Origin of the sequence: Salmonirosea aquatica, assembly GCF_009296315.1 — a bacterium.
Classification (GTDB): Bacteria; Bacteroidota; Bacteroidia; order Cytophagales; family Spirosomataceae; genus Salmonirosea; species Salmonirosea aquatica.
Genome location: NZ_WHLY01000002.1, coordinates 5,038,259 through 5,095,929, shown reverse-complemented (window position 1 = coordinate 5,095,929; position 57,671 = coordinate 5,038,259). Strand labels below are relative to the sequence as shown.

The 57,671-nt window shown below is 48.3% G+C and carries 37 protein-coding genes; 18 read left to right on the top strand and 19 right to left on the bottom strand.

From position 1 onward, the window contains the following. Nucleotides 1–140 precede the first annotated feature (140 nt). From GBK04_RS22115 to GBK04_RS22070, 10 genes are all read right to left on the bottom strand, one after another. A complete protein-coding gene (locus GBK04_RS22115) occupies nucleotides 141–1,127 on the bottom strand; it encodes a glycosyltransferase family 2 protein (RefSeq protein ID WP_152763469.1) in 987 nt (328 codons plus the stop codon). Next, complete coding sequence (locus GBK04_RS22110) at nucleotides 1,124–2,383, bottom strand: O-antigen ligase family protein (RefSeq protein WP_152763467.1); 1,260 nt, start codon at nucleotides 2,381–2,383, stop codon at nucleotides 1,124–1,126. The genes GBK04_RS22115 and GBK04_RS22110 overlap by 4 nt, the downstream gene beginning before the upstream one ends. Continuing rightward, nucleotides 2,380–3,798 (bottom strand): lipopolysaccharide biosynthesis protein, encoded by a 1,419-nt coding sequence (locus GBK04_RS22105; protein ID WP_373331212.1) that lies wholly within the window; start codon nucleotides 3,796–3,798, stop codon nucleotides 2,380–2,382. Before GBK04_RS22105 ends, GBK04_RS22110 begins: the two co-directional genes overlap by 4 nt. A gap of 71 nt (nucleotides 3,799–3,869) precedes the next feature. Next, entirely contained in the window at nucleotides 3,870–4,535 is a 666-nt protein-coding gene (locus GBK04_RS22100) for a sugar transferase (protein WP_152763464.1), read from the bottom strand. A gap of 65 nt (nucleotides 4,536–4,600) precedes the next feature. After that, complete coding sequence (locus tag GBK04_RS22095; RefSeq protein WP_152763462.1) at nucleotides 4,601–6,880, bottom strand: GumC family protein; 2,280 nt, start codon at nucleotides 6,878–6,880, stop codon at nucleotides 4,601–4,603. A gap of 19 nt (nucleotides 6,881–6,899) precedes the next feature. Then, entirely contained in the window at nucleotides 6,900–7,676 is a 777-nt protein-coding gene (locus tag GBK04_RS22090; protein WP_373331211.1) for a polysaccharide biosynthesis/export family protein, read from the bottom strand. Between the two features lie 60 nt (nucleotides 7,677–7,736). Further along, entirely contained in the window at nucleotides 7,737–8,519 is a 783-nt protein-coding gene (locus GBK04_RS22085; protein WP_152763460.1) for a WecB/TagA/CpsF family glycosyltransferase, read from the bottom strand. Nucleotides 8,520–9,613: 1,094 nt separating this feature from the next. After that, the gene (locus GBK04_RS22080) at nucleotides 9,614–11,203 is read right to left on the bottom strand and encodes a right-handed parallel beta-helix repeat-containing protein (RefSeq protein WP_152763458.1); all 1,590 of its coding nucleotides are present in this window, start codon (nucleotides 11,201–11,203) and stop codon (nucleotides 9,614–9,616) included. 198 nt (nucleotides 11,204–11,401) lie between these two features. Further along, nucleotides 11,402–15,436 carry a non-ribosomal peptide synthetase gene (locus GBK04_RS22075; RefSeq protein WP_152763455.1) on the bottom strand — a complete coding sequence of 1,345 codons (4,035 nt, stop codon included), beginning with the start codon at nucleotides 15,434–15,436 and terminating at the stop codon, nucleotides 11,402–11,404. Between the two features lie 6 nt (nucleotides 15,437–15,442). Beyond that, nucleotides 15,443–22,039, bottom strand: coding sequence for a polyketide synthase (locus tag GBK04_RS22070; RefSeq protein WP_152763453.1), 6,597 nt, complete (start codon nucleotides 22,037–22,039; stop codon nucleotides 15,443–15,445). A gap of 851 nt (nucleotides 22,040–22,890) precedes the next feature. Between GBK04_RS22070 and GBK04_RS22065 the strand changes: the two genes are divergently transcribed. From GBK04_RS22065 to GBK04_RS22020, 10 genes are all read left to right on the top strand, one after another. Continuing rightward, nucleotides 22,891–23,973 carry a glycosyltransferase family 61 protein gene (locus GBK04_RS22065; protein WP_373331210.1) on the top strand — a complete coding sequence of 361 codons (1,083 nt, stop codon included), beginning with the start codon at nucleotides 22,891–22,893 and terminating at the stop codon, nucleotides 23,971–23,973. An 867-nt stretch (nucleotides 23,974–24,840) separates the two neighbouring features. Beyond that, nucleotides 24,841–25,521, top strand: a complete 681-nt coding sequence (locus GBK04_RS22060) for an RNA polymerase sigma-70 factor (protein WP_373331209.1) — start codon at nucleotides 24,841–24,843, stop codon at nucleotides 25,519–25,521. 94 nt (nucleotides 25,522–25,615) lie between these two features. Beyond that, on the top strand, nucleotides 25,616–26,620 hold the full coding sequence (locus GBK04_RS22055; RefSeq protein ID WP_152763450.1) for a FecR family protein: 1,005 nt from the start codon (nucleotides 25,616–25,618) through the stop codon (nucleotides 26,618–26,620). A gap of 25 nt (nucleotides 26,621–26,645) precedes the next feature. Continuing rightward, on the top strand, nucleotides 26,646–30,041 hold the full coding sequence (locus GBK04_RS22050; RefSeq protein WP_373331208.1) for a SusC/RagA family TonB-linked outer membrane protein: 3,396 nt from the start codon (nucleotides 26,646–26,648) through the stop codon (nucleotides 30,039–30,041). An 11-nt stretch (nucleotides 30,042–30,052) separates the two neighbouring features. After that, nucleotides 30,053–31,756: a RagB/SusD family nutrient uptake outer membrane protein gene (locus GBK04_RS22045; RefSeq protein ID WP_152763448.1), complete on the top strand. Its 1,704-nt coding sequence runs from the start codon at nucleotides 30,053–30,055 to the stop codon at nucleotides 31,754–31,756. A 93-nt stretch (nucleotides 31,757–31,849) separates the two neighbouring features. Next, nucleotides 31,850–35,023: an FAD-dependent oxidoreductase gene (locus tag GBK04_RS22040; protein ID WP_152763446.1), complete on the top strand. Its 3,174-nt coding sequence runs from the start codon at nucleotides 31,850–31,852 to the stop codon at nucleotides 35,021–35,023. A gap of 34 nt (nucleotides 35,024–35,057) precedes the next feature. Then, nucleotides 35,058–36,131 carry a hypothetical protein gene (locus GBK04_RS22035; protein WP_152763444.1) on the top strand — a complete coding sequence of 358 codons (1,074 nt, stop codon included), beginning with the start codon at nucleotides 35,058–35,060 and terminating at the stop codon, nucleotides 36,129–36,131. Nucleotides 36,132–36,162: 31 nt separating this feature from the next. Further along, nucleotides 36,163–37,485 carry a polysaccharide pyruvyl transferase family protein gene (locus GBK04_RS22030; RefSeq protein ID WP_373331207.1) on the top strand — a complete coding sequence of 441 codons (1,323 nt, stop codon included), beginning with the start codon at nucleotides 36,163–36,165 and terminating at the stop codon, nucleotides 37,483–37,485. A 309-nt stretch (nucleotides 37,486–37,794) separates the two neighbouring features. Beyond that, a complete protein-coding gene (locus tag GBK04_RS22025) occupies nucleotides 37,795–38,709 on the top strand; it encodes a hypothetical protein (protein ID WP_373331206.1) in 915 nt (304 codons plus the stop codon). Nucleotides 38,710–39,007: 298 nt separating this feature from the next. Then, nucleotides 39,008–39,919, top strand: coding sequence for an EamA family transporter (locus tag GBK04_RS22020; RefSeq protein WP_152763440.1), 912 nt, complete (start codon nucleotides 39,008–39,010; stop codon nucleotides 39,917–39,919). A 473-nt stretch (nucleotides 39,920–40,392) separates the two neighbouring features. Here GBK04_RS22020 and GBK04_RS22015 read toward each other — a convergent pair whose 3' ends face one another. From GBK04_RS22015 to GBK04_RS21990, 6 genes are all read right to left on the bottom strand, one after another. Further along, nucleotides 40,393–41,079 (bottom strand): hypothetical protein, encoded by a 687-nt coding sequence (locus GBK04_RS22015; RefSeq protein ID WP_152763438.1) that lies wholly within the window; start codon nucleotides 41,077–41,079, stop codon nucleotides 40,393–40,395. A 142-nt stretch (nucleotides 41,080–41,221) separates the two neighbouring features. Further along, nucleotides 41,222–42,292, bottom strand: coding sequence for a Fic family protein (locus tag GBK04_RS22010; protein WP_152763436.1), 1,071 nt, complete (start codon nucleotides 42,290–42,292; stop codon nucleotides 41,222–41,224). Between the two features lie 254 nt (nucleotides 42,293–42,546). Continuing rightward, on the bottom strand, nucleotides 42,547–44,913 hold the full coding sequence (locus tag GBK04_RS22005; protein ID WP_373331205.1) for an alpha-L-rhamnosidase-related protein: 2,367 nt from the start codon (nucleotides 44,911–44,913) through the stop codon (nucleotides 42,547–42,549). A 450-nt stretch (nucleotides 44,914–45,363) separates the two neighbouring features. After that, complete coding sequence (locus tag GBK04_RS22000) at nucleotides 45,364–45,732, bottom strand: helix-turn-helix domain-containing protein (RefSeq protein ID WP_152763431.1); 369 nt, start codon at nucleotides 45,730–45,732, stop codon at nucleotides 45,364–45,366. Between the two features lie 13 nt (nucleotides 45,733–45,745). Continuing rightward, complete coding sequence (locus GBK04_RS21995; protein WP_152763429.1) at nucleotides 45,746–46,042, bottom strand: type II toxin-antitoxin system HigB family toxin; 297 nt, start codon at nucleotides 46,040–46,042, stop codon at nucleotides 45,746–45,748. Nucleotides 46,043–46,164: 122 nt separating this feature from the next. Then, complete coding sequence (locus tag GBK04_RS21990) at nucleotides 46,165–48,240, bottom strand: alginate lyase family protein (protein WP_152763427.1); 2,076 nt, start codon at nucleotides 48,238–48,240, stop codon at nucleotides 46,165–46,167. Between the two features lie 31 nt (nucleotides 48,241–48,271). Between GBK04_RS21990 and GBK04_RS21985 the strand changes: the two genes are divergently transcribed. The 4 genes from GBK04_RS21985 to GBK04_RS21970 all read left to right on the top strand — a co-directional run bounded on the left by GBK04_RS21985 (nucleotide 48,272) and on the right by GBK04_RS21970 (nucleotide 50,978). After that, on the top strand, nucleotides 48,272–48,469 hold the full coding sequence (locus GBK04_RS21985; RefSeq protein WP_152763425.1) for a hypothetical protein: 198 nt from the start codon (nucleotides 48,272–48,274) through the stop codon (nucleotides 48,467–48,469). Between the two features lie 104 nt (nucleotides 48,470–48,573). Beyond that, a complete protein-coding gene (locus GBK04_RS21980) occupies nucleotides 48,574–49,329 on the top strand; it encodes a class I SAM-dependent methyltransferase (RefSeq protein ID WP_152763423.1) in 756 nt (251 codons plus the stop codon). Nucleotides 49,330–49,404: 75 nt separating this feature from the next. Beyond that, nucleotides 49,405–50,373 carry a 3-keto-disaccharide hydrolase gene (locus tag GBK04_RS21975; RefSeq protein WP_152763421.1) on the top strand — a complete coding sequence of 323 codons (969 nt, stop codon included), beginning with the start codon at nucleotides 49,405–49,407 and terminating at the stop codon, nucleotides 50,371–50,373. A 176-nt stretch (nucleotides 50,374–50,549) separates the two neighbouring features. Next, nucleotides 50,550–50,978 (top strand): VOC family protein, encoded by a 429-nt coding sequence (locus GBK04_RS21970; protein WP_152763419.1) that lies wholly within the window; start codon nucleotides 50,550–50,552, stop codon nucleotides 50,976–50,978. A 337-nt stretch (nucleotides 50,979–51,315) separates the two neighbouring features. Here the strand turns inward: GBK04_RS21970 and GBK04_RS21965 are convergent, their stop codons facing one another. The 3 genes from GBK04_RS21965 to GBK04_RS21955 form a co-directional block, all read right to left on the bottom strand. Further along, on the bottom strand, nucleotides 51,316–52,248 hold the full coding sequence (locus GBK04_RS21965; RefSeq protein ID WP_373331204.1) for a hypothetical protein: 933 nt from the start codon (nucleotides 52,246–52,248) through the stop codon (nucleotides 51,316–51,318). Nucleotides 52,249–52,343: 95 nt separating this feature from the next. After that, nucleotides 52,344–52,667 (bottom strand): nuclear transport factor 2 family protein, encoded by a 324-nt coding sequence (locus GBK04_RS21960; RefSeq protein WP_152763417.1) that lies wholly within the window; start codon nucleotides 52,665–52,667, stop codon nucleotides 52,344–52,346. 49 nt (nucleotides 52,668–52,716) lie between these two features. Further along, nucleotides 52,717–53,505, bottom strand: a complete 789-nt coding sequence (locus GBK04_RS21955; RefSeq protein ID WP_152763415.1) for an SDR family oxidoreductase — start codon at nucleotides 53,503–53,505, stop codon at nucleotides 52,717–52,719. Nucleotides 53,506–53,633: 128 nt separating this feature from the next. On the opposite strand from GBK04_RS21955, the gene GBK04_RS21950 reads away from it, so the two are divergent. The 4 genes from GBK04_RS21950 to GBK04_RS21935 all read left to right on the top strand — a co-directional run bounded on the left by GBK04_RS21950 (nucleotide 53,634) and on the right by GBK04_RS21935 (nucleotide 57,417). After that, nucleotides 53,634–54,005, top strand: a complete 372-nt coding sequence (locus GBK04_RS21950; protein ID WP_152763413.1) for a winged helix-turn-helix transcriptional regulator — start codon at nucleotides 53,634–53,636, stop codon at nucleotides 54,003–54,005. Nucleotides 54,006–54,164: 159 nt separating this feature from the next. Then, nucleotides 54,165–54,494: a polyhydroxyalkanoic acid system family protein gene (locus GBK04_RS21945; RefSeq protein ID WP_152763411.1), complete on the top strand. Its 330-nt coding sequence runs from the start codon at nucleotides 54,165–54,167 to the stop codon at nucleotides 54,492–54,494. A gap of 152 nt (nucleotides 54,495–54,646) precedes the next feature. Next, complete coding sequence (locus GBK04_RS21940) at nucleotides 54,647–55,165, top strand: class I SAM-dependent methyltransferase (protein ID WP_152763409.1); 519 nt, start codon at nucleotides 54,647–54,649, stop codon at nucleotides 55,163–55,165. Between the two features lie 134 nt (nucleotides 55,166–55,299). After that, nucleotides 55,300–57,417: a two-component regulator propeller domain-containing protein gene (locus tag GBK04_RS21935; RefSeq protein ID WP_152763407.1), complete on the top strand. Its 2,118-nt coding sequence runs from the start codon at nucleotides 55,300–55,302 to the stop codon at nucleotides 57,415–57,417. Nucleotides 57,418–57,671 lie beyond the last annotated feature (254 nt).

Here is a 57,671-nt window from a genome sequence, read left to right as displayed (position 1 = left end):
ATTAACTAATATGGAAAGTAAATATAAAATGCCACTTTCGGTATTATTTCTTAAAAGTATTTTCCAGACAATAGCGGGCTTTGCATACAGTTTATTAGTCAAATAACTTGTTCAGTTTACCGTCCCCTCCCCCTGTTTTCTTAGGGCATATTAGCATCAAATAGGATAGGTTTATAAACGATAGGTTTCTTTTTTTTGGGGAAAAAGAAAAACGTACCCGCTAGCTCCTGTATGTCACGGAGCAGGAAATATAAGAAGTAATTAAAAAAGCTATGATTGACGCTGATCCGTTGAAAAGTAGATTTCGCAGAAATTAATAAAAGGTAGGGGAAAAGCCCAATAGGCCCTGTAAATAAAATTAAGCATAAGCATAAAAAGAAACAAATGCAGGAATAACTATTTCTAATAAAAACTTTCCAGAAGTGGGGATTTAGAAAGTGCTCCCGGTTTAGCAATCCAACAAACAGAAAATCGCCACTCCTCATCATTCTTTTCATCCGGCCCACATCAATATAACTTACCGTATGATGGTTAACAAAGACTGCATTCAGGCGTTTAAGCAAAATATTTTTTTGGGCCAAGCGAAGACCAAAATCATAATCTTCACACATCTTATAACGAATATTCATGCCGCTTACAGATTGAAACGTCTCTTTGGTGATGGCGAACAATCCTCCAACAACGGATTCAGTCTTTTCCTCACTTAGCATATTGCCAAAATAGGGTGCTTTGGTAATAAATTGAAACGTATTATTTTTATAGAAATAATTAATTAAATCACCGGAAACATAATCATATTTTGGCTGCCCCAAAGAATCCAATAAACGGCTCTTTAAAAATTCTGGTTGGATTTCCATATCTCCATCCAGAAAAATCAAGTAGTCTCCTTTCGCTTCCTGCGCACCTACATTTCTGGCTACGGCCGCGTTATAGTTTTCCTCAATCCTGAAAACCTGAACAGAAGTATATCGTTTTATAATCTCGAGCGTATTATCCGTTGATGAAGAATCTATATACAATATCTCATAATCGGATAAAGCCGCGTATTGCACCGATTGAAACAAACTATTGAAACAAATTTCGGCAGTCAATCCAATATTTCTTCCGATAACAATGAAGGAGATCATACAGGCTGATAAGGTTGAGAAACTTTCACAAAGTTTATGTGATAGCTGGTGATAGCGAATAAAAACAGAATCCAGTAAAGATTATTTTGCTTCACTAAATTACCCTCAAAAAAATTATAGATCAACTGTAAAAACAAAAATGTAAATCCCCAGAGATATTCCTCTTTTCGGTGGATAAAAAAATTGTTAAAAAAAATTACTAAGTAAGTCAGCATAATAAACAAAAATAATAACAAGCCAATAATACCTAGATCAAGTGCAAGGTCTAAATACCCATTGTGTGCTGTGTCATAAATCAATTCAAGTGCTGCATTTATCTTACCAGATTCTCCCATTTCTCCTAACCAAAAAGCGCCATATCCGTAGCCTATCAATGGTTTCTGCATGATACTTGTTATAACCATATCCCAGAGTCCGACACGACCAGTAAATGTAAAATCTTTACCAGTCAATTCTACCACGAAATTTTCCGCTGAAGCACCGATCAAGACTATCGTAATCATTAAGATAAATACCAGCACAAAAACTACATATTGAATTTTTACCGACTTATGTATAAACTGTTGTAAGAACGGAAATATAAACCCAAGAGGTAAAAGAATCAGAGACGTTGTGGAGCGTGATAAGATGATCAGTACAACCGCTAGGCTTAAACCCAACAAGATTAGTATATTCTTATTCAAACGCCATAACGCCAGATTAATAATGGCGTTTCCGAGCATAACCTGACCTAACGAATTTTTATGTGTATACAAACCTCGCCAAGCTCCTTGCAACTCGGGCGACTCATCATGCATAATGCCCTGATCGGGTAATGCAAGGCCGTAGAAGAGACTTCCTATCGCAGCAAATCCTAGGGCTAGGGACGTTAATTTGAGTAGCATTGGTAGGTCAAAGCGGCACATTAAATAAAAGGCAAACAATGACGGCCCCCAAATACCAGCTGTTCTCCGCAAGGTAACATCAGGCTCTTGACTCCAACTGACCGAAGCTGTCAAGTAAAGAATAAAGGCAAGAATCAGTGGGTTAAAACCAAGTATGGTCGGAAGGGCGCGGGTTCGAAGAACCAATAAAATAAGCGTTATGCCGTAGATGCTAAACCACAGTATTTGAAAAGCGGGGTTACCCGCACTGACGTCAATAGCATCAACCGTGTCAATCAAGAAAAATCGCTGTACTGCGCCACTAAAACAGAACAGTCCGGCGATGGCGAAGATCTTTTCCCATAGTGAAGGTAATGTGTCAGCTTTAATCATAGTGATTTACCGGATAATAAGCCGATGAGCATCCGACGATCGACCAGACGGAAAATAAGCAACAGCGTAGTGTAACACAATACGCCAAAAATTACCAATACTGGTATCTGGTACGATGGCGGGCAGTAATGTTTAAGATAATTAACCGCCAGAGCCATAAGACCCGCTGCTAGCACAATTAGGCCGGTCTTCCTCCAGGGTATCGGTAAAACGTATGAACGTCGGCTTAAAAAGAAACTGATTATCAGCACTAAAGAGTCACACACAATCGTGGAATATAAAGCGCCTGTGATGCCATGTGTGGGTATCCACCAGAAATTCAGACCAATATGAATCACAGCTGCTATTGCGACGGGCCAAATTTGCAAATAGGTTTTCCGGCCAAGTTGGAAGGTCTGAACAAAATAGAACCCATACAAGCCTGACACCACTGCCGACAGCGACGACAGGGGAATAATTCGGGCTACTTGATCAATGTACTCCAGACCAAAAAACAGCCGGGCTATGGGATCAGCTAAAGCTGAAACACCGAAAGCAATGGGAGCAGTGATGCCAATTAACAATAGAAAATTGGTTTCAAGTATAGCATTTGCAGCAATGGGGCCCTCCTGATCGAGCGTGCGAATAACGAAAGGGTAAAACGCCAAATTAATAGCTTGCATTACTACCCAAGTGCTTTGCCTGGCTAATTCATAACCGACTGAATAATAACCCGTATCAGCTTTACCAATATAATAAGAAATAAAATAGCGGTCGGATAAATTGAGGATGCAACCGAAAGCGAAAGAAACCGTAAAAGGTAACCCATATCGTAGGAATTCTTTATTTAGCGTCGGCTGTAAAGAACGAATACTTGAAAATAACTGAGTCAGAAAAGTACGAGCACCTAGACTAAGAATAAGAAGGTTTGCTGTGACAAGTCCAAGTAATACACCCAAAATACTGAGATGATGCCACACCAACAGCGAACCAACACTAAGGGCAATTAATCCCTTCAGAACTCCATAGATAGAATATCTGCCTGGTGAAAGACGAGCCCGAAGGAACTCCAGCACCAACTCAAATAATGCATCTGACCATAGCAGTATTAGCCCTGTCAGGACAAGTGTTTTAGATATACCTTCTCTCTCTCCCAAAACTATAGCTGGCAATACCACCAAACCTGTTAGAAGACAGGATGCTAAATAGCCAATGGCTGAACTGGCATACAGCGGTTCAGGATCATTGACGCGTGTTGGCAGAAAGCGGAGAAGTGACACACGCTGCCAGAAATAGAACAGCATACTCATCATAGCGACAGTAGCAGCAATGAGCGCATAGCCACCATATTCCTTGGGTGACAGGATCCGTGTATAAATTGAAACGGTCAAAAAACTTAACAGGCCCGACACGACGCGCCCCGCTAAGTAGACCATACTGTGTGCTCTAAACATTAATTGAACTCTGTTGGGAACAACGTGAGGGTAACTCCATATACAAGGGGAGGCTATATGGCATTAACGTTTCCTTTTGCCATGCTTGTGATGGTCCACCAGCATATAGCTATGTCAAGTGCTAAACTGCGGTGTTTTAGATAGAAAAGATCATACTTCACACGATGCTTCATTTTCAAAGGGTGATCTGTTAAGCCACGGACACCTTTTGCCTGAGCTAATCCCGTCATACCGGGATGAATTTGATACCGCTTTTCATAGTCTGGAATTTCATAACAAAACTGAGCATCCAACGGCAATGGATGAGGCCGAGGACCAATTAGACTCATATCGCCCCTCAAAACATTCAAAAATTGAGGTAGCTCGTCCAAATTGCTTTTTCTTAGCCACCTACCGATTGGCGTTACCCGCGGATCATTTCTTCTGGCTTGCTTAAAGTCGCCTGGGCCATAGACATACATCGATCTAAACTTATAACAATAGAAAATTCGACCATTAAGTCCTGTTCGAAACTGCTTAAAAAAAATAGGACCGGGTGAACTGCAATAAACAAGTATACTAAGAATCGGCACCAACCAGCTTAACAAGAAAATAAACAGGATAATCACTACTACCAAGTCAAATAATCGTTTTGTAAAATGATCATAGGTGACTTTTGAAGAAAGAACTATATTGTTCGGCTCAATATAGGCTCTCTCTAGTTCGGGATAGGTTAACATAAGCAATGAAATAAAGTGTGTGTTGACTGAATATTAAAACTTTGCTAAAAAAATTTACTCTAAACTTATGAGGAATAATAGTGTGCTTGTTCGGGTTTATAATTAAGGTGATATGATGCTTCCTCAGGCACATCGTTTAAAACGATCAAGGGCCTAGAGAACCTGTTTTCTAGGTTGATATAGTCAATTATTTGGAGACAATTTTTAGGTGTAATATCATGTCTGACAACGAACAGCGTTGTATCAGCAAACGGAGCCAGTAGTTGAACATCGGATATAATACTACTCGGTGTGGTATCAACTAGTACGAATGCAAATCGCTGCTTCAAAGCATTCAGTAATCTTGTTAATTTAGGATTACAAATCAGCTCATCGGGTGAGCTATCTACGAAACCACTGGATACTAAATACAGCTGGTCATAACCAGGAATCGGCTGAATAATAGCCTCGATTTCACATTCGCCTTTTAAATAATTACTGATTCCTAGCTTGTTAGATACGCCGAAATTTTTGTACAGTCTGGGACTGCGTAGATCCATTTCTACCAGTACAGTTGGAAAATTGGCCAAAGCCAAACTAGCCCCCAAATTTTGTGAAAGCATTGTTTTTTCTTCTCCACTGATGATGGACGTTATTAACAAAACTAAACCTTGAGAAGATTGACTTTGCATCAAAAGGAGATTAACCCTCAAGCCTTGTATCTGCTCAGAAATAGAAGATTGATGCATACTGCTGACGACCAGCGATTGAGCTAATGGATCTTGTATAATTTCGCCTGAAATGGGAACAGCTATTTGCTGCTCAATACCTTTTTGCTTACCAAAAATTTTCTTCCCGGCAATAACTCCCAAAGGACAAGAGAGCCCGACTAAAATAAAAAAGCCCAAAATCTTAATTTTTACAGGTTTAATTGGATCACTAGTCGATTTTGGTGGGTCAATAATAAGGTTATCGGAAAAAGCTGCCCCCAGTGAAAGTGCCATCTCTTCCCGCTTTTTCAGCATGTATGTGTATAATTCATTCTTGATAGTTTGCTGCCGGGTTATATCAATCAATGCTCGTTCTTGTTGAGGTATAGTACGAATCTGAGACTCTAACACCGCATTTCTATTTTGCAATTGCTGTTTTGAGCTGTTAAGCATCGTGCGCATTGTTTGAATATTTTCCTGAATACTCAAGCGTCTTGCATTTATTTGATTTGTTAATTTATTTACTAAGAAGTTTTGGTCAGAGGTGAGCTTTTCAAGTTCAGTGCGTTCTTGCTCAAGCTGATTCAGTCGTTCAACCGAGCCAATCAATGCCTGGTCCTGCAATCCTAGGGTGGAGGGAGAAATGCTACGTTTCCCCGCTTGATTTTTCATATATTTTTCAAGATCGTCAAGGGTGGCAAGCTGAATCATAACCTGATTGACCTGTGTGTCATTATCCTGTGCGGTTTTTAAGAGATTATCCGCCTGATTGCTTAAATCCGTTATCTTCTGGGTTGATTTATAGGACTCTACTTGATTTTCAACTCGAACCACTTCGGCTGATAGATCTTTAATGCGCTGGTCAATGAAATGGAGTGTGGTAGCCGCTAGTTCATTTTTTTCCAATATGGAAGCTTGCGTATACTCCCTAAGAAGCTGCGTTAAGACAGCCTCTCCTCTGGTGGGTAAAACGTCCTCGATTGTTAATTGAACAACAGTAGAGTTTTTGTCCGCAGGTTCAACTTTCAGTTCTTTCAACAATTGTTCGACCCGCTGTTTAATTGGCACAAATCGTAACTTGAATAGCTGATTTTTATTAGTCAGTGGTTGTTTGGGAGTAACAAGGAGCATACCATATGCAGTTAAAATCGGCTTTCCAACCGGATACTCTATGTTATCAATACGCATTGTACTAGGAGTCGGAAAAGAAATTTCTAAATCTTTAGAATATAAAAGTGGAGTAGCTTTAATGTACTTAATGTCGAAAGGAACAGTTTCGAAGATCTCCCAATTTCCTAACTGTTTCGGTTCATAGTAACGAACCGTAAGGTTCAGTTTCTCAACAACCCGCTTCATCAGGATAGATGAGTACAAAACCTCTATTTCATTCTCGATATTTTTTTTTGTCAACAAAGCTGAGCCCTCATTCTGTGTATTAATTTCCTCGATTCCTTTTTGCTGGTCTTTAATTAATAATTTGGCAGAGACTTGGTATATTGGCTGTTTATAAACAAAATATGAGTAGCATAGCCCCATTGAAATGACCAGCGCCACTAGAAACCAAGGCCATTTTTGGAATGACTGCCTCAAAAGATCTTGGAGAAAGAAGCTTTCAGGTGCTTGATATTGATGGATAACTACCGGTGGACGAGTCATTGGGAAAATATTATTTTAATTAAAACCTAGTAAAAAATATGGCCAGAGAAGTGAGTGTACCGACAATGAGCGGTGCAATCACATAAATACGATCTGTACTGGCAAGTCGATTTTTACTTGGCTCAACGTAGACAACATCATTTGAATGCAGGTAGTAGTAGGATGAGCGAAAAAAATCACGCTTTGTCATATCAATTTTAGTAAAGGTTTTATGACCGTTCTCCTCCCGAATTACCATTACATTCGTTCTTCGACCATAAATAGTGATATCGCCGGCCAGCCCTAATGCTTCGGGCAGGGTAATTTGTTCGCTGTTGATGGGAAAAAAACCTGGACGAGCCACTTCTCCCAATACTGAGATTCGGAAGTTCTGATTTCGAACGCTCACGCTCAACTCATTGAATTGTGGCTTTAACTTATCCTGAATGAGCGTTTCTGCCAGCGAATTAGTTAGCCCATTCACTTCTACTTTTCCAATTACTGGAATAGTGATATATCCGTCATGGTCAACCCGATAGCCTCTCCCTGTTGAAGATGAATTTGGTAAATTGCCCTGCTCACTTTGGGAAGCGGGGGCATAGGAATTAAACAGTGCAGAAGCCTGCGTGCTAAGGGTATTGATTTGAATCGACAGATTATCACCTACTTTAATAGTCTGTTCATACACGGGTGGCAAACTAAGTGTGTTCTCTCTTTGATTTGCTGACTGAAACATTATTACACTTTTTGGAGAGCTGCAATTCATTAAAACAGACGAGGTGATTACAAACCCTATCAACCTTATTAGTTTTCTCATGGATATGTCTCAATATTTGAAATATTTGTAAGATTTCACTTTGGTAAAAACGTAGGACAATCACTTGTTCATTAAATGTCCACGTAGGAAATAAAAAACAAATAGAGTATTCGTTGTAAAGTACCTTCGGAATAGTCGGGTCGGCTCTTGGCTAAGACGAAAGAGCCACTCTAAGCCAAATCTTTGCATCCAATTAGGAGCACGGGAAAATTTACCAGCCAAAACCGGCAACGCTCCCCCAATTCCTAATAAAACAGCAGGAATACGGTGTCGCATTCGGGAAATCCATACTTCTTGCCGAGGGCATCCAAGCGCAACGAAAACCAACTGCGCTCCAGAATCAACGATTCGTTTAACGTCAAGGTCTTCTTCTTCGGATGTAAGTGCACGGAAAGGTGGGGAATAAGTACCAGCGATCTTTAATGAAGGAAATTTTTGCTGGCAGGTGTGGAGTGTAGCCTGTAGAACATCAGTAGTACTACCATAAAAATAAACAGATAAATCCTCCTCACAAGCTCGATCTAACAGATCCGGTAAGAAATCTAAACCTGTTACACGTTCCTGTTTACGCTGGTAGATCGCCCGAATTGCCCAGACCAGTGGAACCCCGTCTGCAACCACCCAGGTCGCATTATTTACACAGTCGGCTAGATACTTATTTTGGGTTGCCTCAACAACCATATGAACATTAGCAAAGCAAATGCTGCTACTACGCTTTTCGCGAGCGGCGGCTATTACTTCTTCCTGGATCTGGTGGTATGAACCCGCATTTATATGAAGGCATACCACCCTAGATCGAGACAAATTGTTCTCGAGGGCAGTAGAATGAAGATTGTAATACATTTTTAGTGTGTGTATTTGTAAAGTTACCAACTTTTAGAAATATTCCAAAAAGATGAGTAACGTATTGCCATAATATACCTATTTGTTCGATAGGCTACTCCTAATAGCGAAAAAAAGTTATATGACTGTTAGTTAAGTAAGCGGTCACTCTTTTAAAGAGTTTTACTTACCATATGCGTTCTACAAAATGGTAACGATTAAAATATTGAACCTGTTTAAATTTATTTATGAGTTTCGAGAATTCTTTTCAAGAAAATGATTATAAACCCAAAATAATGCTATCACAACCAGTCGTGGGCTTAGTTTTCCTAACGCATAGGCAGCGACTTGAATGCATAAAGCCCGGTATTGGCTGTTTCAATGACAAGTTGGCCACCACATAACTCATTGTCAGATAAATACTTACACTTCACTCCGTTACTATTGTTGGGAGCTTTGTTTAAGCTTGACGTTTTAGAGCTTTTTTTCATAAGACAGCACAAATCTTAAACAGCTTCAATAGGTAATGACTCGGATGCGCTAAAAAAGACTTACGCATTGGTTGGCATTAGAGATTATCGCTTGAGTCCTTTTTTCAGATAGTATATCTTAATTATGAACATAACTAATGCCTAGTAGGGGTACCTTTCACTTCGGGCAAGGCCGAGTCGAGTGCTATCGAGCTGGTGCCCACGCAGGTAACACCCGTCAACAGAGCAGCGGATAAAATTTTTAAGCGCATAAGTTTTGTTGACATAGGTGAAATAATATTGAAATGACTTCAGTCAGCGAAGTACCTTAGCAGTTGCCTCTTTCTTCTGCAAAGTACCTTCTATGTTAGCTTAAAAAAAATACCTTATACCAAGTATTTTTGGGCCTATTGCGCCTATAATTTGTATCTGATTTACGGACCCGCCTTACTTTGTGCCTATTCCTTAGGGAATAGTACTTGTAATTGAGCCGATTTAAAATTACGCGATTCTCATCAGCCAGCAGTCGCCCTTCGGTATAAGCCGTGATTAGAACTATTTCTTAAAAACAATAGATTAATCCACGATTAATACGGTTTTATATCAGGATAGTCCTTCGTGCTAAGCCTTCATTGGCTACTTCCTTTACTTTATTAGGATTTTATGGCCCGAGATATAACCGTTTTGCATCCGAATCTCTATCAATAAAATAACTGGAATTCTTATGTGTGGTAAGGCTAAGTTCACATGACTCTCTTTAACGGCGTACCTCGAGAGCTCCTGTCCGTTTTCGCTATAGACAACTACCTCATTAAATATTTGATCAGAATCAATAGTAACCGTACGTGTATCACCTACTGGATTGGGGAAAATCAAAACACTGGGCTTCATCGCTTGTGGAGTAGACCCGCCTGATAATCTACCCGAATACTCATAGGCTCCAATGTCAGGCACGTTGCCTACGGGGCGTTTTCTTCTCGAATAGTCAAATGAATTTGTCAGTTGCGATGAGCCTGCATTAATGGCTGGGCTACCAGCACTCAATCGAAAATCGGATGTTAGTTGCGAACCGGCATTTAAGAACTTGGGGTCTGCAATGAGACAAGTAGTATTGAAGAAGCTGGCATCGCCGCCTCCGAAGTGAAGGTTATTACCATATTCAATCATCTGGTTCTCTTCACCAGTATTAATCTTTTTACCAGGAAGGGATACTAGAATATTATTAAAAATTCGGATGTCATCACTATGATTCGCCAGAATTTGTCCAACATTGATGGCATCGCTTTGATTGTTCCAGTATGTCGTGTTATGCACCACATCCACATGCTTACTCAGAAAAAGCAGAATACCTGCTCCCCCATTGTGCCATACGATATTGTTTTCGATCAGCGTCCGGCCATTATAAGGTCCAATTTTCGAGTCATTTTGTTGGTTTTGATTGTCATCAATAATAATACCGTTACCATCTGTTATTTGGCAATTTCCTGCTGGCCAGGGCACTTCCTGTCGATTGTTAAAGCAAATATTGCGTCGAATAACATTATGGTACCCTGCTTGCATGTCAAAATTCCATAACTGATAAAGTGTAATACCACTGGTGGCGTATATACTGTACCAACAATTATTATAGACAGTATTATCCTCGATTGTTAAATAGTCGGCCTGATTCACCCCTATTGCTGCCCCGCCGCAATGATGGATGTTGTTATGGGTAAAAACCAGATGATGGGGATGCTCACCGATACGGCCGTCGACGCCAATACCGTAGCCATTGAACCGTGGATCAGGATTTGACTTGCTAGAGTCGTTGCAACTCCCAGGCTGGTTTAGTGCCTCTGTGAGCGTAAGTGCTGTAGAATACCCTTCAATTTCAAACCCGGTAATTCTGATATAGCTTGCGCCGTTGAGTATATAAAAACCCTGCCATCCTGTGAAATGTACCTTAGGCCTATGTCCGGGATAATTCATATATACAATGTAGGCAGATGATGTACCGCTCCGCGTCAACTCGGCAACTGCACAATTCGAGCACTCATTTGTGTACACTCCACTCATGACAAACACCGTATCGCCGGGAGCGGTTAGATCGGCCGCCGCTTGAATGGTTTGTTTGGGCGTGTTCGTTGAGAGCCCTGCATTGCGGTTATCTCCCGCCGGACTAACAAAATAATTAGTAGCCCAGCACCAGGGATAAGATGATAATACCAACAAAGCACAAAGAACTAACTGCTTCATGTCCTAGAATCTAATTCTGAATAACGTCACTCTAGCTAGTGCCTGAATCGAATAAATTCGATTCAGGCACCGTCCTAAGAAATTTGGTTGCGTCCAAGAATGAATCAAATGGCCGGGCGAAACTGGAGTTACGCTCCTCACTCATACAACTCTCCAATCATGGAATAGGTGCTGAGTGTCGGCTTAAAGTCAGCCATTTCATTTCTCACTCACTTTCTCACTTTCGTTCAAAGCTGCTTGAATGATTCGAGCAGTTTCTTGGTCGTTCGGCGCATGAAACATTGTGTTATGATTGCCAGGCACCTCATAAACCGTCACTCCTTTAAGTGCATATTTTTTCCAACCCAAAAAAGCAAAATCCATGACAAAGTAGGAGCGTTTTCGAGCCCGGAACAAAGTAACGTGACCATCAAAAGGCCTGATAATGTGCTTTTCATACGCTTTTTCCAAATTTGCCTTAATAGGGGCTAAATAATACAACATATCGTCCGGCTTCGATTTTTCCCGCAGACCAATGGCCTCTAAAATTTCAGTTATTTTTCGTCTGTAAAACTTCTTCTGATAGGCAATCGTATGCGCAGGATCGTGTATAAATGAACGAATCACCCATATTAGCTTGGGAAACTGCCGCCGGATGCGTTTGTAAAGATTACTGGCATCCAGCAAATGCGAGGTCACAATTTCCGTGTCCGTATCTAAGATGCCCAGCAGACGAATTTCCTTATCCATTGCGTAAAGGATTCGTGCCATTTCTACGGCAATGTAGCCCCCGAAGGAGTAACCGGCCAGTGCATAGGGGCCTGTCGGATTCTGTTCAAGCAGTTCACTGACGTAAAAAGCAGCCATGTCTTCCATATTATCCAATGGCTCGTCCTGCCCGTCGAGCCCCAGCGCCTGGAAACCATATACTGGCTGATCTGAGTCCATTTTATTGGCTACACTATTGAAATTCAATACATTCAATCCATCACCATGGACGAAGTAGATCGGCATTTTGTTACCTGTGGGCTTTATAGGTACCAGCGATTTCCAGGATGTTGCTTTTTTATCAGTTTGCAGCAGGGCAGCTAGTTTCGAGATGGTTGGATACTCGAAAAGTGTGGAAAGTGGCAGCCGTTTCCCGGTTTCTTGCTCGATTCGGGTCATGACCTGCACGGCAATCAGCGAATGTCCACCAAGCTCAAAAAAATCGTCAGTATCGTTGATTGTTTCTAGTCCGAGAACATCCGACCAAATGGCCGCTACCAATTCTTCTTCTTTCGTCTGTGGCCGAACGACTACCGGAGCCGCCAATTGGCTTTCATTTTCCGGTTTAGGTAATGCCTTCCTATCAATTTTCCCATTGGGCGTAAGTGGTAGTTGGGGTAACAGGACGAACTCACTCGGCACCATGTAATCCGGCAAAAAATCCTTCACTTGCTGTTTCCAACGTTTGCGCCATTCGGAGAATTCCCTCTCACCAGGGGTAGTTTTTGGCACTACATACGCGACCAGATGCGGATAGCCGGGCCGATCCTCACGGGCTACCACCACGGCGTCTTTAATATCGCTACTCTTCAATAGAGCATGGTCAATCTCACCAAGTTCAATACGATACCCTCTAATCTTGACTTGCTGATCTATTCGGCCCAAACAATGAATCTCCCCAGTGGCCGTCCATTTGCCTAAATCGCCGGTGCGATAAAGTAATCCATCGCCAAACTGGTTTTTAACAAACTTTTCAGTATTCAGTTCGGGCCGGTTATGGTATCCACGCGCCACGCCCGCCCCGGCAATGGTAATTTCGCCTACCGATCCAATGCCTAGCTGGTTTCCGGCATCATCCAGAATGTACACTTGGGTATTATGAATGGGCCGCCCAATCGTAATTAAATTGTCAGAGGGGAGGATTTGCTTTCCCGTTGAATAAATGGTTGTCTCCGTTGGGCCGTACATGTTCCACAGCGAAGCACATCGAGCCATCAGCTTTTGGGCCAAATCTTTCGCCAATGGTTCTCCACAACACAGTACCTTCAGCGGCAGGGGCGTATCCCAGCCAGCCGCCAGCATCATTTTGTAGGTCGCGGGCGTAGCCTGAATAATTGAGATCTTTTCTTTTTTAATGATTTCCAGCAGCAGACGACCATCGCGGGTTGTTTCGGTATCAGCGAGTACGAGCGTCGCGCCGACCAAGAGGGGTAGAAACAATTCCAAAACGGCAATGTCAAATGATATCGTAGTAACCCCAAGCAAACGGTCGCCCGGTGTAATACCTGGCCAATCGATTATGCTCGTTAACAAATTGACAACGTTATGATGCTCGATCAATACCCCCTTAGGCCTACCCGTTGAGCCAGAAGTATACAAGATATAGGCTAAATCGTTACTTCCAGCGGCTATAGCTGGCTCACTTATGTTTAACCTGGACGATTCGGCCAATGCTTTTTCCACCTCGATTTCCACGACTGACATATTCAATCGACCAGCGTATTTTTGAGAAGTAATGACCATTCGGGCCGACGAATCGGTCAACATGTAGGCAATCCGGTCGTGTGGATAGGACGGGTCAAGAGGTAGGTAAGCCGCTCCAGCTTTCAGGATGGCCAGCAGCGAAATCAGCATTTCGGGCGAACGGTCGAGGGCTACCCCAACGATGTCGCCTCTTTGGATGCCTTGCTTAATAAAATACGTTGCTAACTGATTCGCTGTTTCATGCAAATACCGGTATGTCAGCTTCTGGTGCTGAAATTCAAGAGCGGTTTTTTCCGGAAACTGTGCTGCGGTTTGAGCCAGCAGTCGATGGAGTGGCTGTTGTGGCGAAGCAGGTATTGGTTCCTGCTGAGCCGGGGCCTCCACGGGCTTATTGGTCACTGACCATTGCAAGGTATTGACGCTTATTAATGGATTTGCAATGACCTCACGGAGCAGGTTTTCAAACCCAGCCATCATCGCACGAATGGTTTCAGGTTTGAATAACTGGGTATTATATGACCATTCCAAAGTCAACGACTTCTCAGAACCGGACGCGTTTACAAATAATTCAAAATTTTCATATGCCCGTGGGTTACTCATAAGTTGGTAAGTCAACCCATGAAAACTGACGCCATCAGACAAACCCATATCGACATTGAAAATTACCGGTACCAGCGGTATCCGTGACGATTCGCGGGCGATAGCAAGTTTTTTCAATAAACTACCAAATGTCAGCCGTTGGTGATCGTAGGCATCAATTAACTCGGACTTACGTTGCTTTAGAAAATCTATAAACCGAATTCCTTCCGGCAGGTGCGAACGCAGGGGTAGCAAATTAACACAATGTCCAACAAGCCGGTAGTCACCCGTGACAGATTGCCCCGCTGCTGGTAATCCAATGCTGATCGTATCCTGACCGGTCAAGCGGTGCAGCCATACGTCAAAAATCGTGACTAACGTGGTGACGAAACTACATCCGGCTTCGCGGCCCCTATTTTTTAGGGCAGATACCAGCGTTTCGTCCAGATCAAAGTCTAATCGATGACTTTTGTAGGTACGGACGCGAGGGCGTGGGAAATCAGTCGGCACGTCGACCACTGGAACGCCTTGTTTGTATAAGTCGAGCCAGAACTTTTGAATCTGCGCGTATTGCGGACTTTGTTCAAATGAAATCTGTGCCTCAGCAAATTCTCCAAACAGAACCGGTTCAGGCAAATTAACGAATTGATTCTGAACGTTTGCTGAATATAATGTACCCAAATCCTGCATTAATATACCCATCGACCAACCATCACAGATGATGTGATGGGCGGTCAAGATCAGATACGAATCGTCCGCTGAAACCATCAACAAAGCCGCTTTGAATAAAGGCCCATGCAGCAGATCGAAGCAATATTCGGCCTCCTGCCGGAGATAGTGGGCCACGGCTTGGGCCTGTTCAGTAGGTGGTTTTACAGAATAATCTTCGAATTGCACCTGGACAGGCAGGTCGCGAAAGATAATCATCTGCCGACCATCGGCACTGAAAGCGGAGCGGAGCGACTCATGTCGCCTGATGAGCTCTCGTACGGATTTTTCCAAGGCAGCCCGCTCGGGAACGCCCTGGAAGCGGAGAGAAACCGACTCGTTGTAGGCCCGGTTGGCATCTTCGCCGCCTAATGCGCAGGCCATCCAGATTTCCATCTGCGGCTCAGTAGTTGTCGTTAACCGACCTATCTCGGGGCCCTCAAATGGGTTAAATTCTAATGGAGTGGTGATTTCAGGTAAGAGGGAGTCGACCATAAGAGTCTATTTTATTCCGATTTGCAAATAATTTCCGGGCTTATCCGGGTCAGCTAAAAACCAACCCGGATTACCTGCCTTGTCCCGACCTAGCCTGGCTCCCGGAACCGGTGGTTGATTCAGCTCGTCTACCTCCGGTGGCATAGCCTTAAAGAAACCAGCTTCAATCATTTGTTTTAAACTTTCACGGAAAAGCGCGATCACTTGGTCAATTTCTTCATCTGTAATTGCCTCGGTGATAAAGCAGGGAAAGCCGTCCCATATATGAATTCCTTTTTCCCGCATCAGCGTGAACAATAGTTCACTGTAGGCAATTTCCTGATGAAATTTGATTTTCCAAAGCGAACCGAACTGAGCCACAAAGAGCGGCAGTTGCTGACGCCTGAACTCGGTATTGAGGCTGTCGGTGAGTCGCTCAGCCTTTGCCGTCAGGCTACGCTGCAACTGCGGACCTTGCTGTTTCAGGTAGTTTAATGAAGCCCGGGCGGCGGCTAGCGCTAGAGGGTGACGCACGAAAGTTCCGGCGAAATAAGTGACGCCAACCTCCGGGAACGACCTGTCGCCGTACTGCCATGATCCCCCGTCAAGGGCATCCATAAAACGTTTCTTTCCGGCAATGACCCCAATAGGCAACCCACCGCCAGCTACTTTTCCATACGTGCCCAGATCGGCCTGAATGCCAAACAGCCCTTGGGCTCCCGCCGGGTGCATCCGGAAACCGGTGATAATTTCGTCAAAAATCAGTACGGTACCGGCTTCTTCGGTTACAGTACGCAGTTCTTTCAAAAATTCAACGGGCCGAAATTCCGGGCGGCGACTCTGCACGGGTTCTACCAGAACTGCGGCGATCTCCTGCGCCCGTTCGCGGATGATATCCATGCTTTCCTGGGTACCATAATCCAGAATAAGCATATTTTGCACCGCCTGCGGCATGATTCCCGGCGCCGCCGGGAACGACTTCAATTTCTTGGTTCCCCGAACAATCACTTCATCGATGATACCGTGGTACGATCCCGTAAAGGCCACAATCAACGATCTACCCGTTACCGTTCTGGCTATGCGCATGGCGCCCAATACCGCTTCGGACCCCGTGCTACACAGAGCGGCCCGGTCGGAGTTGGTCAACTCGCAGACTAATTTGCAAACCTCACCTGCTAGTTCGTGTTGGGGCCCGACTTCAAAGCCATCATCCACCTGTCGATGCAGTGCTTCTTTTATGTGATCGGGTTGATAGCCAAACATATTCGAGCCAAACCCATTGAGCATGTCGATGTACTCGTTCCCATCGATGTCCCACAACCGACTGCCCTTTGAGCGATTGACCACAATGGGATACACCAATTCTTTCGTCAGCGGTTTAAAACCTGATACCACGCGAGGATCTGCCATGTGGGGGCGGTTTTGCTGCGTGTATAATTTGCTTCCCGCCGTCTTTTGCGTGTATCGTTCGGTCAAACGATTGAGGAAATCCTGTTGCGGAGCCGTGAGTTCGGTCTCCTGCCGTTCGATTCGCGCGGCCGCGCCAAAGGGCTTTTTAATGTCGGCCGCTTCTTCGGCCGTAAGGTCGGTTGCCTTAACGGCTGATGCTTCTCCAGTTGGTTGCCCGTTCGACTGTTGCTTTCCATTGATATGACCATTATTACTCTGACCGGCCGTAGTTGGGGCAGGTACAGACAGCGGCAGGGAATTATTACCACCCTGTAATAACGTAATCTGCTGTGATAGTATCTGCAATTGTTGCGCAATCAGTCCAATTGCTGTATTGGAGTCTCTTTGGTTAGTAGTATAATTGACGGGAACATTCGATACTATTGCCGGAGTCGGGGCGGCTTGAGCAGATGGCGCGGGTTGATATGCTCCGGCGGGCAAATTCTGATCCAAATAAGCCACCAGCAGATCGGGCGATGCGTATTCTTCATTCAGTTGCCGGAATGTCAATGGCAGACCGAATTCTTTTTTTAGCACTATTGCAATCTGCGTCAATAGCAACGAATCCAGTCCCAGTTCAATAAAAGTCTGGTCAGGCCTAGCTTCCGCCATCTCAAAGCCCGAAGCGTCTTCTACGATGGCTTTGACTTTTTCTAGTAAATTGTCTTTTCTCATTACTTTCGTGTGTGATTGTTTTTCAATTAGTGTTACCTCAGGTTCGGGAGCGCCCGGCAACGGACTAGCGGTTACTGGTAGTACCGGATCGACCCAGCACCGTTTTTTATCGAATACATAGGTGGGAAGTACTTGCCTGGACCTCTTCTGACCAGCGTAGAATTGGCGCCAGTCAGGCTCGATACCGTTGAGCCAGAGTTGCCCGAGTGTCTCGAGTAGCATCCGGTACTCGGACGAATCTGCTTTAGGTAGTTGCAGGCTGTTCAAAGCCGTCACTTTACGCGAACCGGCTTGCTGCCGCGCCATGGTAGTCAGTGATCGACCGGGGCCTACTTCCAGAAAGACCGATTGTGTAGGTTCAAGCAGCGTTTCGAGCGCGTCGGCAAAGCGTACTTCCTGCCGCAGATGATTTGCCCAATACACCGGGTCTGTTGCTTCGGCATCCGTCAGGTACTTACCGGTTACCGTCGAAACTACCACACGTTGCGGTCGCTGCAAAGAAATACTTTTTACCAGTGTAGTGAACCGGGGAACGATAGGGTCCATCATGGACGAATGAAAGGCATGGCTCGTGGGCAGCAACCGATTGGGGATTTGCTGCAAGTTCAGTTGCTGGGCAAAAGAGGCTACCTCATCATCTGGGCCCGCTACGACGCATAATTGCGTCGTGTTAATAGCCGCAATAGACAGGGTTTCGGGTAATATAGCCTGCAACGAATTTGCTTCCATCCGAACCGAAAGCATACTACCCCGAGGCAGTTCACTTACCATTCTACCCCGACCCGCGATCAATTTCAATGCGTCAGGTAATGAGAAAACACCGGCCAGATGAGCCGCGACAAATTCGCCGATACTGTGTCCGCACAAAACGGTAGGTTCAATCCCCCAGCTCATCCACAACCGCGCCAGCGCGTACTCTGTCACAAACAAAGCCGGTTGGGTGTAGCGCGTATCCGTCAAGCGGGCTTCTGCCACTGCATCGGGCGTGGCGGGGTATATTACTTCTCGCAGATCAACTTCAAATTCATTTTTCAGCAATTCGGCACATTCGTCAACCGCCTGTCGGTACACCGCTTCATTTCCGTAAAGCTCCCGGCCCATATTAAGGTACTGCGCGCCCTGTCCTGGAAAGAGAAAGGCCAGTGCACCCGGATGTTGTGTCAGAGTATTGGCCGTTGGATTAGCCAAGGTAGTTAAGGCTTCAGGTACTTCAGATGCCACTACAAACTGCCTATGATGGAAACCGGGACGAGTAGTTTGCAGCGTGTAGGCTATATCAGCTAGAGGTTGGTCGGGATGTTGCCGGAGATGATCAGCCAGTCGTGCGGCGTAAGCCCTCGCACTCTCTGCCGACTTTGCCGACCATGTCAGCAAATGAAGAGGGCGGCTATCGCCGGACTGCTCCAGTTTATTTTCCGCTTCCTCAAGTACCACATGGACGTTAGTACCCCCCACGCCAAAGGAACTCACCCCGGCCCGGCGTATTTCGTCTGACGCCCAGTCAGTCAGTTTGGTTGGAACAAAAAATGGGCTATTTGCAAAATCGATGTTTGGATTGGGTCGCTCAAAGCTCAGCGAAGGCGGAATTTGCTTATAATATAAAGCTAGCGTTGCCTTAATAAAACCCGCCACGCCAGCTGCCTGGGTCAGGTGGCCCATATTACTTTTGATGGAGCCGATAGGGCAATACTGATTGCGCGGTTGGGGGCCAAAGGCCATCATCAAACCTTCCAGTTCAATGGGGTCGCCAAGAGGCGTGGCCGTTCCGTGCGCTTCAAGGTACCCAATCGTACCCGGGTCTACCTGGGCTTCGTCGAGCGCCATCCGAATAGCCGCGGCCTGGCCTTCGGTACTTGGGGCCGTAAAACTACCTTTGCCGCCTCCGTCGTTGTTGACACCTACCCCCTTGATCACGGCGTAGATCCGGTCACCATCCCGTTGGGCGGCTTCCAGATTTTTTAGTAAAACTACCCCCGACCCGTCACTGAAAACAGTCCCGGTACCCTCGGCATCGAAGGATCGGGTGTGGCCAGTGCGGCTAAACATGGCGCCTTCCTGATACAAATGGCCGCTGTTGACGGGGGCCGTTACACTAGCGCCTCCGGCCAGCGCCAGGTCACATTGGCCTTTGCGAATACTTTCGACGGCCTGCGAAATAGCCAGCAGCGAGGTGGAACAGGCTGAATACACGCTCACCGCCGGTCCTTTCAAATCCAGTTGATAAGCCGTCCGCGATGCTATATAATCCTTTTCGTTGACGGTCATGGCCTGAAAGGAACCGATCTGGTCGACAACGGCCTGGTTCGGCAGGACGTTGTTGAGGTAGTAGGTATTGTTGCCACATCCGGCATACACCCCAATCCGACCGGGGTAGAACTTGGGTAGGTAGCCCGTTTGCTCCAGTGCTTCCCAGGCGATTTCGAGGAAAACCCGCTGCTGCGGGTCCATCACTTCGGCGAGTTTCGGCGTCAGCCCGAAAAAAGCCGCATCGAACTCCTGAATACCCTTGATTATGCCGCGTGCTTTTACGTATAAGGCATCACGTTTGGTCGCGTCTGGAATAGAAGCATCCAATTCATCAGCACCAAAGAATTGGATTGTCTCCTGCCCGGTTTTCAGAACCTCCCAAAGTTCATCGATGCTGTTGGCACCGGGAAAGCGGCCAGCCATGCCGATTACGGCTACGTCAGCAGATTTAGTGGGCGGTATTAGATTGGGTTCAGCAGATTGAGGGACTACTGCCTTTTGTTCCAGGGAAACAATAATCCCCGCAATGGTAGGATGCTGGTAAAGCTTGGTGACCAGCAACGTGCGACCAAGCTGCTGCTTCAAGGCGGCAATTGTTTTTTGGGCCAGAAGCGAATTGCCCCCTAATTCAAAGAAATTATCGTCCAACCCAACCCGTTCTATGCCCAGTATGGCACCCCATAAGGCAGCTATTTGCTTTTCAAGTTCCGAAACCGGCTCCCGGTACAAAACCCCAAGGGCGGGACGTTGGCTACCAGGTTTGGGTAGTTGTTTTTTATCGACTTTGCCACTTACCGTTCGGGGGAAGTCTTCCAGCCGGACAAAGTGCGAGGGTACCATAAAATCGGGTAGTTGTTTTTCTATCCCCTTTCGCAATTTTTCCAGGTCATACGCATCGGTTGTGACCACATATGCAACGAGTTGCTTCTGCCCGGGTATATCTTCGCGGGCTACTACCACCGCTTGCCGGACACCGGACTGCGTGGTCAGAGCCACTTCAACTTCCCCGAGTTCAACTCTATTTCCCCTTATTTTTACCTGATTATCTTTCCTCCCATGAAACTCGATGGAGCCGTCGGGCATATAGCGAGCCAGATCCCCGGTTCGGTATAAAGTTGCCTGCCCTTTTTGCGGATGACTCCAGGGTACGAACATTTCGGCAGTCAGCTCAGGCCGGTTGAGGTACCCATCCGCCAGACAAACGCCACTGATTCCAATTTCACCCACTTCACCAGCGGGTACTACCTGGCGGGCTTCGTCGAGAATCAAAACGTCAGCACCGGTAATTGGCTGGCCGATACTTGGTACTTGTGGCCAGTGCTGCGCATCGCCTTTCAGTTTCAATGTCGTCACCCAGATACTAGCCTCGGTTGGACCATACACGTTCATGAGGGTACATTCGGGGCGAGCGGCAAAGAACCGGGCAATCTGTGGCGTTATTTTAAGGAGCTCGCCACCCGTAATTATTTCCTGTAGGTAGTCCTCAACATCCGGCTCTTCATCAGCCGCTTCGGCCAGATATTGCAGCACTACATAAGGCAGAAAAACCCTGTGAATACGGTTTTGGCGAATATAATTCAGTAACCGTCCGGCATCTAACCGGATGTTGTCGTCAATCAGGTGAATGGTACCGCCCGAAATGAGGGGTAGGAATATCTCCTGAAAAGAAGCATCGAAGCTCAGATGGCAAAACTGAAGCGTCTGGAGCCCCGGTCCGGCAACAGAGTGACTCTGCTGCCATTTGAGCAGATTAACCAGTCCGGCGTGGCCCAGGCATACGCCTTTCGGTTTCCCAGTCGAGCCGGATGTGTAGAGAATACAAGCGGTGGAGTTACGTCGAAGTACCGGAAGAGGCTCAAAAGCGTAGTCCAAATCAGCCCTGAGCACTGTCAGCCCTAAATTTGTAAAGCAAGCTTCATCAGTGGCGTTAGTCAAGCACCCCTTTACATTGGAATCAGCAATAATTTGCTCTAACCTCAGGGTTGGATAAGTCGGATCAAGGGGTAGGTACGCCTTTCCGGCTTTGAGAATAGCCAAGACGCTCACCACCATGCTTATACCTCGCGTGGTACTTACACCAATAATATCCGCTTGGGGAAATTGGTGCAGAATGGCCTGAGCAAGATCGTCTGAACGTTGATTGAGTGCCCTAAACGTTAACGTTTCTTCTTTGTAAACAATGGCAGTCTGGTCGGCATATAAAGTTACCGCATCCTCTACCAATTCATGAATTAGCAAAGGATGAACTTCCATAGCATGAGAAAAGTGTGTGCATAATGATGGCGCGATCAAAGCCTACATTGTCTGAAAACAAATACAATGATAACAAATTACATCGGAATCGACATTGCAGGAGAGCATAAATTTATTATGTAAAAATTCTAAAAAGCAAGTTACACTAATTCAAATGGCCTCCACTAAGCAAACTAAATGTCCATGCCTCGTTTTATTAGCGTCTCGGCTAACTATGATAATCAGACAAAAAATCAATTTTGTCATTTGTCTTTTCGCCTGATTATCAACCTACAACAACTTTTTCGCTCAGATTCTTGCCTATGCTGTCTCTTAAAAACAAGAAGTACTGATCCTAATCAGTCGCTTCCGATACCTTATTTGATTTGGTAATCATCTAAACTGTCACCACGTCTATTCCTTCACGGTAGAAAACTTGGCAACATCACCTTTTCTTTTTTTTCATATCTTTGGCTGAACGGATCACTACCCATGAACTAACTAAAATGGCTGATATAAGAAGTCATCAGCTTTTGTTGCGGTTCGACTTAAGTCCGAGAGTAGTAAGAGGCCATAAGCCTGGTTAGGTTGCTGGGCATCTTTCTGGTGTTGCACAATCACTTCAAGTCGGCGGGGATTGTGGTTCAAATTGAGTTCAATGTACCCTTGGCTCTCATTAGCAGCCTGATGACAGTGAGGGTGACTAGCTAGGGGGGTTGGAAAAATATTTCAAGAACAAGTACCAAGGTCAGTTCAGTACCAACGACGAGCTGGCTTCCTAACCCAAGTAGACGATGATTAAACATCTACTTCGCACACTAAAAAGAAAGTTTCGAGGGTATTGGCTTGCTTTTGCCCGCTTGCAGTACCGAATGAGAGGTGTTGCGTTTCTGGACGCCATCCAAACCGAGTCATTTCTCGATGGTCATCGGATCAGCAGTCACCCTGCCGACACGTTTACCTTACCCGAAACAGTGGACCTAGGCCAGCCGACCAAACGGTACTACCCGGCCGAACAGACTGCTAACCAAACTGTTTCAGTCTGGCTTCATGAAGCTTCAGCCGGAGTAGCGAAACAGTATCCCTATGGCAGCATCCAAATTGGCAGGAAACTCTTGTGTCTGGATGTGAATACGGATGATTTTCACCGCAACCTTTTTCCCCCGATCAAAAGAACGGCCTTGTTTGCGCCAACGCTGATGGCACCGTGGAGCCATTATCTAGACGGAGCCATATGGGGTGGCTATTACGATTTTGTCTTTTTGGTTGCCGCCAAACTATGCCGATTCAAAGAGGCCCTACCCGAATCCGAGTTTAAAGCAGCATTCGTTTCCTACCCCTTGTTTGGCACTAGTTACGAGCGTGATTTTCTGGACTTATTGGGCGTTTCTACAGGCCAGGTGGTAGATAGTCGCACCACGAACGTAACCTTTGAACGGTGCGTACTGGCTAATACGGGTCACTGGTTTTATCCTAACAAAGCAGATATATTTGCCCTCCGCAAGTACGTATTGGCCCAGGTTCCACCGATTGATGAGCCGCGTAAGAGGATTTATATCAGCCGGTCGGGGCGTCGACGCATTCTTAACGAATCAGCGGTAACTGCACTTCTGCAGAACTACGGGTTTGAGATTATCGAAGACATTCCCCGTTCTGTCACCGAACAGGTACGAATTTATCAAAATGCCGAGTTCATCATCGGCCCGCATGGAGCATCCTTCAGTAACATCGTATGGTGTCAACCGGGTACCCAGCTATTTGAGATCTTCGCCCCCACGTATACACCTGGTTTCTTCCGATATCTGGCCCACACACTGGGTCTTGGTTACTCGGCTTATTATCACGGTCCGGCTGGCACAGGAGATTGGTCACTAGGGCTGGAAGATGACATTGAAGTATCGATAGCGGAGTTAGAGCTCTGCATGAAGAATTGGTTGCCTGTTGCTACGCCTTAGTTATACTCTGACCGTCGGGGAAGCCGGTTAGAGGCGTTGTCGTACATCAGGTCCTTCTTGTCTGGATTGCGCTTCTAACCACTCTCCTGATCAAAAAGCACAGCCCTGGTAAGGAATAGATCCGTATTATACTTTTCCCCGACTATCCGGGTACTGCCAGCATTAGCCTGAAAATTTTTGACCAGCTGCCGAAATGCAGTGGTCCCCAAATACTAATAGCTGCCCTGCGGCTGCCAGCATTCATTATAGACCTGCGTCCGCTGATTGGTTACGATAAAGTATTTTTTAAGTCGCCAGCCTCCCCGTCCCTCATCTAATTGCCAGGAACATTCCCTTCTCTCCCGCAAACCAACCATTTGGATATTGGGGACATATCCTTATGGCCAAAAGTGCAATCCGATAAAAAGCTCCACATATGAGGTTATCGCCAAAAATGGAAATGGTTACGGTACCCTTGCCCTACTCGGTATCCCACGTCTAATTGTCGATGAAAGGATCTTAAGGGCTCGAAATTCATCTTGATTTACCAACTCAAGGGTTACTTTCGGACCATGGGCGGGTCAGTAACGCTGGCTAGTCTTGTATCCTTCTTGATTACACTGCTGAACCCCAGAATTTAATTACAGCATCAGTTGTGCTAGTCCATTGATTGCAAAAAAGGGAGCGGGAAAAGTTGCCTGCCATGCTTAAAAATACATGTTTGATTTAATGGCTGCAGCTTGTAAGGACTCGTACCCGCATTTTGCGGGTATCTTTTTATTTCAATTTCTTCCGAAAATAATCAAAATAGAGTAAGGGGATTTTTTTTAGAAGTTGTCTTCTAAGTAGGAATATTGAATAGTCCTGATAATTAGGTTAATATAAACTATGCCAGTACCCCTACCCGCAGAATCTTCACACGAAAGGCACGCGATGGAGCAGCCACGCCCTCCTCTGAAGGCCGTGTCAGTCGAGCCCGAAGAGAATAAGGATGCCACTCATGATTCGGAGTTGTTTATCCGGAAGGCATTTGAAATAAATCCCCGGCAGGGATGTGAATTACTCTTTCGCCGATATCATCAGGTTTTATGCAGCTACGCTGTGCGCTTTGTGTATTCGCGCGAAATCGCCGAGGACCTGGTGAGTGACGTATTCTGCCGGCTATGGAAAACCAAGGCTTACGAAAGCATCAAATCATCCTATCGCTTTTACCTTTTCCGCTGTGTTCGAAATCAGGCCTATAACTACCTTCGACTGGAATTCCGTAAAACGGAAGGGATGGAAGCAGCTGCGCATCAGGAGTCGTCGCGAAGCCACCGGCCCGACCACATCACCCAGTTTGAAGAAGTGTTTGCGCGGGTAGAAGTACTTATCGAATCAATGCCGCCACAGTGTCGTAAAGTCTTTCTGATGAACCGATTCGAAGGGAAAAAGTACCAGGAAATTGCCGATGAAACGGGTACTTCCATCAAGACGATAGAAGTGCATATCGGTAAAGCATTAGCCATTCTCCGCAAAGGGCTCAAAGACTACTGGGTCTGGAGCCTAGTCTCTCTCTTCGTATTTTAGATAGTTTTCCTTGAAAAGGTACCTTTCTCCATCAGGCAATAAGGGGTTTTTACAGCGCTTGTGTCTTAGTATATAAACAGCCTTGATCTTTCGCATGAAAACAGATATATCCAAAACCTTGCTATTCTACCACTTTGCCCGCAAAACCTCACCCCTGCAAAGGAAGCGGATCGAGGAGTGGCTTCGAGTGGAAAGCAACGAGGAGCAGTACTATGCCTGGCTGGAAGAGTGGGAACTCCAGCACATGCAGTACGAAGCCTCCACCGATTCGGCTCTGAAAAATTACGTGCAATTTCTGGATACCAACCCGCTGCCCCTGCTTACGCCCGAGGAAACTTCTTTTGGGGAAAGTAGCCCAAAAATAACTCGAAAAAGGGGATTGCAGTGGCTGGTAGCAGCCTCACTCCTACTGGGCCTGGGCGGATGGATATTTCGGGATTCCATCCAATACCAAACCTACCAGACTGCTTACGGCGAAATCCAGCGCTTCCAGCTGACCGACGGCAGCACCGTCAAGCTCAATACCAACTCATCGCTAAGGGTACCCCGCTGGGGATTTGGCGATAAAACCCGGGAGGTATTCCTGACGGGCGAAGCCAACTTTTCCGTAACTCACACGCCTTCCAACCAGCGGTTTATTGTCAGAACACCCAAGGGAATCGACGTAGTAGTACTGGGGACTGAATTTACCATGTACGCCCGGCAACATAACTCCAAAGTGGTGCTCAGCAAAGGCAAGGTACAGGTCCGCTACCAGCAGGAAAACACACGGAAAGAAGTTACCATGAAACCCGGCGACCTGGTAACCTTCGACCGGCAAAATAATGTACAGCTCCGGACCACCCGGCAAGCATCCAGCTATTCGGCCTGGGAAGAACAGCGCTTCGTATTTGAAGAAACCACACTCGAAGAAGTAGCTTACCTTCTGCAGGAAAACTACGGACTCCAGGTAGAAATTCAGGGCCAGGCCCTCGCCGAGCGTGTACTGATGGGTTCCTTTCGAGCCAGAAACCTCGATGAACTTTTACTTACGATTTCTGAATTACTGGACATCAGCGTAATAAGGCAAGGGAATCGTGTTCAAATGGCGGATAAATAATTTTATTTCTAAACCCTTTTTTATTATGTCTCTACCACTACCCAAAGCCCCGCTGGTGGGGTTTATGCTCTTACTTTTGCTTTTTGGAAAGCAACCGGGCTACGCCCAAACTGTAGCCATGGCCCGTCAACTCCCGCAGGAACAACCCGGTACCCAAAAACCGGCAGCGCTGCAACTGAAAGATGTACTTAACCAGCTCAAAAACCAGTTTCAGGTTGATATTCTGTTTGAACGCAAAACAGTAGAAGGGCTGACGGTACCTCCATCCACCGTCAGCAAACATCTGAACCTGGAAAGCAATCTGGATAGGGTACTGCGTCCCTTTGGACTACGCTACAAAAAAGTAAACAGTAGCTCGTACATGGTACTAGCCGAGAAAAAGGCGAAAAAAACGGCCAAGGCCGACCTTTCTCCCGAAAGTAGTACCTCTTCCGACCCGGAACCGAATCCGCTAAAGAACCTTGAGCAAACGGAAATCGCGGAGGTATCGACTCCCGGCTCTGCCACCAACCGGACCGCAGCAGACCGCACCCTGCGCGGTAAAGTTACCGACGAAACCGGGGCGGGTCTTCCCGGCGTGAGTGTGGTTGTGAAAGGTACCCAACGCGGCACTACCACCGACACCGACGGAGATTTTCAACTCTCCGTGCCGGAGGAAGCGGCGGTTCTGGTCTTCTCTTTTGTGGGGTACCTGTCGCAGGAAGTGGAAGTACTAAATCAAACTACCCTGAATGTGACCATGAATGTCGATACCAAATCACTTGATGAAGTAGTGGTGGTAGGCTATGGAACAGCCAAGAAAAAAGATCTGACCGGGGCAGTTGCGAGTGTCAACATCGAGGACACGAGACTTCAGCCCAATACAAACGCCACCCAAATATTACGGGGGACGACCGCAGGGGTGCAGGTAACTGACAACGGAAGGCCCGGGCAAAACGGAAGTATCAGAATCAGGGGTATCAATTCGATATCAGGAAGTAATGCCCCACTGATCGTTTTGGATGGGATTATCTACGCAGGAGGTAGCCTTGCCGACATTAACCCCAATGACATCGAATCTATCGATATACTGAAAGATGCCAGTTCGACCGCTATATATGGGTCCCTGGCGGCCAATGGCGTGATCGAAATCACGACCAAAAAAGGAAAATCGGGTAAGCCGAAGTTTGGCCTGAACACCTACATGGGTTTTTCGGACTACGCTTTTTTGCCCGACTTTCTGACTCCGGAAGAGTACCTGGCGGCGCGGAAAGACGCCGAAATTGCGGATGGTGGCTCCGTCCCGTTTTGGCCGAGCGAACTGGCCAATATCGCGGCCAATCGTACCATCGATCCTTTTGAGGAAATCAGGCAGAGCGCCCCGATGTCCAATTACGAACTCAGTGTTTCAGGCAAAACCGACCGCGTCAATTACTTTTTCTCCGGTGCTTACACGGCAGCGAAATCACCAGTGCGCGGCGATAACTTTGGTCGCCTATCGAGCAGGCTGAACCTCGGCGTGCAAGCTACCGACTGGCTGAAACTAGGTATCAACAGCGGTTTCTCTTCCAGGGATGATTCAGGTGTGCGGGTCGATCTGGGAGCTGTAACGCAACTGAGTCCCTTCGCTCAGTTGTATCTGGAAGACGGGGTATCGCCAAAACCACTACCCATGGATATCGGAGGGGTACCCAGCCCGATCATGTCCAATATTCTGAACACACGACACTCCATCACGAATGTGCTATTCACCAATATATTTGCCGACATAGTAATCTGGAAAGGGCTCTCCTACAAGATTAACGGCGGATACACCCGGACGGATTCGAAGCTTTTCCAGTATGTGCCGGCCTACAAACCCGTCAACCGACTGGGTTCCGGCTCGAAAAGGCATGGGGAAAGTCAGAATTTCACGCTGGAAAATATCGTCAAGTACCAGCAGAATTTCGGACAGGATCACCATCTCGACCTGACCTTGCTCTACGGTCTGTATGAATTCAAAAACCAGTTTTCAGAGCTTTCCAGTCAGAATATTTTCAATGATGCACTGGGATACAATGCGCTGGAGATTGGAGACAACTTTAATATCGATGCAGGTGCGGTTGAAAACAAGCAAATCTCAAGCATGGCGAGGCTGGGATATAATTTAAAAGGCAAGTATTTTGTGACCCTAAGTATACGCAGGGATGGATTTTCGGCCTTCGGAGCCGGAAACAAGTTCGGTGTGTTTCCCGCTGCAGCACTGAGCTGGAATATGAGTGACGAAGATTTCTTTAAGGGGATACCAGCCATCAATTTCATGAAACTCAGGGCTTCCTGGGGGCGGAATGGCAACCGGGGGGTAGCTGAATATTCTTCTCTGAGCCAGGTGAACCAGAGCAATTACGTTTTTGGCGACGGAAGTCCAACCTCGGTAGGGCTAAGTACCAGCACCCTGGCCAACCCGAACCTGGGCTGGGAGACTACCGAGAGCTTTAACATTGGTACCGATATAGAGGCATTTTCGAGCCGAATCGGAGCCTCTATCAATTTCTATCAGAGCAATACGTTTGATCTGCTGCTGCAACAGATCATTCCCAATACCAATGGTTTCGAAAGGTTCCTGCGCAACATAGGACAAACAAAAAACTATGGTCTTGAGGTGGACCTGAAAACGGTAAATATCCGTAAAAGGGGCTTCGAATGGAATTCCCGCGTGGCATTTTCATTCAACCGCAACAAAATTGTGAAGCTCACCGGCAGGGATCTGGACAATGACGGAATAGAAGATGACGATATCGCCAGCGGGTGGTTTATCGGGCAACCGCTGGGCTCAAATTTCGATTATGTTTTCGATGGGATATTTCAGGAAGGGGATGACCTTAGCCTGATACCGGGAGCACAACCTGGTGATATTAAATTCAAGGATATAAGCGGCCCCGATGGGATTCCTGACGGAAAAATAAGCCCCGACGACCGGGCCGTGGTCAACAACGATCAGGCAAACTTCAATATGGGAATTACCAATATACTCAGCTTCAAGGGATTCAGCTTAACGGTTGCCTTGAATATGAGACAGGGAGGGTATAGCTCCGTTTCGATGCTGAATCCTGGCAGCAACTTCTATGATCAGATGAATTTTTTAGATGTGCCTTATTGGACTGCTGCGAACCCGATCAATGACTATCCCCGGATTAATTACCGAAATCCGCTGGGTTACGGATTCTATCAGAGTAGAAGTTTTGTGCGGCTTCAGGATGTTTCGTTTGCTTACAGCATCCCCGAGACTATCACGAAAAGAGCAAGATTAGGTAGCGTACAGATTTATGTGAGTGGTAAAAATCTGGCGACGTTGACAAATTGGAAGGGCTGGGATCCTGAGTTTGGCGCGGGAGGACGGTCGCCGGGGGGAAATGGCCCCTTGCTGAAAACGTATGTTGCCGGTATCAATATCTCATTCTAATGCTTCAAAAAATGAAAAATATATTCAACCGTAGTTTATTAATCGTTTCCCTTTTGTTCATCGGGACAGCGTGCAGCGAGTCGTACCTTGACGAGGTTCCGTTGGACCGGTTTAGTCCAGAAAACCTGCTGACCAGTGCGGCGGGTTACGATGCGGCAGTTGTTTCCCTGTATGAGGGAGCACGTCAGGAACACATTATTGCCTCCAACAATTTTGAATACATGACTGTTGGAACCGATCAGACCCAGTGGGGAAGGAACGATTCGAGGGGAAACAAGGATTACAGTCTGCTCAATTCAAATCTGAGCGCAACGATCATTTATTGGGACTGGGCGTTCAAAGAAATGATCGTTAAGGCTAATCTTATTCTAGAGAACATCGACGATCCTGCGCTGGATATCGCCGAAGCGGATAGGAATAATATTAAGGGGCAAGCCCTCTTTTTCAGAGGATATACCTATAATTTCCTGGCCAATATCTATGGGGGTGTACCGATCGTCAGGGAGCGGATCACGGAACCCAAGTTTGATTTCGTGCGCGATAGCCGGGCCGACGTGCTGGCCTTTGCGGCGGGAGATCTTGAACTGGCGAGCCAACTACTACCTACTCAGGTACCCGATGGCAGAATACCGAGGGCAGCGGCTTTTCATTTATTGAGCGAGGTTTATATATCCCTCGGGATGGAGAAAAAAGACCCAACTTTTTATGACAAATCCATTGCTGCCGCCACGAAGGTAATCAGCAAGGAAGCGGGTGACTACCAGATCATGACCGAACGCTTTGGTCCGGCCTCTTCAAGGCCCGGCGATGTGTTTTCTGATGTTTTTGCCGAAGGTCAGATCAACTGGTCACAGGGAAACAAGGAAGTCATGTGGGCGTGGCAGTTCGAGAATTTCACCATCGGTGGTACTTTTACAGCATCATCAGCCAACAACAGCATCCGGTACTGGGGTCCTGAGTACGACCGCACCCAGTCTCCCAATGCTAAGCTTAATTTGCCTTCTGATAGCCTGGGCAGAGGTATTGGGGTGAACTCACCTACCAACTATCTGAAATATGATATCTGGAAGATTGATCCCAATGATATGCGCAACTCTGAATACAATATTCAACGGGTATTCTACTACAACAATCCGGCAGATCCGGAATATTTTGGAAAACCGATACGCACCAGAAAAGCCGCGAATGGCAAACTGTACACGGTTAGAAATGACGGAACCATCACAAATTTCGAGCTGGACACGCTGCGCATGTACTATCCCTATTATAGGAAGATTAATGGTACCCCGGTTGGCAATAATGTTTTGAGTGGAAACACGGTCAAAGATTTCAGCCGGATGCGCGTAGCTGAAACCTATTTGTACCGCGCGGAGGCTTATTTCAGAAAAGGAGATCTGGCTAAAGCGGCCGATGACATCAATGTCGTGAGAAGCCGGGCCAAGGCGAAATTAATAACCGCTGCAGATGTTACCGAAGACTTTATTCTCGACGAGCGTTCTCGTGAACTGGTGGTAGAAGAACCCCGGTTACGAACGCTCATCCGGATGGGAAGGCTTGTGGACCGTGTAAAGAAATATAACTCTAAACCTTCTGTACCCAACGGACCTTCTTCGGGCGGCACGATCCAGGATTTCAACAGATTCTGGCCGATCCCTCAAAAAGTCATAGACGCCAACACAGGTGCGAAGTTCGAGCAGAATCCCGGCTATTTATAAAGAAAATCCCCACATCGATTACTTTCTGCCAAGTACAGTCTTAGCTTCCAAAGTCATTTTAGAAAGCAAGTAGTTGTCTAAATCTACATTCCCATGAAACGAAGAGAATTCCTGAACCTCAGTATACCCGCCACCGGAGTCATGCTGGCTGCCTCTGGCTTCATCAGTCCGCAGGCGCTGCGCGACATCAATCGGCAGTTTTCGGGCCCAAGTACCTTCGACACCTACGACCTGATCATCAACGGCGCCGGGCTGGCGGGGTACTTTGCAGCTCTGGAAGCCGTACGCCAGGGAAAAAAGGTACTCATCGTGGATAAACGCACCAGCCCCGGCTACGACCTGGCCGGCAAAGGAAAACTCTGGCTGGGCCTGGGTAATCAAAGCGAAGGCTTGGACAAACTACCTGCCGGACTGGCGGAGGTACTTTTACCAGCCGAAGAAAAAACCGAATTGCAAAACGCTGGAGGCAGCGGCTACGGGGCCAGCCAGTTTGGCGACGAGGTACTGCTCTTCTCGGGTAGTGTGCGCAAAGGAATGTTGCGCAACCTGCTCACCAATCAGGTCGATGTGCTGCTGATGACGGATGTCTGCGGCCTCCTCACCGACCGCGATACCGTGCAGGGGGTGCTGGTGGCTTGCAAGCATGGCTTGTACAGCATCAAGGGCCGCAGCTTCATCGACGCCTCCGACAATCTGCTGTTCAGCCGACAGTTGCTGGGCGACAAGTACCAGATTGCGCGGGCAGGCTTTGTGCTCGAAGTCATGAAGGCCGACAAACCACAAAAGCGGGCAGTGAAGGTAGGCCAGGGCTTCGGGCTGCACCAGGATCGCGTACAGTTTCATCCGGGCAAGCGCTCGGCCGACCAGCTTTTCATGGAGTTTGAATTCCCGGTTCCGTCCCAGAATCTTGACGAGATCGAACACCAGGCCAAACTGTTATCAGCCCGGCTGGGTCGGGATCTGAAGAAAGTGGACCCCAGCCTGACCAAGGCCCAGATCAACCAGTTTGCGCTGGAAACATCGCTGTATCTGGCCGACGAAACCCTGCCCCAAACAAAACTGAAAGGGCATTACCTGCTGCCCGGCGTCTCAAGTGCTCTTACCACCGACGCCATCCAGAAAATACAGGCATCGGCTACAGCGCTGGTGGGCCAGCTCCGGTACACCAAAAGTACCAGTCCTCAGTCGTTACTGACCGTCGGCTCCAGTATTCCTTTCAGTAACCTGAAGCTTTCGGGTGTCGACGAACCGGGCCTCATCGTTCCGCTCCAGCAGGTACTTTTCGACTTTGAAAAGCTGGTCAAAACCAAGGAGCAATGCCAGGTACTGGTGGCCGGTGGCGGTACCGCCGGGGCCATGGCGGCCCTGGGAGCGGCCGAAAAAGGGGCGAATACCATCGTGGTGGATTATTTCAATAACCTGGGCGGCACCAAAACCATGGGCGGCGTAATGGGCTACTACCACGGTGTGAAAGACAATCCTTTTTTCAAAAAGCATAATGACGAGGCCGAGCGCGTAGCGTTTGAGGCCAATATGAACAAGAAGATCGGCCGGAAACTCTACCACCTCCAGAGCCTACAGGAAGCGGGCGGACAGTTCAAGGCGGGTTCTATTCTGTGCGGTGCGCTCGTGGAAGGCAACCGCGTCAACGGCGTGCTGATCTGCCGCCACGGGCAGCTGGAGCTCATTCAGAGTCACGTAACCATCGACGCCACCGGCGACGGCGATGTGGCTGCTTTTGCCGGAGCAGAGTACCAGATAGGAAGTACCCGCCTGGGCGATACCCAGAACTACAGCCAGTGGGATGTTGCCGCGCCGGGCAAACTACCCTCTGCCACCAACCGCGACTACGACATTATTGACATTACTAAGGTCGCCGAGTTGCAACGTGGTCTGTTCCTGTCGCACTACGAAGCCCATCACTACGACTTCCATCCCTTCCTGACGGTACGGGAATCACGGCGGGTAGAAGGGATGCACGTGCTGGATCTGATCGACTGCGCCGAAGGGCGTCACTTTGAAGATGTTATTGCCCTGGCCAGCAGCGACTTCGATCCGCACAACATCGGTAGTTCGGAGTTCACCAAGTGTGGCTTCCTGCTTCCCCACTCCAACGACATCACCGTGGAGGTACCCTACCGCTGCCTGGTACCTAAGCGCCTTGACGGGCTATTGCTGTCGGGCCGTGGGTACAGCCAAACCCACAACGCCCTGCAGTTTACGCGCATGACCGCCGACCTGATCGTGCTGGGGTACCTGACCGGCCAGATCGCCGCTGACCTGGCCTGGAATAAGACGGAACCCCGCCAGTATGATGTATCGCGTTTGCAGAAAGAATGGATGGCACAGGGGTACCTGCCCACCCCTTACGCCAACAAAAAAGCGGGTGATCAGCGCGCTGACGCCAGCGAAATCCGTCGTCGGGTGGATGCCCTGGCCCAGGGCGCGCCGGAGTACCTCTACGAGTGCAGCCGCATCCCGAAAGAAAAAGCCCTGCCGGTACTCAGCGAGGTATTTGAAAAAACGTCTCCCGCCGCCGGGAAGCTCCTGCTGGCCAAAGCCCTGGCCTGGTTTGGCGACGCGCGCGGTGTAGACCTCATCGAACGGGAGTTGCAGCTGCTTTTCACCGAAGAGCAGAGCGAAGGCTACCCCGATGGCTATGTCGATGACTACGATTCGATCCGGGGGCGGGAGAAAAATAAACTCGAGGGCCATTTCTGGCGTATCAATCAGAATATTGCGCTCTTGGCGATGGCTGGCAGCACGCAGCCCAACTCCACCATCCGGCATATTATTGAACACACGGCCTCGGGCGGAGACTACATCGAGCGTACCAGCGAATATTACAATGGCCGCATCGACCTGAAATTCGTGCCTTTCTACAACCGCATTCTCAACCTCTGCTTCTACGCCGACCGGGTGCCCGATCCGCAGTTCATCGCGGCTTTCGAAAAGGTCCTGACCGACGAGAACATCAAAGGCTACCGGACGCAGGATTACGATCAGGTACGCTGGCGAACCTATGGTGCCAATCTTGAGATAGCATTAGCAGCGGCGCTGGCACGGTGCGGTGCCAAAACGGGCTACACTATGCTGGCCGACTACCTCAATGATATTCACTATACGCTTAAAAAATTTGCGGCTTCCGAGCTACGCACCCTCAGCCAGGCCGACCACGGCTACAATGCCGATGCCTGGAAGAAGTACGTGGCCAAACTCCCCTACCCCCGCCCGACCCAAAAGCTCGTCAAAGCGGTAGAGGTTTGATCTCAACAAAAAGTACCCCAACCGGAATTGCACCATGTACTCTCATTTTCTGCGGCTATTGATCGGGGTTGTCAGTACTTTTTTACTGGGGAACGACCCCGTTTTTTTCCGAAGCGCTGCTCTGCAGTACCTGACTCTTACCCCGCTACCTGACGAACATTTTATCCAGAATGACGAAAATGAGCTGGTACCTGTAGTGGCGATGAAGGACGCCCGGGGAATCTTGTATTGGTACCGGCGCGTCGACACCGAGGTATGCCTTACGGGTGAATGCAAGCGGGTGGACGTGGGCCTGTACTGGTACTGCACGGGCGATTTTCTGGGTCTGGAAGTGTACCGCGAACATCTCACCAAAACCGACCATAGCAATTTTTTCCCCGCCGACTACGACAAACTGATCACTGTACTGAGCAACGATTGGTCCAGCCTGCGGGAATACGCCCTGGCCGACCTCACCACCGACACGCCCGCGGGCGTAGACGGCGTGTCGGGCGCTACCCGGAAGGAAATTGCGGCCGAGGCCGTTGCCGATGCTGTGTACACCACCCATACGCTCTGGCACCTGGTGCACGTAGGTGAAAAGGAGCAGCTCGTGCCGCTCACGATCCGGTACCTCAACGAGACCGACCTGATGAATGCCTTACTCAGCAGCCATGACAAAAAGTACCCCCTATTTTTGCTGGAAGCCAGCCGGCAAGGTGAATTAAAGGTCACCCGGCCCATCCAGAAGCTGGTGCTGGAAGGGCTCATAGCCCGCGATGCCCCCTCCTACCGCCATGCGGCTCTCAAAGCCCTGGCCGCCACCGACCTCAACGACGCCTGGTTTCAGGCGCAGCTGGCACCCATTTACCAAGAGTCCGTGATCAATGAAAAAATAGAAATTCTTCCCGCTTTAAAGTCCCTGCAGCACTTCGAACCCGTTCTGTACGACGCCCTGGCCCGCGACCTGGATGCTCAGCAGGGGTGGCTGGCGGTGAAGATTCTCCAGGTACTTCAGGCCGCACCTACCCACTCCGACCAGGTACTTCACACAGCGCGGCAACTGCAAAATAGCGAAAGTACCTTCGTGCGGAAGGCGGCGGATGATTTTTTGTCCGGAAACAAATAACCCAGGTACCTTACCAAACCTTATTCACCCTATGCAAAGCCGCCGGGATTTTCTAAAAACAGGTACACTCCTCAGCGCCCCGGGGATAGTCCACATCTCCCTAACAGAGGCAATCGAAGTATCCACCCGCAAATCGGATCCAACTATTCTGCTCCGTTCTTCCTGGAACGATAATAACATAGGCGATATTGGGCATTCGGCAGGTACCCTTCGCATCATGGAACGGTATCTGCCTCAGGCTCGGCTCATCTTGTGGCACGCCGCTCCTCGTCCGGTCACCGAGGCACTGATCCGGAAAAATTTTCCCAGAGTACAGATCGTCAACGGTGGGTTCGAGGGAGCAGATTCCGACGCAAAAAGCGAAGTGATGGAAGCCTTCAGGCAAGCCGATGTATACATTCATAACTCCGGCATGAGCATGAACTACGGTCTGTTCAATTACGAATGGGGCTCCACCATGTCCAACCTGGTACCTTTTTACTATTGCCTGGAGAACAAGATTCCTTTCGGCCTGTACGGCCATTCGTTCGACAAATTCGCTCCGCCCTCCCAACTGATCTACCGCGATGTCCTGAGCCGGGCCGCCTTTATCTATACCCGCGATACCGAATCCCTGGATTACATCAAGGAAATGGGCTTCAGTGCTCCGATCATGGAGTTCGGGCCGGATGGCTGCTTCGGGATTGATGTCCGTGACGAAGAAAAGGGACTGGCCTATCTGAAACAGGCTGGCCTGGATCACCAGAAATTCCTCACGGTGGTGGTACGTACCAATACCCCGCACCTGGACAGTGACGGCAAGGGAAACCTGCTCAACCCTACCCAGACGCCCGAAAAAATGGCCGAGGATAGACTCCGTCTGGATAAACTGAAAGCGATGATCACGCATTGGGTACGCACCACGGATCTGAAGGTACTTATTGCCCCTGAGGCACTCAAAGAAACCAAATACGGCAAAACCCTGCTGTACGATCATCTGGATAACGATGTAAAGCAGAAGACGGTTTTTCGCGATACCTTCTGGAATGCCGACGAAGCCATGTCGGTGTATGCCCGGGCGCATACCATTTTTGGCATGGAGCCCCATTCCCTCATCATGGGGCTGGCGCTGGGGGTACCCATTATCCACGCCCGCCCGCTGGCTCATGGCCGCAAGGGGTGGATGTTTCGGGACATTGGCCTGCCCGAATGGCTCTTCGATATTGACCGGGTATCTTCTGAGCAATTGATCGATACCCTCATGACCATTGAAAAAGGTTACCCCCAGGCTAAAAACAAAGTCACAAAAGCCATGGCGTACGTAGCCGAACGGCAAAAAGCCACGATGGAAACGGTGGCAAAAGCTACTTCCTGAAACGGATAAGAATGTGGCAAAAAATCGGATGGTTATTCACGAAACTGACTTTCAACCCCTATTCAACGATTTAACGCCTTAAGACCTCCAACCTTTAAGACCGCCAGGATGTGAAACGCTGGAAGGTGGAAACAGGAACCCTTACGGCATTTAGGGCATTACGTTTCCGGGGATATACAATGACGATCTGAAAGAGGTTGTGCGAGCCAGTCCACTTGATATCAACTCCTGAATGGAGCGGTCTTCGCTTTGTTCCGTGATTCGGTATCGATGGGTCTGGCCCAAAATAGCTGAGTTGACAACCCCATTATGGAATTTTATCCTGACGGGGCTTTCGCCATGGATTTGCCTAACGACCAAGCCGCCAAAGCCTTCATGAAGGAGAATGGCCTGGAAAAAGGAAAGTACCTGTGTGTCATTCGCACCCGCTTCACGCCCTACTGGAAGATTCCGAGCAGAAGTCAGGCTTTTAACGAAAAACAGGATGCCGGTAATCAGGCCATAAAAGCGTACCTTACCAGAATACTTCATCACAAACGAACAACCATGAAATATACCACCAAAATAAGCCAGATTACGAGTTTAGACGAACTACCGGGGGCCTGGACCCGGGAAGACTATCTGGAGCTTCTCAAACGGTTCGACTTCCCGGACGGTGATACCTTGAAGAACGAAGATCCCAAAGAGTACCTGTACATGGCCATTGCTGATCGGGAACCCGCCGAAGCGGCGGCTATTCTGCTCGATTACCGGCTGTCTGAATTCTTGAACGAGGGGCAAATCAGTCAGATCGCGTACGATATGCAGCTGGATAAAATTTCAGAAGAGTACCCCGAGATTTCGCTGCATCATCAGCTTGCAAATATCAACCAGCTACTTTACAAAGCTTTCAATGGAAAATTTCCCCATGTGAAGACGAGTGTGATTGCTTTTGAAACCACCCCTGAAACCAACCTCGATACGCTCCTCACCAAAGAATTGGCTTTGAAAGCCCTGGCCGGTGGACTCTCGGATCGTTCGCTCATGAAAAGGCTATTTGAGGATCATCTGGCGGGACAAGCAGTATTTGAGGAAGCAGAGGCGATTGTCTGGGAATTGAAACCCTTGGGCAATGCCCGCTACCAGCTAACTACCTCGGAGTATTGGCTGAGTGATGCGGATTTTGACCAATTGGAGTTTGAAAGCGACGTAGTGGAAAGCCCCTTGCCCGCCGAGACAGAATAAGGTAAGGTGATAATATCAATAATAGATGGTTCACATAGTAATAACGGCTGCCCTTTCAGGCAGCCGTTTTGCTGGATGGGTACTGTGCTTGGGTAGAGCAGTGCCTGGCGCGTTGAAAAGGTCAGCTGAGAAATAAACCTTGAACTAGCCTAAAGGTAGGATAGTTAGTGTATTCGGTACCATACTACGAAAAAAGGTAGGCTTCTTCGATTCCCTCAAAAAATGATCATCCTGCGGGCAAAATGTATGAATGCGGGGCAAATAGTATAGTTTTGCACCTCACATCCACCGCGTTTCAATGGCTGAAAGTACCCCCATCTCCTGGAAAATAATCGCTGCGTTCGTAGGAATCTATTTTGTGTGGGGATCTACCTACCTGGCGATAGCCCTGGCCCTGGAAGGCTTTCCCCCGTTTACTCTGGCGGGTATACGTTTTTTTACGGCGGGATTTCTTTTGTTTCTATTTTGCAAATACAAGAGACAAAAAATTACGAGTGTCCGTGCTATTTTCAGAACCTCCGTTATCGGCATACTTCTGCTTTTATTTGGCAGCGGATCGGTCATCTGGGTCGAGCAATATCTGCCGACTGGCCTTACCTCCATTGTGTGGGCTTTTCTGCCGATTTGGCTGATCGTTTTGGATTACAACCAATGGAAACAGTACTTCAAAAATAAATGGTTGATCGCAGGATTGATTATCGGTTTTGCCGGAATTGTCCTGCTGTTTTCTGACAAAACTGCTTTGGATTTCAATAACCGCGATGTCCTGATCAATTTCTTTATCGCCATTGGAGGAACCATTTTATTTTCAATCGGCTCTTTGCTGGCCAAGTACGGCAAAAAGATAGAAATGGCCACGACGATGAAAGCCGCGATTCAAATGATGGTAGCCGGGGCGGTATCCATTCTGGTTGCTTTTCTCATTGGGGAAACTGACCAGGTTATTTGGTCGGAAATATCGTTTAATGCAATTTGGGGTTTATTCTTTTTGATCTTTTTTGGATCGATTGTCGCATACCTTTCCTACGTTTGGCTGCTCGAGAAAGTCAGTCCCGCTATCGTCGGAACGTACACGTACATCAATCCGCTTATTGCCGTTTTTCTGGGCTGGTCGATCCTGGGAGAAACGATCTCTCCCAAACAACTGATAGCACTCACCATCGTACTGACGGGGGTGATTCTGGCAAACATCAACAAGCCTGCCCGCTAACCTTAGCCACTTCCCATTTGTAATTGGGACGGACAGCTGCCAATGCCTTTTCCATCTCCCCTACTCTTCTAAGGTACCCTCATTTTCCAGTTTCTATCTTCGGAGGTACCTACCTATCTGTATTCAAACCGAAGGCCCATGGTTTTTAGCATCCATAGGCTTATTTTCTGTACATTTAGGAATTGAATTCCTAAATGTACAGAATGGTACCACGGCAACTGGGATTTCTTCATAGGCCTGCATCACTTCGAAAAAACAGCCTCCGATGCGCAACGGATTTTGTTCTGCGGTGGAGACAAGTTTCAAAAGCGAAGTCAGGCGCTATTGTGTTCGATGGGGCAGTTGGGAGAGGTGGTTTGAAGGTAGTTAGTTTATTGGCGTTTTGGCATTTATGTCTTTTTAGATAGCTAATTATCTATATGCTACTATTGATTAAATCAGTAATGGTAAAAGAATATTACATTTGTCAACTATCATTGTCTTAGAAATTTATACCAAAAAATTCGGTAACTTTCTTCTGTGATTTTCTTTTGATCGAAATGCTTTTCAAATCGCATATCTACGTCAAAAAAATTATATCGATCACTTATAATATCCTCCATTTCTTCTGATGAAATTCTACAATAATTAGACATCCTTAAATCTTCATATCGTATCTTATAAAATATATTATTTGTAGGATTTGCATAAACTATTTCAATCCAAACAACATATTTTAGCCACTTCAACTCCATTTCATCTCCTCCTTTCAGAGAAAGGCATGCTATCCAGCCACTTATATCAAATTCATCATTTTGTTCAGTTTTAGAAAACTTTCCTCCAAATCGGATACTGATATTTCTGGCAGCCGCATTTGAACAGTTTATAAGGAACCAGTTTTCTCTATTTTTAACAGTGAAATCAAGAATTGGGCTCATCTGAAATCTATTAAAAGTATCCGTAGACTGATATACCCTGTAAGAAATAAATCCAATTAAAATAACATTGACAAAGGCAAGAAAATACCCATGATAAGAAGCAAAATGAGATATTTGCTCAAGATAGACTCTGCTAGTTCCATAGTAGACCCCAAGTAGAGCAATAATGATATAGCTTGCGAAACCAATAGTAATCAGACTCACACATACCCATAATATTATAAGAAATTCCTTTCGATTCATTTAATTGATTTTAAATTGGGGTAATACTGAAAATTTTGTGCTTATTTACCTAACCCGCGGCCGCTTTATCACCTCGCGTTTGCAATGCGAACAATGGAATAACTTTCACTGAAACTAACCGATCGGGGTGATAAAAGCCCAGTCATCTTTTCAAAATCTCCACCAGTGCCTTATTGATATATAGGGTTTCCCGCCCTACCTTCTGAGCATCGAGCACGCCAATACGTTCCAATTCCCGCAGGTAGCGGGAAGCTGCTTTCCGTTCTACGTTCAGATGTTCGATCACAAACTCGATTTTGGCGTAGGGTTGTTCAAAAAGCAACTCCACTAACTCCTTTCGATAGGTTTTAGGTGCCTCGCTTTGTACTTTTTCCAGGGTTTGCGTCATGAGCGTTCGGATACGTTCTATTTTCGCAATAGTCTGTCGGGAAGTGATTTCTATGGCCCGGAGCATATACAAAATCCAGTCTTCCCATTCGCCATTGGTATAGGTATGGCTGAGAAGCCGGTAATACTCCGCCTTATGGTCCATGATATAAGCACTCAGATACAGGATCGGGATGTCAATCTGCTTATTCAGAATTAGATAAAGGATATTCAGGATTCGACCCGTCCGGCCATTTCCATCGTAAAACGGATGGATACTTTCAAATTGATAATGGAATATCGCCAGATTGATCAACGGCGAAAGGGTAGTATCTGTATTATTGAAATGCTCGATAAAATTGGAAAGCATATCCATTATTTCAGATTTGTCCTGCGGAGGAGTATAGATTGTTTCTCCGGTACGGTCGTTTTTCAGAACTGTACCCGGAAGATTCCTGATTCCTGCGTTATTTTCCAGAAGTTCTTCCTGAATCCGTACGATGTCATTCACACGCAGGAAGCCTTGTTTTTGAACAAGCTCAAACCCCAGAAAAATAGCCTTCCTGTAATTGACCACTTCCTTGGTTTGGGGAGAGCTGTTGGACTTATTGACGGTCAATGCTTTGTAAAGTTCATCCTGCGTGGTAATGATATTCTCGATCTCCGAGCTATCCTTTGCTTCCTGAAGCACAATGGCATTGATGAGCATAGACTGGTTAGGAATGCTTTTGGCTATTCCTTTCAATTCGGCCAAGGCCGCCGTAGCCGCACTAACCTCTCTGAGAATGGGGATGGTTTCAACCTTTTCACGCTCAGGTGGTAATTTAGAGAGCTGAATAGGGTGCATAAAGTCTCACGTTTTTTTAATATGTCCCAAAAATACATTTTTTGGGACATATATTCTTCTGCTCAACTATAAATCACCCTTAGAAGCGCAACCAATCATCTACCTAAACTTGCTTTCCCGCTGTCTGCGTAGGGTACCTCCATCTTCCCGGTGTTGCTATTGGCGGATAAAATCCCGGTTTTCACAGACCATTCCGGCTGTTCCTGCCCTTTGGCAAAATGAATATCCATCAGGTACCTTCATACCCGCTCACATTAAATCGAAATCGAATTAGCGCCGCCTTTCAGATTCAGCGTCTGCTGGCCCCATCGGAAGGTACCCGTCAGGCTCGCCGGTAGTTGCACGGTACCTTCGACGCCAGACTTGCCTTTGCGCTTGAGCGAAACCTCGATCATGCCGTTCGGATGCGGAACCGCGCCTTTCACCGAGGGTAGCTTCCCCAGATGCGGGGCCACGGTCACTTTTTCAAAACCCGGCCCGGCCGGTTCAATGCCGCAAACCATCGAAAGGAAAAAGTACATGGGAGAGGCGCTCCAGGCGTGGCAATCGGAGCGGGTCGGGTCCGCTCTTTCAGCGAAGGTAGTCAGGCCCTTTTTCAACATATCTTCCCAAGGGCCGAGCAGTTCCAGGTACTGGTCTTCCTTGTTCGTCTTCCGCAGCGCCTCCATGAGATAGAAGGAAAAGTAGTAGCTGGCCGGAGCCATGTCGGTACCTTGAATGACTTTATCCATCAGCGCGGCCGATCTTTCGGCGGACGAAGTACCACTCAACAAGGCAAAGATGTTGGTGTGCTGGCTGAAATTTTTTCCGCTGGGCGTATCGGCATACAAACCCCGCTGAGCATCCCACGAAAGTTTGTTAACCGCTCCCTGAATCCGTTTGGCTACTTGGTCATAATGTTTTGCCTGCTCGGGGTACCCGTACCTGCGCATTAGCTCCACGGCTTTTTGTAGAGTATATACATATTGCAGGCTGATCGTCGTAGACTGGGTACTTCCCACGCCCGGTGGTATCCCCGAGTCCCAGGCATCGACCCAATCCACAAACATCCACCACTCCATGTTGCCCAGCAGGTCATTGGCGTCCAGGCGCTTTTCGTACCAATCCAACACGCTAAGTACCGCAGGCATCATCCCGGCCACGGTGCCGTCATCTTTCCGCAATTTCAGGTAGTCGTGCAGCATGGTGATCCAGACCAGCGAGAAAGTCGGTATGTACTGCGGATCATAACTCGGGTAGCGGCTCTGCGTCAGACCGATGGAATTGAACGAATCGTGGAACGACTGCAACGCGTTCTTATAGAGCCGGGTATCGCCGGATACGTAGGTAGAGATAAGACATTGAATCCGGGTATCGCCCGTGTACTGAAGCTGTTCGTAGTAGGGGCAGTCAAAATAATTTTCTCCCGAACAAAGGAGCTGGGTGCGCCAGCTTACATCCCAAATCTGATCCAGAGTGGGTACCTGGGTTTCGAAAACCGCTTTTTCTTCGAAGGGGTACCCTGTGTACCGCGATTGAAAATCGTTCAGAACGAGCGGCTCGTTTTTGGTTTCGATGTCCAGCTGAACGTACCGGAACGTACGCCACCACAGGGTTTCGTAGGTTCGGTTCTTGCCGCCATCGGGTTTGATGACGTTGCTGTTGCCTACAATCTTTTTATTCTCGACCACATCCCGGTTGCCTTTTCGCCCTTCCGCATCCACCAGACTTTCGGCGTAGGTCAGCTTGATGGTACTTCCCTGACCCTGGGAAAAGGTGAGCAGGGGATAGGCATTTGTCAACTGCCCCTGATCCAGCAGGATTGTTAGCTGTGTATTGGGAGCGATCGTCAGGGCGGTACTTCCGCCTATAAACCCTTCGTCGATGTCCTTTGAGCTTCTCCGAACGGCCTTGAACCGTTGCAGATGCTCCTCCATCAACGGGATCGTCCGCCTGACCAGCACGTGGGGAGGTACTATCCCGTACTTGCCCAATCCCTTCGCCGGATTGCCGGGCCCCAGCGACTTGGCGGCCACGAAACCAGTGTCGGCAGCCCCTTTCGCCTCCCAGTCCCAGGCGTACGCACCGCCGTCAAACGCTTCGCCGGGCCCCACCACGTAATAGGCATTCAGCCGAACCGGGAGGGGCCGATAGGCTTCGCTTTTCAGGACTTTCCAGGTGCTGTCGGTATTGATGATACGCTCACGGGCCGTGTTCCCTTGCAGGATAAATCCGGTGCGCACGCTGTGCTGAGCGACGGGGCGGTACTGCGCAAAATTCCAAACGACTGCCGATACGATATTGCTACCTTGAGCCAGATAGGGGCCGATGTCCAGGCTTTCAAACCGCCAGTGCAGTTGATCCCCGCGAGCCGGGCCATTGGTGATGTACTTTCCGTTTACGTAAAGCTTGTAGCGGTTGTCCGCACTGACATGGACGATGAAACTACCCGGTTTCTCATTCACCTGAAAGGTTTTTTTGAACAGATAAATCCCGAATTCATCCCCCTTGATGGCGGGGTGGGTGATCCAGTTGGCATCCCAGGCGGTTTCCAGCTCGGGATTGTATTCTGTCGTGGACTGTGCCCGCACGAGGGTCAGGCAGGCGGCCCACAGTAAAGTTAGCAGAGTGATGTGCTTCATAATAGGCATGAGGGTTAGTACTGATTCAGACGGTACTCAATAATTTTCCAGAAAGACAATCTGCCTTTCTCCGTAAACTACTAACAAGGTACCCTTCTGATCGCTAAAAAAATGGGTGGTCATTCTCTATCTATCCTGTTTTGTCAGAAACTGTTTCTTAGGGATATGATCAGCCGGGTGGTTACGATCCAGGTCGTATCTTCACCTGCATCACTTCTCCAACGCTACTTTCCCGCTGTTGGCATAAGGTACCCTCAATTTCCAGGTCTTGCCAGATGCTTTTACTTTTACCTCTACCCCTCCTCATTTTCAGAAAGTACCCCGCTGGGCATAGTCTACGGTAGGAGACTGCGTACTCATTATAAATAGCCATCTGTAACGGCCCGGCAGCGCTGTTTTCGTAGTATTGATTGGCAACAAATCAACTCTTGGCTAAAAACTGCATAACAATTACTTGGCAAGCTGGTAATTCTTTACCAGAGCCGAAGCCGAAATATTCAATACTTTTTCAAGTTCCCGAATCATATCGACCGTTAGCTTTCTCTTCCGATTGAGTACCTCCGAAACCCGGCTTTTACCACCAATGACACCGACCAAATCTTTCTGATTTAGGTTCATCTCCTCCATTCTAATTTTTATGGCTTCAATCGGATCAGGTGCGTCGATTGGATGGTATTTTTCCTCGTAATCTTCAATCAGTAATGATAATATTTCGGCTTCGTTTCCTTCCTCTGTATCGGCAGCTGCATCGAAAATAGCATCGAGACGATGAAGTGCCTCATCATATTCTGCTTCTGATTTAATGGGTTTGAGGTTCATTATTGAAATAATGTTAAATAGTATTTGCGTTTATCTTATTGTACTCGGCATGGGTGCCGATAAATCGTACAAAAGCCCATTGTTTTTCAAAATTGAACCGGACAATCAAACGGTAGGTGTTCCCCTTCACATTAAAAACGACTCTGCCGTCCCCGAGTATACTGGCAGATGCGTAGGTAGCTTTGATCTCATTGGGGGATTGCCAGTTTGATTTTTGCACGGTATCATACCATGTCTTCAAATATTGCTCCGAGTCGGGATATTTATCCCAAAATTCTTTTAGTGTGCGTTTGGCAACTATTCTTTTCATAATGGCATTTGAACGACAAATGTAGCAAAAGTTCCCAAATGTAGAACAATGTGTTTTTTCCACGCAATCCGTTTAGCTATGTCCAATAACAAAGCGTACCAGCTTAGTATCAATCCAAACCCTCAATTCTCCAACGCTACTTTCCCACTGTTGGCATAAGGTACTCTTAATTTCCAGGTCTTGCCAGAAGCTTTTACTTCCACCTCAACCCCCTCCTCATTTTCTGAAAGTACCCGGGCCTGCACCGCGGGCGTAGGGCCTTCGGAGGGCATGAGCAGCCACACAAAAGTCTGGTCACGGGGGATGTTGGCGCTGTAAATAGTGGCGGTATTGGGCGAGTAGACGTTGTATTCGGGGCTGTACCAGCCCTGGATTTCCGGCTGCTCCTGCCCTTTGACAAAACGAATATCCATTTTTTGGTCGCTAACGGGTACTACCGCCAGATTGCCCATGGGATTATTGGTTTTGATGCTATTCCCATCCTGCGTTACCACGCAGTCAGGGTGCCAGTGCCAAAGGGTTTCGACTTTGCGGGGGCGGTCGGTCTGGATCCGGTCTACCACTACCCAAAACTCGCCACGTATATACATGAGCGAACGCGAGTGGCGGGCGGTACCTTCCGTATTTTTAAAATCGGCAAACTCACCGGTGGCGTAGTCGAATTCGGGGGTAATTTTGAGATGACTGTCGTCCAGGGGTACCTCGGCTAGTTTGGGGCCGGGATTTTGTCCGTGGCCGTCGATCAAAACCAGATTGTGTCCGGCGCTGCCCGTGGCGTAGGGCCGGAATTTTTCGGCCACTTCACCCGTGTAGGCAAACCGTCCCGCATCCACCAGCAGATCGCGCCCGTAGGCCGACACTGAAATGTGCAGCTTGTCGCTGTGCTGATGCCCGCTTCCCCACGGACCGATGTCAAAAAACGACCACTGCGCCTGCGCATCGTACCCAGAGCGGGAAACCAGCTGACCGGCCCAGGGGAAAAAGTATGACGGCCCCTGCGTGGGTTGGGTACCTTGCTGTCCGTTGGACGCCAGGTAGGCCCATTCGGGTTTGTGGTACTTTTCAGCGGCTTTCAGTAGCAGTTCCCGGTCGCTGCCCCGGTCGCCGTCGTTGTTGAGGATGCGGTACCCGTCGGGACGAATGGCCCGGGCGATGTAGTCGTACATCGCCACGATGGTCTGATTGAAAAAATCCGGCAGGGGGCGGTTGGCGCGGTCGCAGATGTCTTTGAACAATTCAAAATTGGCCAGCGCCACGTTGTGGTAGTGCGAAGTAAGTTCGGTCTGAATGCCGTCGGGGTACACCTGCCCCTTCATGCTTTCGGTCATGGTACCGATGGCGTAGGTGAGCCATTCGTCGGCCTGTTTGTATTCCGGGAAATTGGTGGCTACGGTCGCCAGAGCCGATATTTCCATCGTCAACCAGTTGTTGCCGGCGTGAAAATACCGGTTGTAATGCGCATGATCGGGCAGACTGCTCAGCATCAGCAGTTGCGTAGCGGGTGTCAGGTACGGACTATTGATCATCCCGTAGAAAATCCGCGACCACGCCTTGACCCGGGCGGCCACTTCCAGTCCCCGCCATACCGAAGTACTGCTTTTCACGGCCGGATAGGGCAGGCTTTTGATGATAAAATCGCGCAGGAAGTCATCGATGTACCGGGCGTACTTCGGGTTACCCGTTTCCATGTAGGCATTGTACACTTCCAGCAGCTGCGAATGCCGGTTCGAGAGCCAGGCCCACTCCCGGTCGTTATTGGGACCCTTGTAGTACCAGTCGCGGTGGCCGTCGGGCAGCAGGGGGGGTACCCCCCGGACGTTCTGCACGTAAAATACGTAGTTCAGCACCGTATCGGCGTCCGCTACGGTTTTAGTGGAGGCGGCCGGCTGAGACTTCCGGAGGTAGGTGGCCGTATTGCCTTTTTTATAGTAGGCCAGCAGTTCTTTGCAGGCCTGCACCAAATCCCCTTTGGCCTGGGCCTGCTTTACTTTTTCCAGGCCCGGCGTATTCAGGTCAAACTGATCGAGCATCGTTTTCATCGTTTCCGGTGCGTAGGCACAGATGTCCTCCACGGTGGTGAGTTCCTGCCACTTTTTCTGGGCAAAAACATTTGTGGAAACAAGGGTAAAAAAAATCAGCAGCGCAAACAGCCGGGAAGCAAACGGAAACGACAGGGCAACAGGGGCTTGGAAATTCATGCAACAGGGTTAGAAAGGTACGAAAAATGGAATGAACCCCGTAGGGACATCAGCTCGGCAGCAACTCGCTCTAATAAAAGATTTTTTGCCGGAAGCCTACTGTACAGGACGAAATACGGGGCTAGGGTACCCTGAGTCGATCATCGCGCCCCGGAAACCGAAGCCCGTCAAGATCGGCCTACCCACCTACCCCATTCGAAGAACCGCCGCCCCGGACGGCAGGACCTGAACGGCAGTAGTAGAATAGTGCCTGAGCCCTACTTTGGTACATTCGGCTGATGCGTATAAGCGGGACGTTTGCCCAATGCTCACTACATAAAATAACCCAAAGCGATGGAGAAAATCAGGATTTTCAGTTCACAGGAAGAGTACTACGATCACGCCTTTGCCACGTTTATCAAGAGTACCGATCAGAAAGAAAATGCCAAAGTCTGGATCACGGAATTTCTGGACGGGATCGATCCGAAACATACTGCGATCGACGCTGGAGCCGGCAATGGGGTACTTACCAAAATCCTGGCCCGGCACTTCGATAAAGTACTCGCGGTGGAGCCCAACGAAGCCCTGCTCGCCGAACTGGCCACGGCGGGTGAAAACGTGGAGGTAATCGACCAACCCATTGCCGAGGGTACCCTGCCCGGGACGGTGGCCGATTTGGTACTGTGTTCCCACGTGCTGTACTACATCCCCCAATCCCAATGGGACGGTATACTGCACCAGCTGCTTTCCTGGACCAAACCGGGGGGACGCATTGTCGTCATACTACAGGCTGAGGATACGGATTGTATGAATTTTTTCAGGAAACTCCGAAACGAAGAGTTTCCCATCATGCATTTCATGGAAGAATTTTCCCGGACCGGTACCGCCCAATCCGTCGACGTATTCCGGCAGACCTCCACGATCCGGTGTCGTTCGGAAGAAGATTTGGAGTTGATTCTGGAATTTTTGTTGAATCTGACTCCTTTTCCCAACGAAGAGTCCATTCCTACCAAGGCAGACCTCCGTACTTTCCTCAGCTCCCTACAACGCACGGAATCAGGCGAATACAGCATGTCTTGCGATCAGCTTTTTTATACAATCACCAAATAAACCAGCCGGGATGAAACCTACCTGTCCTACCTTGCATTTTATAAGTATATTGGCTCTTTACTATCTAAAAACACTATGAACAGCTTACTCCAATCCAAACCACGTTCCCTTTTCCGGTACTTCACCGTATCGGCGCTTGCCGTCATGCTGGCGGTATGCATCAGTACCGTACAGGCCAAACCCCTCGCCACCCCGCTGGAAGGCCGCTGGGATCTTACCGTGGACATGAACGGCAAACCGGCTCCTTCGTGGCTGGAAGTCACCCATTCCGGCAACCATACCCTGGTCGGCCGATTTGTGTCGGTATCAGGCAGCGCGCGGCCGATTTCGGAGGTACATTTTCAGGACGGCAAATTCAATTTCTCCATTCCGCCCCAATGGGAAAGCGGTGAGAACGACTTCTCGGTGCAGGGTACCGTGCAGGGCGACAAAATGAGTGGTACCCTCACCACCCCCGACGGAAAATCCCACAGCTGGACGGGCGTACGGGCGCCCAAACTGCGCCGTACCTCGACGCCTGCCTGGGGCAAGCCCATCAAACTCACGGAAGGCAACATGATCAAGGGCTGGCACGCCGCGGGTACTAACCAGTGGACGATCCAGGATGGCGTGCTGAAAAGTGAGAAATCCGGCGCGAACCTGATCACCGACGAAAAGTTCGACGATTTCAAACTGCACGTCGAGTTCCGCATTCCTAAAGGCAGCAACAGCGGCGTGTACCTGCGCGGACGTTATGAGGTGCAGGTCACCGACGGCAAAGGTATGGAACCCTCCTACGGAGAACTCGGCGGCGTGTACGGTTTCATCGCTCCCAGCGAGATGGTGGCCAAGGAACCCGGCGAGTGGCAATCGTTCGACGTAACGCTGATCGGTCGCATGATTACGCTCGATGTCAACGGCCAACGCGTCATTACCAACCAGGAAATTCCCGGCATCACGGGTGGTGCCCTCGACAGTAACGAAGGCGAGCCCGGCCCCCTCTACATTCAGGGCGACCACGGCCCGGTAGAGTACCGAAATATCGTGATTACGCCGGCAAAGTAAGGATAAGGGGGAAAGTAGTTTCCCCCTCCTTTTTATCCCCTCAGATCTGTAACATAGGCATGTACAGTAGCTCCGAAGTTCGGTTTTCTTAATCAAGCGCTATGCGAAAACATACTTTATATTGACGCCTGGAACAGCATGAACACGGCTCGCTTTGAGCTCCAATACCCATCGATATGGCAGATAACAAAAATCAAACTGACGAATCATCATCACCGGCCGATACTACCCCCAAGGTGACAGGGATTGGCGGCATTTTCTTTTTTTCGGACAACCTGAAAGAAACGAAAGAATGGTATGCCCAAAATCTAGGATTTGAAATCAATGACTGGGGTTCATCGAGTTTTGAATCCAGAGATATTGATAATCCTGAGGTGATTAACTCGCTGCAATGGAGCCCTTTCAAAAAAGGGGATGATTATTTTTCGCCGTCTAAGAAAGCCTTCATGATCAACTACCGGGTTCAGAATATTGAAGGATTGGTAGCCAAACTCAAAGAAAACGGGGTGACCCTACTCGACGACATTGAGACTTTCGACTATGGTAAATTTGTCCATATCATGGACCTGGAAGGCAATAAAATTGAACTTTGGGAGCCGGTTTAGTAGACTTGGTAATTCTATTAAACGATGCGGATAGCGTTACAAACACGAGGTTATTCGACGCCCGATCGCAGAAACCAATCTCCGAGTTTTTAACACTGCCCTTAAATAATAAGGGCAGTGTTGTATCTGTCATTCAACTCCATCTTTCTTCTATGATTTACAAAACATTATTGCGGATTACCCTATACATTGTTTTTGTTTTATCGTCAGTAGGATGGTTAGTGGCATTCACACAGCACTGGCAGAATAGCAAATATATGCTAGTCCCTGCATCAATAGCTTTACTATTCATTGTACTTGACGTTTTAGTGTTAAGAAAAGGCAACAAAATGTAAAATCACCTCGCGTAAAAACTCGCCAGTTGGTCCAATCTTGGCTTGACCAGCCCATTCTTCATCGGCTCGAATCTCGTTACCTCCACCTTATCTTTGGTAACCACCACATAAAACGGCTGATTCAACTTAGCCGTGAGATGATAAATGGTGGCAAGCTCCGCAATATCCTCAAACCACGCCGCCATGGCGTATAAAGACGGATACGGGGTCTGCGCGAGCTTCTGATACACTTCCGGTGCCAAGCTGATCGGCACGGTTTTCCCACTGCGGAAACGGGTTTGTTCCAACAGCGAATCCAGGTACGGCTCGGCGGGTACATTCATTTTGCGCCAGATACCTTTTGTAAAAGGCGTCGGTTCCACGATTGCATTTCTTTCGGCGGGATGCGGGGTAATGTCCATCACTGCGTCGACAATGTGCGTGGCCTCGTGCATGAGCACGTACACGATGGCATCCAGGGTACCTCCTTCCACGCGTACTTCATAACTGGAATCGGCGGCCGGTGTGAAGCAGGTGGTCTCTTTCCACGTGGCCCATTCTGAAATAGTTTCCTCCAACAAACCCGCACGAAAAGTAATGTTGAACATTTTCGGACCGCCCGCAGAATCGACCGGCGAGGTCAACGCCGTGTTTGGCATGTTATCCATGAAACTTATGCTTTGCAAATGCTGGTTCAAAATGCGCTGATGCAGCGGCGGCAAAAGCGCAAAAGCATGAAGTACCTTCTGTTTTTCCGCTGGCGTCAGTTCATGGTTAACCGGCTTCATCCCGGCCTCGCGGAAACTCTCAAAGACACTTTCAGGCGCAATTCGTACCCGTTGCGACAGTTCCTTCGTGTGAGTAGAATCCAGGTCCTGCGCCGAAGTACCCGCTGAGAAAAACAACACTACCAAAAGGGTAACACCCAGAATAAACGCCGCTTTCCTAATCATCATTCATTCAAAATTTTATCTACCATGGTTTCGCAGGATGCTCCATGATCAAGCGTGGATCTTCCTGAAGCAATCCTGCGAATTTAGACTTTAAACTCTTAGCCCGTAATCTTTAACGAGCTAATGGAAGTACCATCGAATTCAAGATTATACTGCATCACCGCCGGACTACCCGGAAATGTACCGGTTACTTCCACGGTAAGCTCGCCCTTTGAGCCCGTCTGCTTAAAATCCAAGGATTTTAACTGCATGTTATACTTTTCAGTCGCCTGCTGTATCCACTGCTTGATTTCCTCTCTACCTGAATAGGACGATCCTTCATCGGAAACAGTTGCCTGTTCGGTGAAATAGTTGGCAAATGCTGTGCTGTCCCGTTCATTTTGTGCCCTAATAAGGCCTTCTATATTTTCAGGAAGTTTCATGAGTATAAAAGTTTTGATTGATTAAAAAAATGCTTTGATAAACAGCTGATTATACCGTAGGAATTGTGCCGCCGTCGATTACATATTCGGTGCCGGTGAGGTAAGCCGCCCTGGGTGAAACCAGGAAACCGACGAGTTCAGCGACTTCTTCCGGCCAGGCCGCTCGGCCGAAGGGAATGCCGCCAAGAGCATTCATCACCCCGTTGGTAGCCTGTTCAGCGGTGCCGCCTGAGCTTTCGGCGATGCGCTCCATCATTCGGCTGGATGCAGTGGTCATGATCCAGCCCGGCGATACGGTGAGCACGCGCACTCCTTTCGGTGCCACTTCATTCGACAGGCTTTTGCTATAATTGACCAGAGCCGCTTTCGCCGCCGCATAGGGAAGCGTGGAGTCATACAACGGCAGTTTCGCCTGAATGGACGCAATGTGAATAATTACCCCCTCGTGGCGCTCGATCATGCCGGGCAGAAAGCCGCGGTCCAGTCGCACGGGTGCCAGTAGATTGGTCTGGAAAGACGATTCCCAATCCCCGTCGGACAGCACGGTAAAACCACCGCCCGGCGTTTCGGAACCACCCATATTATTGACCAGGATATCCAGGCGACCGAATCGATCCAATACTTCATCGACCACTTTTTGGGTTCCTTCGGGTTTGCTCAAATCCGCCGCTATAAAATAAGCGCCGTTGCTTTCGTCTTCCGGCTTATTTCTCGCGGTGATAATCACCGTAGCACCCGCTTTTAGAAGGCGCGCGGCGATAGCCTTTCCCGCTCCTTTGCTTCCTCCGGTTACCAGCGCAATTTTGCCCGTCAATTCGTTTTCAAAATTAAAGTCCATGAGTTTGCTGATTTGTTTAGGACAAATTTCGGGAGTATGGTACCTTCTGACAAGTACGGACTTACGAATCAGATAGGGATAAATTTGTCCCTATTGAACTGCTACAAGCATAGATTTATATTTGCATTATGTACGAAAGAAAGACAATGCCCAACCTGAACTGCGGGCTCGACCTGATCGGTGAGGTACTTTATGGCAAATGGAAGATGCGGCTTTTGTGGTTTATCAACGAAGGTTTCCAACGTCCGAGTGAGCTGCAGCGGAAAATACCGGATGCATCCAGGCGCGTGCTCAATGTACAGTTGAAAGAACTGGAAAGCCACGAGCTGGTTGGAAAGGTAATTTATCCGGTTGTCCCGCCCAAAGTCGAATATTATCTCACCGATTTCGGAAAATCACTGATCCCGGTCATTGGTGCAATCGGGGAATGGGGCGACCAGCATGAGCAGCGCTTGCGGACACTCATTGAAAAGAATATTCGGGCTAACACTGACTCGTAATCGGTGCGATCGGCCGCTACCGATACAAACGCGAGGCGATAGCATCCCGATTGCGAATTGGGACGTGCGTGATTGACTTCCACCTTAGTAGGTTTCACCTAAAAGAAATCTGCCTATATTCACTCCTTCAAATAATCCACAGCCTAAAAAAACAAAACGATGAGAGTTGAACGAAGTCATAAGGCAAGCCAGCAGGAGGCCATCAGGAAAATCGATTCTTTTCTGGACGAGCTCATGAAGCGCGATTTTCCGGGAGGAGTCGTCGTGAAAGAACCCACGAAAAGCTGGTCTGGGAATACCATGGACTTTTCTTTCAAATTGAAGAAAGGGTTGATGAGTACGAGGTTAGCCGGGAATATTCAGGTGGAAAACGGAAAAATTATCATGAACTCTGAAGTACCTGGTCTGATTAGAACCTTCGTGTCGGAAGAGAAAATTTCGGACGTGATAGGCCAGCAGATTGATTCGCTTTTCGCGGACAAAAAGTAGCTAATTTTCAGGAAGTCCGCTTCTTTCTATCGAACTTTTGTTTGCGTGCGGTAGTAGAATACTTCCCCTTGAAAGCCGCCTGGACAGAAGGCTTTCAAGGGCTTTTTTTAAGTGACGTACCAACTTTTTGATGTCGCATTTAGCGGATTGAAATGACCAACAAAGACGCAGTCGAACTGATCCGAAACGGAATCCAGAAAACAGAAGTACCCCAACGCTGGGCCGATCTGGGATGCGGGAGCGGAACATTTACCGAAGCGTTGGCCACTGTCTTGCCGTACGGGAGTCAAATTCTGGCGGTGGACCGAAGCCGGCAGTCCCTGAAAAAGACGATGGGCAACGCCGTTTCCGTAGAATTTCTACGGGCGGATTTTGAAAAAACCGACTTGAACTACACCAATCTTGACGGAATCCTGTTGGCCAACTCCCTGCATTATGTCCAGGACAAAGAGGGGCTAATCCGTCGGCTGGAAAAGTACCTATCGCCCGATAAACGATTTCTGGTTGTTGAATACGACACGCTCAATGCCAACTCGTGGGTACCCTACCCCATCGATTACATTCGTCTGAAAGAGCTGTTTATGGAGTTAAACTATCAGGCAGTAGTCAAATTGTCGGAGCGGAAATCCTTATTCGGTCAGGGTAACCTGTACGCGGCGGCCATCGATTGAACTACTCAGGGTTCAAAGAGCAGAAGAGTTAGGTCTTAATTCGCTTCTTTACTTCATTCCGGTAGTCCTTTCTTTCCGGGAAAGGGTAGTATTCACTACATCCCTTTTCTCTACCGACTATCCTCTCTGTTGTCATGAAGTACCTTTTCCTGATTGTCCTCTTTTTTCCATCCGTGTTATTGGCCCAAAATGTGGGTGACCGAAAATTTATCCAGGACGTAGCTACCGTCTACACGGTGGAACAGGGACTACCCGCCGGTCCGGTGGACCAGATCACCTGGGAACAAGGTACCCTCACCGCGCTGGCTAAAGGTACTTTGTACAAATTTCAGAACGAAGCATGGATTCCTGCAACCGGGAAATCCCCCAGCCGAAATATTGAAAAGGTACCAGTCCCGAAAGGTACCAAAGTACTTGCCCGGGTTCGCTACAAAAATGAGTGGGCAGTGGGCACGGATGAGGGGCTGTACCTGTATGAGGGAAAAAAGCCGGTAAAGGTATACCCTGCCGACAGCCGGTATAGCTGGTCGCTGCGGAATGTAGCGGCGCTTGCCGTCGACTCGCAGGGTCGGCTATGGTTTGGGTCCGATGAAGGCGTAGGGTACCTGGACGGCAATCAGTGGACACTGTTTACAGGGAAGGAAGGCCTGCCCTACACGAATTTTACCTGCGCCGCCGCCGGACCGGATGGCACCGTCTGGTTCGGGACGGAGCGCGGAGCCATCGAGGCACAAAATGATTTTTTTCGGTACCGGGCAAGTCGGCGGTGGCTCCCCGATGACTACGTACTGGACATTGCCGTGCAACCCGACGGCACGGCCTGGATCGCAACCCGCGGAGGCATCAGCCGGATTGAACCCAAAGAAATGACGCTGGAGGCCAAAGCTGTCTACTTTACCAACCAAGTGGAAACCCGCCACAACCGCATGGGATTTATCGCCCAGAGCGAATTGACGAAGCAATTCCAGATCGGTAGTTCGCAGGTGGCCATTTCGGACAATGACGGCATGTATACCGCCATGTACGGGGCGGCGCAGGCCTTTCGTTACGCGGCCACTGGCAGCGCCGAAGCCCGGGAGCTGGCCATCCGTAGTTTCCGGGCCTGCAAATGGCTGGTGGACATCACCCATGAGCCCGGCTTTCCGGCCCGGGTCATTATCCCTGCCGACTGGCACGAACCTGTCAACGAGCAGTACGGGCGAGCGTATAACAAGAAGCGTCAGGAGACCGACCCGCAGTGGAAAGATATTTATCCGCGTTTCCCGAAAAGTAAGGATGGCAAGTACCTCTACAAAATCGACACCAGCTCGGATGAGCTGGCCGGACATTTCTTCTTTTACGGCATCTACTATGACCTGGTCGCCAAAACCGAGGAGGAGAAGCAGGAGGTCCGGCAGGTAGTGGGCGACATCACCGATCACCTTATACGACACGGCTATAAACTAACCGACCACGACGGGAAGGTAACCCGCTGGGGGGATTTTTCGCCGGAGTACTTCAGCTCGGTGTACGGCTACGATCAACGCGGCCTGAATTCCATGATGATGCTTTCGTTTTTGAACGTAGCCCGGCATGTCACGGGTGACGTAAAGTATGACGTCGAGGCCAAGAAACTGCGTGATACATACAAGTACCATATTTTCGCGCTCCATCCCAAGGAGTACTTTCCGGCCGAGAACGTGGTACCCTGGGACAACAATCTGTGCCTAATGAGCCTGTACGGCCTGTTAAAATACGAAACCGATCCCGCGCTCCTGCTCATGTACCGGCAGTCGCTGGAAAATGCCTGGCTGCACATCAGCAAACAGAAAAATGCGTTTTGGGATACGATCTACGAAGCCCTGGCCAATTATTTCACCCGGCTGGTGGATCAAAAAACCTTTGCCCGAACCGACCTATTTCCCGAAAACCACCTGTACGCTCCCTCCGTGGTCAAGAACCATTACCGGGCCGCCAATAACCCGGCCTATATTCTGGAAAATCTGCAAAAAATACCGCTGGACCTGATTGGGTACACCATCCACAATACCCACCGGCTGGATGTGGTGCTGGACGGTACCCCCGGCCAAAGCGAGGAGATGGGCTGGCGTACCGACGGCCTGGCCCTGCCCGTGGATGAACGCGCGCACGTGCGGCAGGATCGGGATGGCTTTGCCCTCAACGCCTCGGAAGGGGACGGCTATTCCGAACACGAGGGAACGTTCTTTCTCCTACCCTACTACATGGCGTTGTATCATAGGTTGCTGGATTAGCCGGGAAGCAATTTCAATGGCTTTAAGCAGGAATAGTTCAGGGCGCAGTCTTCGAAAGGAGGCTGCGCCCTGTGTGTATGCAAAACTGCTCAGAACCACATATTTGAATTGGTTGAAGAAAAAAACTTACCGCTTGATAAGTTTTAGTGGGTGGTGTGTACCAAGTGATTGTGCTTTTTCTTAAATTTCCTAAGTGAATTAAGAAATGCAGTATTGATCTTCTTATAAGGTAGAGCAAGTAGTATGTAAGAGCA

Coding starts and splice junctions, on each gene's coding strand:
- GBK04_RS22115 (WP_152763469.1), bottom strand. CDS start 1,127: ATGATCTCCTTCATTGTTATCGGAAGAAATATTGGATTGACTGCCGAA.
- GBK04_RS22110 (WP_152763467.1), bottom strand. CDS start 2,383: ATGATTAAAGCTGACACATTACCTTCACTATGGGAAAAGATCTTCGCC.
- GBK04_RS22105 (WP_373331212.1), bottom strand. CDS start 3,798: ATGGTCTACTTAGCGGGGCGCGTCGTGTCGGGCCTGTTAAGTTTTTTG.
- GBK04_RS22100 (WP_152763464.1), bottom strand. CDS start 4,535: ATGTTAACCTATCCCGAACTAGAGAGAGCCTATATTGAGCCGAACAAT.
- GBK04_RS22095 (WP_152763462.1), bottom strand. CDS start 6,880: ATGACTCGTCCACCGGTAGTTATCCATCAATATCAAGCACCTGAAAGC.
- GBK04_RS22090 (WP_373331211.1), bottom strand. CDS start 7,676: ATGAGAAAACTAATAAGGTTGATAGGGTTTGTAATCACCTCGTCTGTT.
- GBK04_RS22085 (WP_152763460.1), bottom strand. CDS start 8,519: ATGTATTACAATCTTCATTCTACTGCCCTCGAGAACAATTTGTCTCGA.
- GBK04_RS22080 (WP_152763458.1), bottom strand. CDS start 11,203: ATGAAGCAGTTAGTTCTTTGTGCTTTGTTGGTATTATCATCTTATCCC.
- GBK04_RS22075 (WP_152763455.1), bottom strand. CDS start 15,436: ATGGTCGACTCCCTCTTACCTGAAATCACCACTCCATTAGAATTTAAC.
- GBK04_RS22070 (WP_152763453.1), bottom strand. CDS start 22,039: ATGGAAGTTCATCCTTTGCTAATTCATGAATTGGTAGAGGATGCGGTA.
- GBK04_RS22065 (WP_373331210.1), top strand. CDS start 22,891: ATGAGAGGTGTTGCGTTTCTGGACGCCATCCAAACCGAGTCATTTCTC.
- GBK04_RS22060 (WP_373331209.1), top strand. CDS start 24,841: ATGCCAGTACCCCTACCCGCAGAATCTTCACACGAAAGGCACGCGATG.
- GBK04_RS22055 (WP_152763450.1), top strand. CDS start 25,616: ATGAAAACAGATATATCCAAAACCTTGCTATTCTACCACTTTGCCCGC.
- GBK04_RS22050 (WP_373331208.1), top strand. CDS start 26,646: ATGTCTCTACCACTACCCAAAGCCCCGCTGGTGGGGTTTATGCTCTTA.
- GBK04_RS22045 (WP_152763448.1), top strand. CDS start 30,053: ATGAAAAATATATTCAACCGTAGTTTATTAATCGTTTCCCTTTTGTTC.
- GBK04_RS22040 (WP_152763446.1), top strand. CDS start 31,850: ATGAAACGAAGAGAATTCCTGAACCTCAGTATACCCGCCACCGGAGTC.
- GBK04_RS22035 (WP_152763444.1), top strand. CDS start 35,058: ATGTACTCTCATTTTCTGCGGCTATTGATCGGGGTTGTCAGTACTTTT.
- GBK04_RS22030 (WP_373331207.1), top strand. CDS start 36,163: ATGCAAAGCCGCCGGGATTTTCTAAAAACAGGTACACTCCTCAGCGCC.
- GBK04_RS22025 (WP_373331206.1), top strand. CDS start 37,795: ATGGAATTTTATCCTGACGGGGCTTTCGCCATGGATTTGCCTAACGAC.
- GBK04_RS22020 (WP_152763440.1), top strand. CDS start 39,008: ATGGCTGAAAGTACCCCCATCTCCTGGAAAATAATCGCTGCGTTCGTA.
- GBK04_RS22015 (WP_152763438.1), bottom strand. CDS start 41,079: ATGAATCGAAAGGAATTTCTTATAATATTATGGGTATGTGTGAGTCTG.
- GBK04_RS22010 (WP_152763436.1), bottom strand. CDS start 42,292: ATGCACCCTATTCAGCTCTCTAAATTACCACCTGAGCGTGAAAAGGTT.
- GBK04_RS22005 (WP_373331205.1), bottom strand. CDS start 44,913: ATGAAGCACATCACTCTGCTAACTTTACTGTGGGCCGCCTGCCTGACC.
- GBK04_RS22000 (WP_152763431.1), bottom strand. CDS start 45,732: ATGAACCTCAAACCCATTAAATCAGAAGCAGAATATGATGAGGCACTT.
- GBK04_RS21995 (WP_152763429.1), bottom strand. CDS start 46,042: ATGAAAAGAATAGTTGCCAAACGCACACTAAAAGAATTTTGGGATAAA.
- GBK04_RS21990 (WP_152763427.1), bottom strand. CDS start 48,240: ATGAATTTCCAAGCCCCTGTTGCCCTGTCGTTTCCGTTTGCTTCCCGG.
- GBK04_RS21985 (WP_152763425.1), top strand. CDS start 48,272: ATGAACCCCGTAGGGACATCAGCTCGGCAGCAACTCGCTCTAATAAAA.
- GBK04_RS21980 (WP_152763423.1), top strand. CDS start 48,574: ATGGAGAAAATCAGGATTTTCAGTTCACAGGAAGAGTACTACGATCAC.
- GBK04_RS21975 (WP_152763421.1), top strand. CDS start 49,405: ATGAACAGCTTACTCCAATCCAAACCACGTTCCCTTTTCCGGTACTTC.
- GBK04_RS21970 (WP_152763419.1), top strand. CDS start 50,550: ATGGCAGATAACAAAAATCAAACTGACGAATCATCATCACCGGCCGAT.
- GBK04_RS21965 (WP_373331204.1), bottom strand. CDS start 52,248: ATGATGATTAGGAAAGCGGCGTTTATTCTGGGTGTTACCCTTTTGGTA.
- GBK04_RS21960 (WP_152763417.1), bottom strand. CDS start 52,667: ATGAAACTTCCTGAAAATATAGAAGGCCTTATTAGGGCACAAAATGAA.
- GBK04_RS21955 (WP_152763415.1), bottom strand. CDS start 53,505: ATGGACTTTAATTTTGAAAACGAATTGACGGGCAAAATTGCGCTGGTA.
- GBK04_RS21950 (WP_152763413.1), top strand. CDS start 53,634: ATGTACGAAAGAAAGACAATGCCCAACCTGAACTGCGGGCTCGACCTG.
- GBK04_RS21945 (WP_152763411.1), top strand. CDS start 54,165: ATGAGAGTTGAACGAAGTCATAAGGCAAGCCAGCAGGAGGCCATCAGG.
- GBK04_RS21940 (WP_152763409.1), top strand. CDS start 54,647: ATGACCAACAAAGACGCAGTCGAACTGATCCGAAACGGAATCCAGAAA.
- GBK04_RS21935 (WP_152763407.1), top strand. CDS start 55,300: ATGAAGTACCTTTTCCTGATTGTCCTCTTTTTTCCATCCGTGTTATTG.